This is a genomic window from Paraburkholderia sejongensis, assembly GCF_020880815.1.
GTDB lineage: Bacteria > Pseudomonadota > Gammaproteobacteria > Burkholderiales > Burkholderiaceae > Paraburkholderia > Paraburkholderia sejongensis.
The window spans coordinates 112,870-165,683 of the sequence record NZ_JAJITD010000017.1; the positions used below are offsets into that span (position 1 = coordinate 112,870).

General features: G+C 62.4%; 47 protein-coding genes (1 of these 47 running past the window's edge). 30 read left to right on the forward strand and 17 right to left on the reverse strand.

The genetic code is table 11. The features are described 5' to 3' along the window. The 3 genes from LJ656_RS27500 to LJ656_RS27510 all read right to left on the reverse strand — a co-directional run. Nucleotides 1–466 carry the 5' portion of a sigma-54-dependent transcriptional regulator gene (locus LJ656_RS27500; RefSeq protein ID WP_230512684.1) on the reverse strand. The gene continues 935 nt to the left of window position 1, outside the view, so the window shows 466 of its 1,401 coding nt (coding positions 1–466); the start codon lies at nt 464–466; the stop codon falls past the left edge of the window. A gap of 289 nt (nt 467–755) precedes the next feature. Then, entirely contained in the window at nt 756–1,007 is a 252-nt protein-coding gene (locus tag LJ656_RS27505) for a hypothetical protein (protein WP_230512685.1), read from the reverse strand. A 105-nt stretch (nt 1,008–1,112) separates the two neighbouring features. Then, entirely contained in the window at nt 1,113–1,430 is a 318-nt protein-coding gene (locus tag LJ656_RS27510; protein WP_230512686.1) for an ElaB/YgaM/YqjD family protein, read from the reverse strand. Between the two features lie 367 nt (nt 1,431–1,797). On the opposite strand from LJ656_RS27510, the gene LJ656_RS27515 reads away from it, so the two are divergent. From LJ656_RS27515 to LJ656_RS27525, 3 genes are all read left to right on the forward strand, one after another. Further along, complete coding sequence (locus LJ656_RS27515; RefSeq protein ID WP_230512687.1) at nt 1,798–2,856, forward strand: sigma-54 interaction domain-containing protein; 1,059 nt, start codon at nt 1,798–1,800, stop codon at nt 2,854–2,856. Between the two features lie 454 nt (nt 2,857–3,310). Then, nucleotides 3,311–3,889 carry a hypothetical protein gene (locus LJ656_RS27520; protein WP_230512688.1) on the forward strand — a complete coding sequence of 193 codons (579 nt, stop codon included), beginning with the start codon at nt 3,311–3,313 and terminating at the stop codon, nt 3,887–3,889. Continuing rightward, on the forward strand, nt 3,886–4,485 hold the full coding sequence (locus LJ656_RS27525; protein ID WP_230512689.1) for a hypothetical protein: 600 nt from the start codon (nt 3,886–3,888) through the stop codon (nt 4,483–4,485). The genes LJ656_RS27520 and LJ656_RS27525 overlap by 4 nt, the downstream gene beginning before the upstream one ends. A 99-nt stretch (nt 4,486–4,584) precedes the next feature. Here the strand turns inward: LJ656_RS27525 and LJ656_RS27530 are convergent, their stop codons facing one another. Continuing rightward, nucleotides 4,585–5,931 (reverse strand): ABC transporter ATP-binding protein, encoded by a 1,347-nt coding sequence (locus LJ656_RS27530; RefSeq protein ID WP_075296141.1) that lies wholly within the window; start codon nt 5,929–5,931, stop codon nt 4,585–4,587. A 19-nt stretch (nt 5,932–5,950) separates the two neighbouring features. Then, a complete protein-coding gene (locus LJ656_RS27535; protein ID WP_230512690.1) occupies nt 5,951–7,702 on the reverse strand; it encodes an ABC transporter permease in 1,752 nt (583 codons plus the stop codon). Between the two features lie 823 nt (nt 7,703–8,525). Here LJ656_RS27535 and LJ656_RS27540 point away from each other — a divergent pair. After that, nucleotides 8,526–10,217: a sensor domain-containing diguanylate cyclase gene (locus LJ656_RS27540; protein WP_230512691.1), complete on the forward strand. Its 1,692-nt coding sequence runs from the start codon at nt 8,526–8,528 to the stop codon at nt 10,215–10,217. Nucleotides 10,218–10,354: 137 nt separating this feature from the next. Continuing rightward, the gene (locus LJ656_RS27545) at nt 10,355–10,621 is read left to right on the forward strand and encodes a double-stranded DNA-specific endonuclease (RefSeq protein WP_230512692.1); all 267 of its coding nucleotides are present in this window, start codon (nt 10,355–10,357) and stop codon (nt 10,619–10,621) included. A gap of 123 nt (nt 10,622–10,744) precedes the next feature. Here LJ656_RS27545 and LJ656_RS27550 read toward each other — a convergent pair whose 3' ends face one another. Further along, nucleotides 10,745–12,061 carry an ATP-binding protein gene (locus LJ656_RS27550; protein WP_230512693.1) on the reverse strand — a complete coding sequence of 439 codons (1,317 nt, stop codon included), beginning with the start codon at nt 12,059–12,061 and terminating at the stop codon, nt 10,745–10,747. Further along, nucleotides 12,045–12,770: a response regulator gene (locus LJ656_RS27555; protein ID WP_230512694.1), complete on the reverse strand. Its 726-nt coding sequence runs from the start codon at nt 12,768–12,770 to the stop codon at nt 12,045–12,047. The genes LJ656_RS27550 and LJ656_RS27555 overlap by 17 nt, the downstream gene beginning before the upstream one ends. Before the next feature lie 219 nt (nt 12,771–12,989). On the opposite strand from LJ656_RS27555, the gene LJ656_RS27560 reads away from it, so the two are divergent. Beyond that, nucleotides 12,990–13,550, forward strand: coding sequence for a Spy/CpxP family protein refolding chaperone (locus tag LJ656_RS27560; RefSeq protein ID WP_230512695.1), 561 nt, complete (start codon nt 12,990–12,992; stop codon nt 13,548–13,550). A gap of 162 nt (nt 13,551–13,712) precedes the next feature. Here the strand turns inward: LJ656_RS27560 and LJ656_RS27565 are convergent, their stop codons facing one another. Next, a complete protein-coding gene (locus LJ656_RS27565; protein ID WP_230512696.1) occupies nt 13,713–14,423 on the reverse strand; it encodes a pirin family protein in 711 nt (236 codons plus the stop codon). 573 nt (nt 14,424–14,996) lie between these two features. Here LJ656_RS27565 and LJ656_RS27570 point away from each other — a divergent pair. The 5 genes from LJ656_RS27570 (at nt 14,997) to LJ656_RS27590 (ending at nt 20,067) form a co-directional block, all read left to right on the forward strand. Beyond that, nucleotides 14,997–15,788 (forward strand): ABC transporter substrate-binding protein, encoded by a 792-nt coding sequence (locus tag LJ656_RS27570; RefSeq protein ID WP_230512697.1) that lies wholly within the window; start codon nt 14,997–14,999, stop codon nt 15,786–15,788. 277 nt (nt 15,789–16,065) lie between these two features. Further along, entirely contained in the window at nt 16,066–16,755 is a 690-nt protein-coding gene (locus LJ656_RS27575; protein WP_230512698.1) for an ABC transporter permease, read from the forward strand. Next, entirely contained in the window at nt 16,752–17,465 is a 714-nt protein-coding gene (locus tag LJ656_RS27580; protein WP_230512699.1) for an ABC transporter permease, read from the forward strand. The genes LJ656_RS27575 and LJ656_RS27580 overlap by 4 nt, the downstream gene beginning before the upstream one ends. Before the next feature lie 46 nt (nt 17,466–17,511). Beyond that, complete coding sequence (locus LJ656_RS27585) at nt 17,512–18,291, forward strand: ABC transporter ATP-binding protein (protein WP_230512700.1); 780 nt, start codon at nt 17,512–17,514, stop codon at nt 18,289–18,291. 618 nt (nt 18,292–18,909) lie between these two features. After that, nucleotides 18,910–20,067 (forward strand): porin, encoded by a 1,158-nt coding sequence (locus LJ656_RS27590; RefSeq protein WP_230512701.1) that lies wholly within the window; start codon nt 18,910–18,912, stop codon nt 20,065–20,067. A 190-nt stretch (nt 20,068–20,257) separates the two neighbouring features. Here the strand turns inward: LJ656_RS27590 and glnK are convergent, their stop codons facing one another. Both glnK and LJ656_RS27600 read right to left on the reverse strand, forming a co-directional pair. Beyond that, nucleotides 20,258–20,596, reverse strand: a complete 339-nt coding sequence (gene glnK / locus LJ656_RS27595) for a P-II family nitrogen regulator (protein WP_006048444.1) — start codon at nt 20,594–20,596, stop codon at nt 20,258–20,260. A 176-nt stretch (nt 20,597–20,772) separates the two neighbouring features. After that, complete coding sequence (locus LJ656_RS27600; RefSeq protein ID WP_230512702.1) at nt 20,773–22,485, reverse strand: NAD+ synthase; 1,713 nt, start codon at nt 22,483–22,485, stop codon at nt 20,773–20,775. Nucleotides 22,486–22,633: 148 nt separating this feature from the next. Between LJ656_RS27600 and LJ656_RS27605 the strand changes: the two genes are divergently transcribed. Further along, nucleotides 22,634–23,803, forward strand: a complete 1,170-nt coding sequence (locus tag LJ656_RS27605) for a GNAT family N-acetyltransferase (RefSeq protein ID WP_230512703.1) — start codon at nt 22,634–22,636, stop codon at nt 23,801–23,803. Between the two features lie 10 nt (nt 23,804–23,813). Continuing rightward, nucleotides 23,814–24,146, forward strand: coding sequence for a GIY-YIG nuclease family protein (locus LJ656_RS27610; RefSeq protein WP_230512704.1), 333 nt, complete (start codon nt 23,814–23,816; stop codon nt 24,144–24,146). Nucleotides 24,147–24,224: 78 nt separating this feature from the next. Here LJ656_RS27610 and LJ656_RS27615 read toward each other — a convergent pair whose 3' ends face one another. Together LJ656_RS27615 and ppa are read right to left on the reverse strand one after the other, a co-directional pair. Continuing rightward, nucleotides 24,225–26,318, reverse strand: coding sequence for an FUSC family protein (locus LJ656_RS27615; RefSeq protein WP_230512705.1), 2,094 nt, complete (start codon nt 26,316–26,318; stop codon nt 24,225–24,227). 223 nt (nt 26,319–26,541) lie between these two features. Beyond that, on the reverse strand, nt 26,542–27,069 hold the full coding sequence (gene ppa / locus LJ656_RS27620) for an inorganic diphosphatase (protein ID WP_230512706.1): 528 nt from the start codon (nt 27,067–27,069) through the stop codon (nt 26,542–26,544). 273 nt (nt 27,070–27,342) lie between these two features. On the opposite strand from ppa, the gene LJ656_RS27625 reads away from it, so the two are divergent. From LJ656_RS27625 to LJ656_RS27635, 3 genes are all read left to right on the forward strand, one after another. Further along, nucleotides 27,343–28,782, forward strand: coding sequence for an aldehyde dehydrogenase family protein (locus LJ656_RS27625; RefSeq protein ID WP_230512707.1), 1,440 nt, complete (start codon nt 27,343–27,345; stop codon nt 28,780–28,782). 90 nt (nt 28,783–28,872) lie between these two features. Further along, nucleotides 28,873–29,631 (forward strand): SDR family oxidoreductase, encoded by a 759-nt coding sequence (locus LJ656_RS27630; RefSeq protein ID WP_230512708.1) that lies wholly within the window; start codon nt 28,873–28,875, stop codon nt 29,629–29,631. Between the two features lie 170 nt (nt 29,632–29,801). Then, complete coding sequence (locus LJ656_RS27635; protein ID WP_230512709.1) at nt 29,802–31,121, forward strand: MFS transporter; 1,320 nt, start codon at nt 29,802–29,804, stop codon at nt 31,119–31,121. Nucleotides 31,122–32,010: 889 nt separating this feature from the next. On the opposite strand, the gene LJ656_RS27640 is transcribed toward LJ656_RS27635, so the two are convergent. Together LJ656_RS27640 and LJ656_RS27645 are read right to left on the reverse strand one after the other, a co-directional pair. Next, nucleotides 32,011–32,976, reverse strand: a complete 966-nt coding sequence (locus tag LJ656_RS27640; RefSeq protein WP_230512710.1) for a hypothetical protein — start codon at nt 32,974–32,976, stop codon at nt 32,011–32,013. A gap of 485 nt (nt 32,977–33,461) precedes the next feature. Beyond that, a protein-coding gene (locus LJ656_RS27645; protein ID WP_230512725.1) for an IS3 family transposase occupies nt 33,462–34,660 on the reverse strand; the annotation gives its coding sequence in 2 pieces (ribosomal slippage) (nt 33,462–34,345 and nt 34,345–34,660; 1,200 coding nt in all). A gap of 125 nt (nt 34,661–34,785) precedes the next feature. Here LJ656_RS27645 and LJ656_RS27650 point away from each other — a divergent pair. From LJ656_RS27650 to LJ656_RS27690, 9 genes are all read left to right on the forward strand, one after another. Further along, nucleotides 34,786–35,115, forward strand: coding sequence for a hypothetical protein (locus LJ656_RS27650; RefSeq protein ID WP_230512711.1), 330 nt, complete (start codon nt 34,786–34,788; stop codon nt 35,113–35,115). Between the two features lie 290 nt (nt 35,116–35,405). Then, nucleotides 35,406–36,053: a DUF6680 family protein gene (locus tag LJ656_RS27655; protein ID WP_230512712.1), complete on the forward strand. Its 648-nt coding sequence runs from the start codon at nt 35,406–35,408 to the stop codon at nt 36,051–36,053. Nucleotides 36,054–37,144: 1,091 nt separating this feature from the next. Beyond that, nucleotides 37,145–37,564 carry a hypothetical protein gene (locus LJ656_RS27660; protein WP_230512713.1) on the forward strand — a complete coding sequence of 140 codons (420 nt, stop codon included), beginning with the start codon at nt 37,145–37,147 and terminating at the stop codon, nt 37,562–37,564. Nucleotides 37,565–38,252: 688 nt separating this feature from the next. Further along, complete coding sequence (locus LJ656_RS27665; RefSeq protein ID WP_230512726.1) at nt 38,253–38,726, forward strand: Hcp family type VI secretion system effector; 474 nt, start codon at nt 38,253–38,255, stop codon at nt 38,724–38,726. Then, nucleotides 38,723–39,115, forward strand: coding sequence for a DUF3592 domain-containing protein (locus LJ656_RS27670; RefSeq protein WP_230512714.1), 393 nt, complete (start codon nt 38,723–38,725; stop codon nt 39,113–39,115). Before LJ656_RS27665 ends, LJ656_RS27670 begins: the two co-directional genes overlap by 4 nt. Before the next feature lie 19 nt (nt 39,116–39,134). Next, nucleotides 39,135–39,581: a DUF3592 domain-containing protein gene (locus LJ656_RS27675; protein ID WP_230512715.1), complete on the forward strand. Its 447-nt coding sequence runs from the start codon at nt 39,135–39,137 to the stop codon at nt 39,579–39,581. A gap of 781 nt (nt 39,582–40,362) precedes the next feature. Continuing rightward, complete coding sequence (locus LJ656_RS27680; protein WP_230512716.1) at nt 40,363–41,928, forward strand: methyl-accepting chemotaxis protein; 1,566 nt, start codon at nt 40,363–40,365, stop codon at nt 41,926–41,928. Nucleotides 41,929–41,943: 15 nt separating this feature from the next. Then, nucleotides 41,944–42,276, forward strand: a complete 333-nt coding sequence (locus LJ656_RS27685; RefSeq protein WP_329958908.1) for a DUF1493 family protein — start codon at nt 41,944–41,946, stop codon at nt 42,274–42,276. Nucleotides 42,277–42,412: 136 nt separating this feature from the next. Then, a complete protein-coding gene (locus tag LJ656_RS27690; protein ID WP_230512717.1) occupies nt 42,413–43,243 on the forward strand; it encodes a 3-oxoadipate:acetyl-CoA acetyltransferase in 831 nt (276 codons plus the stop codon). 133 nt (nt 43,244–43,376) lie between these two features. Here the strand turns inward: LJ656_RS27690 and LJ656_RS27695 are convergent, their stop codons facing one another. Further along, nucleotides 43,377–43,694, reverse strand: coding sequence for a hypothetical protein (locus LJ656_RS27695; RefSeq protein ID WP_425606026.1), 318 nt, complete (start codon nt 43,692–43,694; stop codon nt 43,377–43,379). Nucleotides 43,695–43,879: 185 nt separating this feature from the next. Between LJ656_RS27695 and LJ656_RS27700 the strand changes: the two genes are divergently transcribed. From LJ656_RS27700 to LJ656_RS27710, 3 genes are all read left to right on the forward strand, one after another. Further along, a complete protein-coding gene (locus tag LJ656_RS27700) occupies nt 43,880–44,482 on the forward strand; it encodes a DUF1326 domain-containing protein (RefSeq protein WP_230512718.1) in 603 nt (200 codons plus the stop codon). Beyond that, nucleotides 44,479–45,276, forward strand: coding sequence for a DUF2182 domain-containing protein (locus LJ656_RS27705; protein ID WP_230512719.1), 798 nt, complete (start codon nt 44,479–44,481; stop codon nt 45,274–45,276). Before LJ656_RS27700 ends, LJ656_RS27705 begins: the two co-directional genes overlap by 4 nt. A 252-nt stretch (nt 45,277–45,528) precedes the next feature. Continuing rightward, nucleotides 45,529–47,055, forward strand: coding sequence for an aldehyde dehydrogenase family protein (locus tag LJ656_RS27710; protein WP_230512720.1), 1,527 nt, complete (start codon nt 45,529–45,531; stop codon nt 47,053–47,055). A 54-nt stretch (nt 47,056–47,109) separates the two neighbouring features. On the opposite strand, the gene LJ656_RS27715 is transcribed toward LJ656_RS27710, so the two are convergent. Continuing rightward, a complete protein-coding gene (locus LJ656_RS27715) occupies nt 47,110–48,516 on the reverse strand; it encodes a DNA-binding protein (RefSeq protein WP_230512721.1) in 1,407 nt (468 codons plus the stop codon). 437 nt (nt 48,517–48,953) lie between these two features. On the opposite strand from LJ656_RS27715, the gene LJ656_RS27720 reads away from it, so the two are divergent. Then, nucleotides 48,954–49,247, forward strand: coding sequence for a GYD domain-containing protein (locus LJ656_RS27720; protein ID WP_230512722.1), 294 nt, complete (start codon nt 48,954–48,956; stop codon nt 49,245–49,247). 43 nt (nt 49,248–49,290) lie between these two features. Here the strand turns inward: LJ656_RS27720 and LJ656_RS27725 are convergent, their stop codons facing one another. Then, entirely contained in the window at nt 49,291–51,060 is a 1,770-nt protein-coding gene (locus LJ656_RS27725; protein ID WP_230512723.1) for a hypothetical protein, read from the reverse strand. Between the two features lie 467 nt (nt 51,061–51,527). Between LJ656_RS27725 and LJ656_RS27730 the strand changes: the two genes are divergently transcribed. After that, nucleotides 51,528–52,814 (forward strand): type VI secretion system Vgr family protein (locus LJ656_RS27730; RefSeq protein WP_268998805.1); only part of this gene is annotated, 1,287 nt, incomplete at its 3' end.

Consider the following 52,814-nt stretch of genomic DNA (forward strand, 5'->3'; position numbering starts at 1 on the left):
TGATCTGGTCGTAGACCTCCTGCATCGCCGGCGAATTGCCGAGCATCAGACCGAAGCGGCCCATCCGGCGCAATTCGCCGCGCAGCGTGCCGATCTCGGCCTTCAGGTCGCCGGCGCGCGGCAGGCGCGACAGGATCGCCTTCACGCGCTGCATGTTGATGGGTTTCACGAGGTAGTCGGTCGCGCCCATTTTCAGCGCGCTGACCGCCGACTCCACCGTCGCGTGGCCGGTGATCACGATCACCTCGACGCCGGAGCGCGGATCGAGATCTTCGAACAGGTCGACCCCACTGCCGTCGGGCAGCTTCAGGTCGGTGAAAACGACGTCCGGCATCTGCCGGACCAGTTGAATTCGTGCTTCGCGCAGATCGCCCGCGGTGGCGGTGGTCAGGCCGTCTTCCCCGATGATGGCGGAAAGCGCCTCGCGGGTACTTGCGTCGTCATCGACAATCAGTACATGTGGCATCGCGTTTCGAAAGCCTGCAAGCGTGGGTAGGAAATAGGCGAAGCATGCGAGCGGGCATGCCGCGGAGACAGCCGACTACGATATCGCGTATTCGCTCGCGCCGGCCATTTCGTAAGAAATTGCAACAATGATCGGAGATAAACCCCCAATCTTTGCTGCATTGTTGTCTATTTATCTATTATACGTCTTTATAACGTACATTTAACAATGTATTCGGGCGCCGTCCAGCGCTCGCCGATGCGGCGGCGCAGCGCCGGCGAAGCCTTCGGACGGCGTGCCAAAGCGCTTGTCAACTACGAGGAAACGGCCACGCCCGGCTCTCGCCGTTCAACTGGCCCGAGCCGTTGCTGCCGTGCCCGGCCGGTGCGACATCGGCCGCCACCGTCGTCGGCGATGCCACCGCCCCGCCCTCGTTTTCCCAGCGATTGAGCTCGCGCGTCGGGGAAAACTGTCCGCCGCGCCGGTTCTGCACGTAGCGAACCGCCAGAAAGCCGCCAAGCGCCATGAGGGCGCCGAAGATGCCAATTGTGGGTCGTGCCATCGTGAACTCCTTAGCTTGGGTCGGGATGCAAACCATCCGGTGATGCCAATCGCGCGCGGCGCGCGGCACGGCGACGTGTATCGGGCGACAGCGCAGCGACGTGACCTAACGCGCCACCAGCACGCCGAGCACGAAGCCGGTGCCGGCCGCGAGCGCGAGCGCGCGCCACGGGTTGTGGCGGACGTATTGCTCGGTGCTCACCGTCGCCACCCGATAGCGGTGCTGCACATTGCGCTGCGCGTCGCCCAACGCCGACTGCAAGGTCTCGACATGGCTGCCGAGGCGATTGCGCAACGCATCGACGCCCTCGCCCGGCACGTTCGCCGCGAGCCGCAGCATTTCCTCCGAATCCCTCAATAGCACCCGAAGGTCTTCGACGATCTTCTGGCCGCCGAGTGCAAGTTGTTGCGTGGTGTCTGTCATTTTCACTCCTCGTCTGGATCGGCTCTCGCCCGCGCTTCGCGCCGCGCGAGCGTCGCCCGATCGAACCGTATGCGCGTGTCGGTGGCCGTCGATCGTCGCCGCCGAAAAGCTCGCACGACTGAATAGATCGGTCAATCGACGCAAAGCGTGTGCCCGGTAAATTTATCGTTTCGATGCTTGAAAAAGGCCTGTCTCGCGCAGTTTCGACCGATCGGGCACGCCAGTTTCGCGCTCCCGAATGTCGGGTTTGCCGGAAACAGTGTCGAAGTGGTTAAATCGATATTTGTGAGATAGTGGCTGTTCGAACTATCGCGTTCAAGGCCTGCGCGCCGCAACACGAACTTCATTTGCACAGGACTCCCCGTTTATGGCGTCAATCGATCTGGACTCGCCCGCCGTCTCCGCCGGCAGCAATGCTTCGCCACAAGCGAAGCAGCGCGTCGCGGACAGCGTGGCGGGACTGAAATCGTACGGCCTGCTGTTTGGCTCGTCGCCGGTGATGCTGGATCTGTATGAGCAGATCGAGCGCGTCGCCGATACCGACGCGACCGCGCTGATCATCGGCGAATCGGGCACCGGCAAGGAACTGATCGCTCGCACGATTCACGAGCGCAGCAGCCGCAAGGACGGCGCGTTCGTCGCCGTGAACTGCGGCGCGATTCCCGATGAACTGATCGAGGCCGAGCTGTTCGGCCACGAAAAAGGCAGCTTTACGGGCGCGGTGCAAGGCCGCGTCGGTTACTTCGAGCATGCGAACGGCGGCACGCTGTTTCTCGACGAAATCACCGAAATGGCGCCGGTGCGCCAGGTCAAACTGCTGCGCGCGCTCGAGACCGGCACGTTCTATCGGGTCGGCGGCACCGATCTGATCAGCGGCAACGTGCGCGTGATCGCCGCGACCAATCGCGACCCCGCGGTTGCGGTCAAGGAAAACGGTCTGCGCGAGGACCTGATGTACCGGCTCGCGGTATTTCCGTTGCGCGCGCCGCCGCTGCGCGAGCGCGAAAACGATCGTGAACTGCTCGCGCAGCACTTCCTCGCGCAGCTCAATCAGCAGGAAGGCACCAGCAAGAGTTTCAGCAAGCGCTCGCTCGAAACGCTGCGCGCATGGTCGTGGCCCGGCAATGTGCGCGAGCTGAAAAACGCCGTGTATCGCGCGTTCATTCTCGCGGAGAAGACCGTCGAATTGCCGCATCCGCATCTGGCCTCGCGGGTCAAGAAAGCGGTCACGCAGGGCGACGCGATGAGCGTGTGGATCGGCACGCCGCTCGCCGACGCGCAGAAGCAGATCATTCTCGGCACGCTCAAGTACTGCGGCGGCGACAAACGACGCGCGGCCAAAGCGCTCGGCGTCAGCCTGAAAACGCTCTATAACCGCTTGAGCGCTTATGGCGATGAGAGCGGCGAGGACGACGGCGAGCAATAAGCTAGGGCCGTACTTCCGGCAAATGTCACGATGTATCACATTGTGAGCCGCTGCCGCGGAGGGAGCGGCTCGCGGCTCTTGCGACTCGCAGCTTTCCTGCGGCACGTCATGCGATACCTCAGGCGACACCTCAGGCGGCCACCCGTTATATGCGCGTAAGGTCCCGCGCAAAGCAGTCATTCAACCGCTGCCTCCGTGCCGAATCCTCCTTTCGTACTATTCCCACGGCACATTTTTCTCACCCGCGAATTACTTGGGATAGCCAGGCAATTTCTTCCCGAGCGAAATCAGAAATCCCCTGCCGCCGCACGCTGTTTTGCAATTTCTTGCACTTTTCTGCTGCCAATTACAAATGGCATCCTGCACAATGCGGCAGCGTAATGAACGACGTGCCGCTCGTTCACATGCTCCTCGCGCGTGATCGATGGCACCTGTACGGGCAGGGACAAGAGAAATGCAAAAGAACATGGTGTGGGCAGGCAGCGATAAAACCGTTGTCGCGGGCAAACGCCCTCACGCAACGGCGCTGCTCGCGCTGGTGTTGGCGGTGTCGGCGACCTTGAGCGGTTGCGGCTCGCTGTACAACGAAGGCGCGGTAGCCGGCGCCGGTATCGCGGGCGCGGCCGTGGCCAACAAGGTCACCAGCAACGCGGCGGTCGCGACCGGTATCGGCCTCGGCGCAGTCGCCGCCGCACGGGCCGGCGTGCAGTACTCGGAGCGCGTGGTCCATCGCAATACGCAGAACAGCATCGCCCAGGCAGCCGGTCCGCTCGACGTCGGCGCGGTCGCCCCCTGGAGCATCAACCACTCTTTCCCGATCGAAGACGACGAACACGGCCGCGTGACCGTCAGCCGGCTGATCAGCACCGGTGCGCTCGACTGCAAGGAAATCGTCTTCTCCGTCGATCAGGAAGCGAAGCGCGACGTGCCGGCAAGCAGTGCGTTTTACATCGCGTCGGTCTGCCGCGACGGCAAGACCTGGCGCTGGGCATCGGCCGAGCCCGCGACCGAGCGCTGGGGCTCGCTGCAATGAGCGCGCGTTCCGCTTCACCGCAACCCTCACCCGATTCGCCCCGGCATGAGCCGCGGCGCGCGGACCGTGCGCGCGCGTCGGCGTTCGCCGGCCACCGGCTGCGGCTGTTCGCGGCCGGGGCGCTGTGCGTCGGCGCCAGTCTGCTCACGAGCGGCTGCGCGTCGATCGGTGCGGCCAGCGGCGCGGCCGCGGGCGTCGCATCCGGGATCGTGACCAGCAATCCGGCCGTCGCGCTCGGCGTCGGCATCGCCGTGCAGGCCGCCACCGACGAAGCGGTCGCCCGCTACATGCGCGGCATGCACAAGGATCAGCAGGACCTGATGGCGGCCCTCGTCGGCACGATGTCGGTCGGCGAAACCAAGCCGTGGTCGGTCAAACACACGCTGCCGATCGAGAACGGTCACGGCGAGGTGCGCGTGACCCACGCGATCAATTCGGCGCTCGTGCTGTGCAAGGAATTCGTCTTCTCGGTGCGGGACGGCGACAAACCCGACTCGCCCGAGCAGTGGTTCACGGCGACCGCCTGCCAGCAGGACAAGGGCTGGAAATGGGCGACGGCCGAACCGGCGGTCAGCCGTTGGGGCAGCTTGCAGTAAAGCCGTGCGCAGGCACAAAAAAACGGCCCGACCGGCATACGCCGATCGGGCCGTTTTTTCTGTCACGCCGACGATCCCGTCAGCGCCATCGGGTGCGGCTCAGGACTCGACGTCCTCCAGACTAAAAATTTCGGTCTGATCGTTATACGAGAAGATTTCCCCATAACGGCCCCAGTTGATGACCGCATCGAGCGTTTCCTCGGCGGCGCTGTCGGACAGGAAGTCTTCCAGCTCCTGCTCGAAGCGCACGCGCGGCGCGCGATGCCCGGGCCGCTCGTTCAACACCTTCTTGATTCGCGCGGCGAGCGGCACGTGACGCAGCAGATGCTCGGCGAACATCATCTTGCGTTCCTGGGTGCCGAACTCGGCGAACACCCGCGCCGGCGGCGTCAGGAAAATGTCGCCCTCGCGCACGTCGGCGAAACCGAGGTGCTGCAGCACTTCGGCGATCGGGAACAGATCGTCGACCTCCAGATGCAGCGAGCGCGCGATTTCCGGCATGTCCGCGCGGCCGTGGTACGGCGCGGCCGCCAGCGTTTCGATCAGGCCCGCCATCAGGTTGGTCGACACGTGCGGCAGCCAGCTGTGCAGCTCGAGCCCCTTGCGGGTTTTCTCGTCGGTCTGCCGCGCGGTCATCTTCGCGTAGATCTCGTCGACGAGGCGCCGGAACGCCGGGTCCAGACGATTGCGCGGATGCTTGAACGGCACCTTGATTTCGGCGATCACGCGACCCGGATTCGACGACAGCACCAGAATCCGGTCGCACATGAACACCGCTTCCTCGATGTTGTGCGTGACGATCAGCACCGCCTTGATCGGCATGCGGCCCTGGGTCCACAGATCGAGCAGGTCGGTACGCAGCGTCTCGGCGGTGAGAACGTCGAGCGCGGAGAACGGCTCGTCCATCAGCAGCAGCGTCGGATCGACCACCAGCGCGCGCGCGAAGCCGACGCGCTGGCGCATCCCGCCCGACAGCTCGCGCGGATACGCGTTTTCGAAACCGTCGAGACCGATCAGGTCGATCGCGGCGAGCGCGCGGGTGCGCCGCTCGCTCGCGCCGACGCCCTGCGCCTCCAGACCGGCTTCCACGTTCTGCAGCACGGTCAACCACGGAAACAGCGCGAAGGTCTGGAACACCATGGCGACGCCTTTGGCCGGGCCGTCGAGCGGCTTGCCCATATAGGTGACTTCGCCGTCGGTCGGCTCGATCAGACCGGCGATGATGCGCAGCAGCGTCGACTTGCCCGAGCCCGAGCGGCCCAGCAAGCCGACGATCTCGCCTTCGCGCAGCGACAGATTGGCGTCGTCGAGGACGAGCAGCTCGCCCTGAGTCTTGTTGAAGCCGCGGCACACGTCCTTCACGCGCAGGATTTCCTCGCCGAGGCGCGGGGGCTTCGGCGGCGTCTGGATCGGCGCGGCGGTCATAGCAGCTTTAGGATTTTGCATCGCGTTAGGCCTTTGTTTCTCAATCTAGGCGGAGCTTGCCTTCGGCGTAGGCGTACATCGGACGCCACAGCAGACGGTTGAACAGGGTCACGAACAGCGACATCACGGCGATGCCGACGATGATCTTCGGATAATCGCCCGCCGCGGTGGTCTGCGCGATGTAGGCGCCGAGACCGTGCGCGGCCACCCTGGTGTCGCCCCACTGGACGAATTCGGCGACGATGCTGGCGTTCCACGCGCCGCCCGACGCGGTGATCGCGCCGGTCACGTAGTACGGGAAAATGCCCGGCAGCATCGCCTGACGCCACCATTGCCAGCCGCGAATGTGGAAATTCTTGGCCGCCTCGCGATAGTCGTTCGGGTACGAGCTCGCGCCGGCAATCACGTTGAACAGGATATACCACTGGGTGCCGAGCACGATCAGCGGCGACAGCCAGATATCCGGGTTCAGATGGAAGCGCACGATCACGATCACGAACACCGGGAACAGCAGGTTCGCCGGGAACGCGGCGAGGAACTGCGCGAGCGGCTGGATCTTTTCCGCAAGCGCCGGACGCAGCCCGATCAGCACGCCGACCGGCACCCAGATCACCGACGCGATCGCGATCAGCACCACCACGCGCAGCAGCGTGATGAAGCCGAGCACCAGCACGTGGCCGACTTCTTCGAGCGACACGCCGGTACGCACGTACAGGAACACCCGATACACGACGTAGACGGTGGCGAGCAGCACCAGCGTTGCCCACACGATGTCGCCGAGCTTCGAGCTCTTCTCGGTCTGCGGAATATGAAAGCGCGGAGCGCTGAACGACGGCAGCTGCAAGCGCACCCGCGCGGCGCGCGCAAACATCCAGCCGACCGGCACCAACAGCCGGTGAATCAGGCGAGTGCGGCGGATCAGGTCGAGCAGCCACGAGTTCGGCGCGTCGCCTGAGCTGGTGAACTCCATGCGGAACTTGTCGGCCCACGCGACCAGCGGACGGAACAGCAACTGGTCGTACGCGAGAATCACCACGGTCATCGCCAGGATCACCCAGCCGATCGCGTGCAGGTTCTGCTCGGAGATCGCCTGCGCGAGGTACGCGCCGATGCCCGGCAGCGTGATCGTGTTGTTGCCGACCGTGATCGCTTCGGATGCGACCACAAAGAACCAGCCGCCCGACATCGACATCATCATGTTCCAGATCAGGCCCGGCATCGAGAACGGCACTTCGAGTTTCCAGAAGCGCTGCCACGACGTCAGATGGAATCCGCGCGACACTTCGTCGAGATCGCGCGGCACCGTGCGCAGCGACTGATAGAAGCTGAACGTCATGTTCCACGCCTGGCTCGTGAAGATCGCGAAGATCGCCGCGAGCTCGGCGCCGAGCACGCGGCCCGGGAACAGCGCGAGGAAGAACGTCACCGTAAACGAGATATAACCGAGCACCGGCACCGACTGGAGGATGTCGAGAATCGGCACCAGCACGAGACCGGCGCGCCGGCTCTTGGCCGCGAGCGTGCCGTACACCAGCGTGAAGATCAGCGACGCGACCATCGCCGCGAGCATGCGCAGCGTGGTGCGCATCGCGTACTCGGGCAGGTTGGCCGGGTCGAGCGAGATGGACTGCGTCTTCAGCGTCGACATCGGCGCGAGCGTTTCATGGAAGCCGATCGACGCCATCGCGATCAGACAGATGATCAGCGGAAACGCGACGAAGTCCCAGCGATTGGGCAGCACCCGCCATGCGGACGCGTTGGCGGTGCGTTTCAGGTTGAAGCTGAAATCCATCAGAGGCCCTCCCCGTCGGAACAGGCATGCGAACGCTCGAAGGAGGCCGCGACGAGCGCACGGCGGTCTATGGATCGGTCCGGAAAGCGGAAATCAGGCATGGCAAAACACGCGTGCGTGGTAATTCGTTAGCGTTGGAGACACGTGGTCCGGCAACGGCCAGGCTGGTGGACGAGCGGTCCAGCACCACAACCGTCACGCCGGATCGCTGTCGGCGCGGACGCCGCCCGAAGGCCGGCGGGGCTCTCCTCGTTTGGACGGCACGACACTACACCATCCGATGTTTCAGGCACAACCTTGGCGCCGCAATTGGCGAAACCGGAAGCAGCCCCGGCCGCGTAAGCCTTCGGCAAGCCTCGGCACGGTTCGCCGCGCCGCACTGTACCGTGCTTTTCCTCGCGCTGCGGATGCCCCGTCGCCCGACCCGCCGACGCCGTGGCGCGCAAGCCACATGCGCGCCACATGCGAGCCCCGCGCGCGAGCGGCACCGCGCGGCGAGGGTTGCCGGCGAGGCGCTGCCGGAGCACCGCCAGACCATCAAGAAACCGCCGCGACAGCCGTTAACAACCTGATCGGCCTGCGCTATGCAGGCGGCATCCCTAGCAATAAGCGTGGCGTCGTGCCCCATGACGGTTAAAATCAGGAGTCGACGTACCTGTTTAGAAACGGCTCATCCGGGGCCGCGGCGGCGACGGGGCGGCCGCTGCTTGCGACGGGCCGGAACCGCGGCCGGCGCAATGACCGCCGCGGGAACCGACACAGCGCGAGCGCGCTGCCACGATTGAGCAAGTTGCATGTCACAGCCAGACGGAACAGAGGGTCGATGAACAGGACAACCTTGCGCCAGGTAGCCGGACCGGTCAGCTTCGCGCTGATCGTACTGGTTTGCTGGTTCGTGGCCGGCATGGTCGCGGACCGGATGGTACAGCAAGAGCTGGACGCGGCGCTGCGTACCCAGCGGCAAATGTCCATGTCGATCGTCGACAACATGGCTGAAGTGATCGCCAGCGACCTCGCGATGTCTCGCGCCATCCCCGCAACCATGGCCGAAATGGACGTCGTCCAGCGCGCCCTGGTGCAAGCGCAGAATTATGCCGCGAACAGCGAGACGGCGGAACCCGCGCTGCGCGCCGCGTTGCTGAAGAACCCGCGGATGGCCGCGGTCAGCAAGTTCCTCCACGATGCGCAGGGCTTCTCCGGACTCGACCAGATCTGGATCGTCAACGCGAACGGTATCTGCGTCGCCTCTAGCAGCACGATCGATAACCCGGACGGCGCGCAGCAATCGTTCGTCGGCGTCGACATGCGCGCGCGCGGCTACCTGACCAACGCGCTGCTCGGCGCATTCGCGGAAGCGTACGGGGTGGGTCGCGCGAGCGGCGAGCCGGGCATCTTCATCGCCGCGCCGGTCTATGCGGACGGCCTGCTGGTCGGCGCGGTGGTCGCCAAGGTCGGCATCGCGCGGCTGCGCCACTGGGTCGCCCACGCGGGGACCTTCGTCGCCGACGACAACGGCGTGATCATCATGGCGCACAACAGCGAACTCGAAGGCCATGCACTGCCGAACACGCGCGTCACCCAGATGACCGCCGCCGAGCGCCGCCTCGTCTACCGCCGCGAGACCTTTCCCGACATGCTGATCCGCGCGGACACCGAGCTGCGCGAGAGAGCGCCGTGGGTGCCCGCGGCGGTCGCCGGGCAGCTGTTCGGGATGTCGCGGCAACCGGCGCCGGCGCTCTATCAGTCCCGCAGCGGTCTGAACTCCGGGCTGTCCGCGCATCTGGTCGATCCGCTCGCCGCATGGCCCGAGCTGCTGCGCAATCACAAGCGCGATCATCTGCTGGTATTTCTGACGTTGGCCGGCACCGTCGCGCTCGCGTGGGTGATCACCGTGTCCTATGTGCGCGAGCGGCGTCACCACCGGGCCACCCGCGATCTCGCCGAGCAATTGCAGTCGGCCAATACGCTGCTGTCGGCGGAGGCACGGCACGACGCACTGACCGGCGCGCTGTCGCGGCGCTATTTCCTCGACCTGCTGCGGCGCGAGATCGAGCGCGCGCGGGCGAACGACGAGCCGCTGTGCATGGCGATCGCCGACCTCGACCACTTCAAGCAGATCAACGACCGCTTCGGCCATGCATCCGGCGACCGCGCGCTCGAGCATTTCGTCGACACGTGCCGCGCGGAGCTGCGCAGCTCGGACGCGATCGGCCGGCTCGGCGGCGAGGAGTTCGGGCTGCTGCTGCCGGCCACCGATCTCGCGAGCGGGCGCGACGTGGTCGAGCGTTTGCGGCTGCGCCTGAAGGCAGTGCCATCGCCGAAGCTGCCCGCCTCGGCGGGCTTGAGCGTGAGCATCGGCATCACCGAGCTGTCGCCCGACGATCTGCCCGAGCGCCTCATGAGCCGCGCCGACACCGCGCTGTACGCGGCCAAGACCGGTGGGCGCGATCGCACCGAAGCGCTGCCGCCCGACGACACCGCGCCGCCGACGCGCACCGCGGTAAATGCGTGGTGAGCGCGTGGTGAATAGAGGGTGAATGCGCGCAGCACGCGCACATGAGTCGCTGCCCGCCGCACCGAGCCTCCCGCGACCAAGCAGGTATCATCGAACCTGACATTCGATTGTCGCTACTGCTCTAACGGGAGACTCGCATGAAGGGAAATCTGGTGATCGTCTGTCGCGATCAGGACGCTGATGCATTCGACCATCTGCTAGCCGAATACGGCGCGTTCCAGACGCGGCTGTCATCCACCGCCTGGTATCTGAAACTGGAAGTCGCACCGGAATTGATTCAGGAGGAAATACTCGCGCGCCTCGGCAAGTACACGACGCATTACATCTTCGAGGCGGACACGGTCACGTGGAATACCGTGGATAGCGAGACGGCCAACGCGTTGAATACGCTGTTCTCGAACTGATGCATTGATGCACTGATGCACTAACGCGCGGCCACCGTGCCGACCCGCGATGCCGGCGCCCGGCGCCCGCATCGCGATGCTTCCTCCCACCGCCTCACCCTGCCCGGCTGCTGCGCCGCACTTCTACCACGCCGGTTCCGAAGCCGCCGTCTCGCGCGGCAACACCTCGAACGGAAAGCTCATCAGCACTCGCAAACCGCGGCCGCCGTGGTTGCCGATCTGCCACTCGCCGCCCGCGCGCCGCACCAGCCGCTCGACGATCGCCAGACCCAGGCCGCTATGGCCGTTGCCGCCGCGCGCCGGATCGAGCCGCACGAACGGCCGGCTCGCGTTGATCAGATCCTGGGCAGCGATGCCGCTGCCGTTGTCGCTGATCGACAGCGTGAAGCCCTGCGGCGTACGCGCGGTGGCGACGACCACCGGCGGCGCGCCATAGGCGTGCGCGTTGTCGAGCAGGTTCGACAGGATCCGGTCGAGCGTCGCCGCCGGCAGCAGGAACGACGGCCCCGCATTGAGTTCGGTCCGCACGGTAGGCGCACCGGCGGAGACCGCCCGATAGCTGCGCACCACGCGTTCGCACTGCGCATCCACTTCGACCGGCTCGCTGCGATCGGCGCCGTCGTGCGCGAACACCAGAAACTGCTCGACGATATGCGTCATCGAATCGACGTCGCGCACCACGCCGTCGCGCGTCTTCGCGTCGTCCATCATTTCGGCGCGCAGCCGCAGCCGCGCGAGCGGCGTTTTCAGATCGTGCGCGACGCCCGCCAGCATCACCGCGCGATCGTTCTCGGTCCGCGCGACTTCCTGCACCATCTGATTGAAACCATGCGTGAGCTGGCGCAATTCGCGCGGGCCGCGCTCCGGCACCGGCGGCACCGGCAGACCGCGGCCGAAGCGCGTGACCGCCTGGGCGAGCGAGCGCAACGGCTGCTGCAGCGCCCACGCGGCGAACAGCGCCGCCATTACCGCGAAAGAAAAGATGATCGCGAGCCACAACACCGTGCGGTCCAGCGAGCGCGGCACCCGCAGCGGCTGCACCGGCACCACGATCCAGTTCTGGTCCGTCGCCGCGCGCACCCACAGCGTGGGCGGGCCGCCGGGCGGGCCGACGCGCACCTGGGTGCCGGCCGGCATGCGCTCGCGCACGTCTTCGATAAAGCGTTCGAGCGGCGCCGACGGCGCTTCCCTGACCGCCGGCACGTCGGAGCTGGCCGGGTCGACCAGCTTGACGCGCGAGGGCAACGGTTGATCCGGTGTGCGGGCGACGTGCTGGCGCACCGCGTCGACGAGGAAGGTGGCCTCCTCGACCGCGTAACGCGTTTGCAGTTGCGAGCGTTCGAGCCGCATCAGCGCGTACCACGCGAAATGCGACAGCATCAGCACCGCGACGACGAGCAGCGCGAGCCGCCCGAACAGCGAATCAATGGGCCGGCGCATTTTGCTCGCCGTCCGGCACGAACACGTAACCGCGGCCACGCACCGTCTGGATGAAGCGCGGAGTGGACGGATCGGTTTCGAGAATGCGGCGCAGGCGCCATACCTGCACGTCGATGCCGCGGTCGGTGCCGTCGTACTCGGGACCGTGCAGCAGTTCCAATAAGCGCTCGCGGGTCAGCGTGCGCATCGGGTGATTGACGAAGATCTTCAGCAGCGCGAATTCGCTGCCCGACAGCGTGAGCGGCTTGTCTTCGAGATGCAGCGTGCGCGACTGGAAGTCCAGCGTGAAGCGGCCGAAGCTGAACGGCTCGCGCTGCTCCGGCGCGGCCGCCGACGGCATCGTGCGACGCCGCCTGAGCACCGCCTGCACGCGCGCGAGCAGTTCGCGCGGGTTGAACGGCTTGCCGAGGTAATCGTCCGCGCCGAGCTCGAGGCCGACGATGCGGTCGACGTCGTCCGCGCGCGCGGTCAGCATGATCACGGGGATGTCGTCGCCGGATGCGCGCAGCTTGCGCAACGCGGTGAGCCCGTCGACGCCCGGCATCATCAGGTCCAGCACGATCAGGTCCGGGCGCTCGCGTTCGAGCCGGCGCTCGAGCGAGCCGGCATCGTGCAGCACCGACACTTCGATGCCCTGACGGGCGAGATAGTCGCGCAACAGATCGCGCAGTTCGACGTCGTCGTCGACGACAAGTATTTGAGTAGCCATGTGAGGAAGTTTAACGCTCGACAGTTTGGAGTTTCGTTTTCAGAACCGCGTCAAGGGTTACCGGGTGTTACGGTGAAAGCCGCGCGTAATCGGCGGTAATAGCCGCATCCAGCCGCGTAACACAGCGGCCGGCACGGTTCTCTACGCTGTGCCTTACCGAATGCAGGCGAGTCCATTGACCGGTTGCACCGTCGGCTATTCCATTACAAGGAGCCTTATATGTCCACCAAAAACATCTCGCGCGTTCTCGCCGTTGCCGCCACCGCTCTCGCCATCGGCGCGGGCGCCGCTTATGCCGCACAGCCGGCCGACCAGGCACGCGGCGGCCCTGGCGGCCCCGGCGGCTGGCACGGCCACTTCATGAAGGACCTGACGCAACTGCACGACCAGTTGAAGCTGAACGCGGATCAGGAAAAGCTGTGGCAAGGCGCGCTCGAGACGATGAAGCAGAACCACGCGGCGATGCGCGCGAACCATGAGCAGGCCCGCAGCCAGTTCAAGGCCGCGCAGCAACAGCCGATCCTCGACCTGAACGCGATGGCCGCCGGCCACCAGCAGATCGAACAGAAGGATGCGCAACTGCGTCAGCAAACCACCGACGCGTGGCTGAAGTTCTACAACGGCCTGAACGACCAGCAGAAGACCACCGTCAGCACCGCGCTGAAGAAGCGCTTCGCGCGGATGGAAGAGCGTCACGAGAAGATGCGCGAGCGCTTCGAGCATCGTAAAGACGCGGCGTCGGCTCCGGCCGCGGCGCCCGCACCGGCTGCCAAACAGTAAGCGCGCTGCGCTGCAGGGCGGACCAGGGAGGCCGTCTTGCGGACAAAAAACGCCACGGAAGAAGTTTTCCGTGGCGTTTCGCATTTGGCGCTCAGCCGGTCAGGCGTTCTCGGCTGGACCGGGGTTTGAATCCTCGCGCCGCGCACGGCGGCGCATCGCGCATCAGCCGTTCAACTGGCCGAGATCGAACAGCAGCACTTCCGCGTTCTCGCCGTTCTCCAGCGTCACCGTATCGACGTCGCTGAGCTTGGCCGCGTCGCCCGCCTTCAGCGCCGTACCGTTCACGCTCACCGCGCCGCGCGCAACGTGCACATAGACGAGGCGCCCGGCCGGCACCGCAAAGGTCGCGCGTTCCGCGCCGTCGAACAGCCCCGCGTAGATCGATGCGTCCGCGTGGATCGTCACCGCGCCGTCGCGGCCGTCGGGCGCCGCGACCACGCGCAGGCGACCGCGCTTGCTGTCGGCGTCGAAACGCTTTTCCTCGTAGCCGGGCTGATCGCCCGCGCGCTGCGGAATCACCCAGATCTGCAACAGATGCGCGGGCTCGTCGGCCGATGCGTTGAATTCGCTGTGCTGCACGCCGGTGCCGGCGCTCATCCGCTGCACGTCGCCGGGACGGATTGTCGAGCCGTTGCCCATGCTGTCGCGGTGCGCGAGCGCGCCTTCGAGCACATACGTGACGATCTCCATATCGCGATGGCCGTGCGCGCCGAAGCCCTGGCCGCCGGCGATGCGGTCTTCGTTGATCACGCGCAGCGGACCGAAATGCACGTGCTGGGGGTCGCGGTAATCGGCAAACGAGAAGCTGTGATACGAGTCGAGCCAGCCGTGGTTGGCATGGCCGCGTTCTTCGGAACGGCGAATCTCGATCATGGAAAGTCTCCGGGTAAGTAAACAAAGCGATGCCGGGAATGTAGGGGCTGCGCGGCGACTTAACAATCGGCGCGCCCGCACCGGACCGTTCCAGCGGTGCATCCAATCGCACGAGGCCATCTCCGGCACCCGGTGCGCAGCCCCCGCTGCCTCCGCCGCCCGCCCCCCGGCGCCGACCGCAAAACCGCCCCGGCGTCGCGCCCGCACAACGCCCGCGGCGGCGACTTGTCGCCGGCTGCCGCGCCGCACTGGCGGCTTGGCGTCGTTCGGGTAAAATACCGCGCTTTTCAACGCGCATGCCTGTCCGACCGGACGGATATGCGTGCTGGGCATGAAATGTCGGCAAGCTTCGCCGGACCGGTCTGAACCGGCACGCGGCGCTTCGCGAGTCCGCGCGGCACGCGTTCCCGCAGCGCGCCAGCCGCGCATGCCGCATCGAATCAGCTAGTGCCCGGCGTGCGGCGACATCCCCGCCGCGCGGCAATTTTGACCGCCTAGAATAGCGACCGTCGGCCCCCGGCCGGCCCTCGTCGAGTCGAAGCATCACGACGATCAGTTTGATCCAGGAGAATCATGAAGAAGTTCGCACTGTGCGTGGCTTTGGCCGTCATGGCCACCGGCGCGATGGCGAAAGAATGGAAAACCGTGCGCATCGGAGTCGACGCCAGTTACCCGCCGTTCGAGTCGAAAGCGCCGAGCGGCGAGATCGTCGGCTTCGACGCCGATCTGACCCGCGCGCTGTGCGCGAAGATGAACGTCAAGTGCGTATGGATCGAGTCGGATCTCGACGGCATCATTCCGGCGTTGAAGGGCAAGAAATTCGACGCGATCATCTCCTCCCTGACCGTCACCGACAAGCGCCGCGAACAGATCGACTTCTCCGACAAGCTGTTCGACGCGCCCGCGCGCATGATCGCGAAGGCCGGCTCGCCGCTGCTGCCCACCGCCGAATCGCTGAAAGGCAAGCGCGTCGGCGTTGAGCAGGGTTCGACCCAGGAACAGTACGCAAAGGTCTGGTGGGAGCCCAAAGGCGTGACCATCGTGTCCTATCAGAATCAGGATCAGGTGTATGCGGATCTCGCATCGGGGCGCCTCGACGCCGCGCTGCAGGATCAGTTGCAGGCCGACGCCGGCTTCCTGCGGACTCCGCGCGGCAAGGGCTTCGCGTGGGCGGGGCCGGCCGTGCAGGATCCGAAGACGATCGGCGAAGGCACCGCGATCGGCCTGCGCAAGAGCGATACCGATCTGAAGGCGATGTTCAACCGCGCGCTCGCCGAGGTTCATCAGGACGGTACGTTCAGGAAGCTCGAGAAGCAGTACTTCGACGTCGACATCTATCCTGAACGCCAGACCAGGACCCAGTAAGCCAGGCAACACCGCGCCGGCGCAAACCGGCGCAAGCAGCAGTGATAGTGGCAGTCGCAGCACCCGGCAGTAGATTCACAATAATTCGAGACCACAGTCCACGAGACGAAAGTCCAAACGCGCGCTGCGGGACCGGCAACGTTCCCGCGGCGATGATTTGCACAGCGGCATGCTGTGCGCCGCCAGGCACCGCGAGCCGAACGCTCGCGGCTAAACGCGGCGCAACACGGGCCGCGTCTTTCGCGGTGCGTGAACAGCGCATCGTCAAGGACTACCTATGTTCCTTCAAGGCTACGGCCCGCTGCTTCTCAGCGGCACCTGGGCAACCGTCAAGCTGGCGGTGCTGTCGCTGGTGCTCGCCTTCGTGCTGGGCCTGCTCGGCGCGGCGGCGAAACTGTCGAAAAACCGCGTCTCCAACGGCGTCGGCACTGTCTACACGACCCTCGTGCGCGGCGTGCCCGACCTGGTGCTGATGCTGCTGCTGTTCTACAGCATCCAGATCTGGCTGAACAACCTGACCGACGCGCTCGGCTGGGATCAGATCGACATCGATCCGTTCGTGGCCGGCGTCGCGGTGCTCGGCTTCATCTACGGCGCGTACTTCACCGAAACCTTCCGCGGCGCGTTCCTCGCGGTGCCGCGCGGCCAGCTCGAAGCGGGCGCCGCCTACGGGATGAGCAACTGGCAGGTGTTCACGCGCATCATGTTCCCGCAGATGATGCGCTTCGCGCTGCCCGGCATCGGCAATAACTGGCAGGTGATGGTGAAGGCGACCGCGCTGGTGTCGATCATCGGTCTGGCCGACGTCGTCAAGGCCTCGCAGGATGCCGGCAAGGGCACGCTGCGGTTCTTCTTCTTCACGCTGCTCGCCGGCGCGATCTATCTCGTCATCACCACAGTGTCGAACTTCGTGCTGATGTACCTCGAAAAGCGTTATTCGACCGGCGTGCGAAAGGCGGATCTATGATTGAGATCATTCAGCAGTACTGGCGCAACTATCTGTTCACCGACGGCTATCGCTTCACCGGCGTCGCGATCACGATGTGGCTGCTGGTGGTGTCGATCGGCCTGGGCTTCTGTCTGTCGGTACCGCTCGCGGTCGCGCGGGTGTCGAAGAAGAAATGGCTGTCGCGGCTCGTGTGGCTCTATACGTATATCTTCCGCGGCACCCCGCTCTACGTGCAGCTGCTGCTGTGCTACACCGGTCTCTACAGCCTCGAGATCATCCGCAACAACGAGCTGACCAATGCGTTCTTCCGCGACGGCATGCACTGCACGCTGCTCGCGTTCACGCTCAATACCTGCGCGTACACCACCGAGATTTTCGCCGGCGCGATCAAGGCGACGCCGTACGGCGAGATCGAAGCGGCGCGCGCGTACGGGATGTCGTCGTTCACGCTGTACCGGCGCGTGATTCTGCCGTCGGCGCTGCGCCGCGCACTGCCTTACTACAGCAACGAAGTGATCCTGATGCTGCACGCGACCACGGTCGCGTTCACGGCCACCGTGCCGGACATCCTGAAGATCGCGCGCGACGTGAACTCGGCCACCTATCAGTCGTTCAACGCGTTCGGCATCGCCGCGCTGCTGTATCTGTGCATTTCTTTTGCGCTGGTGTGGCTGTTCCGCCGCGCCGAGCGTCGCTGGCTCGCTTATCTGCGACCGCAAGGCAAGTAACCCGGACCACACGCCTCGCGGGCGTGCCAGCCGATCAAGGATCGTGATGAATTCCATGAAGCAGAAGCTCGTCGTCGACGACCTTCATAAAAAGTACGGCGACAACGAAGTCCTCAAGGGCGTGTCGCTGAAGGCCAACGCCGGCGACGTGATCAGCGTGATCGGTTCGTCCGGCTCGGGCAAGAGCACGATGCTCCGCTGCATCAACTTTCTCGAACAGCCGAACGCCGGGCGCATTTTCGTCGACGGCGAGCAAGTGCGTACGCAAACTGCGAAGGACGGCGCGCTGCGCGTGTCGGACCCGAAGCAGCTGCAGCGCGTGCGCACCAAGCTCGCGATGGTGTTTCAGCACTTCAATTTGTGGTCGCACATGACGGTGCTCGAAAACATCATCGAGGCGCCGGTTCACGTGCTCGGCCTGAAGCGCAAGGAAGCGGAAGACCGCGCGCGCGAATTCCTGGAGAAAGTCGGTCTCGCGCCGCGCCTCGAAAAGCAGTATCCGTCGCATCTGTCGGGCGGCCAGCAGCAACGTGTCGCGATTGCCCGGGCACTGGCGATGCATCCGGACGTGATGCTGTTCGACGAACCGACTTCCGCGCTCGACCCGGAACTCGTCGGTGAAGTGCTGAAGGTGATGCAAAAGCTCGCCGAAGAAGGCCGCACGATGATCGTCGTCACCCACGAAATGGGTTTTGCGCGCAACGTGTCGAACCATGTGATGTTCCTGCACCAGGGGCGGGTCGAGGAAGAAGGCCATCCCGACGAAGTATTTCGCAATACCAGAAGCGAACGCCTGAAGCAGTTTTTGTCGGGCAGTCTCAAATAATAAAATTACCGCGCGGTCAGTTAATATTTGAGCGCGTCGAAAATGTAGTCAATGTAGTTTTACAAGGCGCTTACGGGCGCCTTTTTTATTGCCCCGCCGCCTCTCCCCCGCGCTCGCTACATGCGCCAAAGCTGCCTCAAAGCCCCCTCCAGGCGGGCTTTTCACGTCGCTCTCCGCCCTAACTCGCCGCTTTTGACTCGTCAATAGTGGCAATCCTTAATACGACCCCTTCCAAGGCCTGAAACCTTTGTCTGTCAAGGCATTGCGCGATTTTCCACGAGGTCGCGGCGAGCCTCGGCGCACATTGGTATTGCAATTTGGCGACACCGAGTGGAAGGGCTACCAATTTCTTCTCCCAGTTAAAGTTATTTTTGATAAATTGGTAACCAAAGTAGCAAAACAAAGTTGATTAAAAGTAGTTTCACTTCAGAGCAACGAGGAGAACCGGTCGGCGAGGGATCGGCAAGACGCGGGGAAAGCGCAACGCTACGCGTCACGGCAGGAGACCCTATCCACCCGCCAACTCTCCCTAGGTACCGATTTCTGTTCGGTGCAGATCGCGTCCGAACACCACTCGCAGTACTGGGTTTCACTTTTTGACAGGGTATGGAGGAGAAGATGAAGAAAGCATTGCTCGCCGCTGCGCTGATGTCGGCCGGCGTTGTTGCACACGCTCAAAGCAGCGTGACGCTGTACGGTCGTTTGGACGCAGGCATCGAGTACATGTCGGGCGTGCCGACCAACCCGAACGCTGTCGGCTCGGCCACCAACTCGGGCAACCGCTGGAAGGCTGAAAGCGGCGACTGGGGCACCAGCCTGTGGGGCTTGAAGGGTGTCGAAGACATCGGCGCCGGCAACAAGGTGCTGTTCCAGTTGGAAGGCTCGTTCAACACGATGACGGGCCAAGGCCCGAGCAACGGCGGTCTCTTCAATCGTTGGGCAACGGTCGGTCTGTCGAACGATCAGTACGGTACGTTCACGATGGGCCGCATGCTGTTCATCTCGAACGGCGTGTGGGACTTCGACCCGTTCGGTCAATCGTCGTGGTCGTCGGCATCGCTCGTGCGTGGCCGCAACTGGCCGCAGTCGAGCAACAACTTCGCGTACCAGTCGCCGAAGATCGCCGGCTTCGACTTCTACGGTCAGTACGCACTGTCGAACGCGACGAACTGGAACGGCAACAACCCGAACGGCCAAGGTCGCGAAGCCGGCGCGCAGATCACCTACACGAACTCGCTGTTCCAGATCCGCGGCCTGTACGACGAAATCCGCAACCCGGGGAATGGCGGCCTGTGGGGCGGCAATGTCGCCAACGGCGGCGTCAATTCGAGCAACACCGGCAACGGCGTGTTCTCGGCATCGCGCGAGTACTCGGCTCTCGTGAACGTGTTCCTCGGCCAGTTCAAGATTCAGGCGGCTTACCAGGCAGTCCGTTCGGCAGGCGCGAACGGTGTGGTCTACGGTCAGCCGACCACGCTCGATCATGAATGGGGCGGCGTGACGTGGCAGGCAACGCCGGCTGCCGCACTGATCGCGGCGGTCTACCACGTGAACGGCAACAACGGCGCGGGCAATGCGACGATCTACACGGTTGGCGGTTCGTACAACCTGTCGAAGCGCACGCTGCTCGACCTGCAGGCAGCGACCGTGCGTAACAGCCGTGCCGCGAACTTCGGTCTGAACGCGAACAACGCCGGCAACGGCGTCGCAACGGACAACCCGCTGCAAGGCCGTCAGCAAACCGGCGTGTACGCTGGTATCCAGCACTCGTTCTAAGGGGGTGTGCCCCGAGGGCGTGACCCTCGGGGTGTAATACTGAATTCTCCAAGAGAATCTTTTTCACGCTGCTGCGAGAGGCGCGTATCGGTGCAATATCCGCAAGGGTATTGCACCGTTTTTTATTGGGCGTGCAACGACGTGATGCATGTCGCGCACCGTTGCGGTGCGCCGCCCTTTGTCGATCCGCTTAGACCGCGGCTTCGTTCTCTTCGCCGGTGCGAATCCGGATCACGCGCTCGACGTCCGCGACGAAAATCTTGCCGTCGCCGATCTTGCCGGTGCGCGCCGCGCCGATGATCGCGTCGATCACCTGATCGCATTGATTGTCCGCGACCACCACTTCGATCTTCACCTTCGGCAGAAAGTCGACCACGTATTCCGCACCACGATAGAGCTCGGTATGCCCTTTCTGGCGGCCGAAGCCTTTGACTTCGGTTACGGTCAGGCCGGTGAGGCCGACTTCCGCGAGCGCCTCGCGCACTTCGTCGAGTTTGAACGGTTTGATGACTGCGGTGATGCGCTTCATGGCGAACCTCGTCTCGTGATTGGGGAGAGTGAAAGGGAAATTTGATGATTTTTATTCTACGCCGCACTGGCTGCATTGCGGCAACCAGGCGGACTTGCGGGTTGCGGCTCGAAGCGGCGCCGCGTGAATCGAATGCATCACGCGGCGCATGGCGGCACCTGTTTCGCCGCCCTGTCTCACTCCACCGGCTCGGTATAGCGCGACGTGATCGGATAACGCCAGTCGCGGCCGAACGCGCGATGCGTGACGCGAATGCCGATCGGCGCCTGGCGGCGCTTGTACTCGTTGATCTTGATCAGCCGCGTGACGCGCTTCACGTCGTCGACCGCGTAGCCGGCCGCGATGATTTCCGCGAGCGAGCGGTCCTCTTCCATGTACATGCGCATGATCGCGTCGAGCACGTCGTATTCGGGCAGGCTGTCCTGATCGGTCTGGTTCTCGCGCAACTCCGCCGACGGCGCGCGCGTCAGAATCCGCTCGGGGATCGGGTCGCGTGTCGCGAACGTGGTGGCTGCGTTGCGATAGTGGCACAGCCGGTACACGAGTGTTTTAGCGATGTCCTTGATCACCGCGAAGCCGCCGGCCATATCGCCGTACAGCGTGCAGTAGCCGACCGCCATCTCGCTCTTGTTGCCGGTGGTCAGCACGATCGAGCCGAACTTGTTCGACAGCGCCATCAGCAGCGTGCCGCGAATACGCGCCTGGATGTTCTCTTCGGTCGCGTCTTCCGCGCGGCCCGCGAACTCCGCGGCGAGCGAACCGCGGAACGCGTCGAACATCGGCGCGATCGCGATTTCGTCGTAGCGCACGCCGACGCGGCGCGCCATCTCGGCGGCGTCGGTGGTGGAGATATCGGCGGTGTAGCGCGACGGCATCATCACCGCGCGGACTTTGTCGGCGCCGAGCGCATCGCAAGCGACGGCCAACACCAGCGCCGAATCGACGCCGCCCGACAAACCGATCAACGCGCCGGGGAAACCGTTCTTGCCGATGTAGTCGCGCACGCCCATCACGAGCGCCGCGTACACCTGCGCTTCGATCGACTGCTCCGGCGCGATCGCGGCCGCCAGCGGCGTACCGTTGTCGAACTCGACGATCGCCGTGGCTTCCTCGAACTGCGCGAGCTTTGCGACCAGTTCGCCCTGCGCGTCGAGCACGAACGAGCCGCCGTCGAACACCAGTTCGTCCTGGCCGCCGACCATGTTCACGTAGACCATCGGAATGCCGGTCTCGCGAATCCGCGCGCGCAGGATGTCGAAACGCACCGCTTCCTTGTTCAGGTGATACGGCGAGCCGTTCGGAATCAGCAGCACCTGCGCGCCGGCCGCCTTCGCCATCTGCGCGGCCGATGCATGCCATGCGTCCTCGCAGATCACCACGCCGTACTTGATGCCGTCGAGTTCGAACACGAACGGCTGCGGGTCCGCCGCGAAGTAGCGCTTCTCGTCGAACACTTCGGTATTGGGCAGATCCTGCTTGCGATAGGTGCCCTTCACTTCGCCATCGACGATCAGCGACGCCGCGTTGAACGTATCGACCGGCGGCACGCCGCGCTCGATCGGCGCGTTTGCATTACCATTGCCGTTCGCCGACGCGTGCGCGAACTTGTCCGAGCCATCGCGCAGCGGATGACCGACGATCACATGCAGCCCGCTGAACGGCTTTAACTGCGCGGCGAGATCGGCGAGCGCCGCGGCGCTGGCGGTATAGAACGCGGGACGCAGCAGCAGATCTTCGGGCGGATAACCCGACAGCGCGAGTTCGGGTGCGATCAGCAGCTTCGCACCGTCGTTGTGCGCGGCACGCGCGGCGGCGACGATCTTCGCGACGTTGCCGGCGAAATCGCCGACGGTGACATTGATTTGAGCAAGAGCGATTCGGGTCTTCATGGCAGGATCGACAGGCAAGCCTCGACGGCTCGCGGATACCGCGGCTGGGATGGCGACGGAATTGGACAAACCGGATAAACGAACTTAACGAATGACGCGGCCACATGTTGTTGATAGCCGCGTCGTTCATTGCAAACAGTCATTCAGATTGAACCAGCAACGTATCGATTATCGCACGGGCATTCTGGCCTCGCCGTCCGAGGTGGACGCCGCCGAGTGGAACGCGCTGCTCGCCGCGCAGCCGCAGCCGACGCCGTTTTTGCGCCACGAGTTTCTGAGCGCGCTCGCCGCCACCCAGTGCGCGGTCCCCGACACCGGCTGGGCGACGCAGTTCGTCACGCTGACCGACGCGCGCACCGGCAAGCTCGCGGCGGCCGCGCCCGTCTACCTGAAAGGGCACTCGTACGGCGAGTACGTGTTCGACTGGGCGTGGGCCGACGCATATAAGCGCAACGGCCTGCCCTACTATCCGAAGCTGCTGTGCGCGGTGCCGTTTACGCCGGTGCAGGGCAATCGTTTATTGTCGACCGACGAACATGCAGTGCGCCATCTCGCGGCCACGTTGATGGCGTTCGCCGAGCAGGCCGACGTGTCGTCGCTGCACGTGCTGTTTCCGACTCAAACGGAAGCCGAAGCGCTGACCGACATCGGCATGATGCAGCGCGAAGGCGTGCAGTTTCACTGGCTCAACGACGGCTATCGGAACTTCGACGACTTTCTATCGACGCTCGAACAGAAGAAGCGCAAGAACATTCGCGCCGAGCGTCGCAAGGTTCACGACGCCGGCATTACGATGCGGCGCATTCGCGGCGAAGACATCACCGACGCCGAATGGCGCTTTTTCAGCAAGTGTTATCGGCAGACTTATCGCGAGCATTTTTCGAGTCCGTATCTGAACCTCGATTTTTTCCGGATGATCGGCGCGTCGATGCCGGAGAACCTGCTGCTCGTGATCGCCGAATACGAGGGCAAGCCGATCGCGAGTTCACTCGTCGTCTATCAGCGCGACGAGAAAACCGGCGGCACGCTATATGGCCGCTACTGGGGCGCGCTCGAACACGTGCCGTGTCTGCACTTCGAAACCGCTTACTATCAGCCGCTCGAATTCTGCATCGAGGAAAAGCTCGGCGCATTCGAAGGCGGCGCGCAAGGCGAGCACAAGATGGCGCGCGGTTTTCTGCCCACTGTCACGCGCTCGACGCACTGGCTCGCGCATCCGGCCTTCGCCGATGCGGTCGGCCATTTCCTCGACAACGAAAAGAACAGCATCCACGCCTACGTGGACGAGCTGCGCGAACACAATCCGTTCAAAGGCTAGCAGCGCGGTTATGGCGTGGTTTCTTTATCTGCTCGAATGTTCGGACGGCAGCGTCTATACCGGCATTGCGACCGACGTCGCCGCGCGTTTCGATAAACACGTGAGCGGCACCGGCGCGCGTTACACGCGTTCGCGCAAACCGCTGCGAGTGTTGGCGTCGTTCGAGCTGGCGGACCGGTCGAGCGCGTCGAAGGCCGAGTACTGGGTCAAGCGGCTCACGCCGGCCGATAAGTGGGCGTTGGCTGCGGGAGTGTTTTCGTTGGAGTCGGTGCTGCCGGTGGTGGCTGCGCTCGAAGCCGACGTTGAAGCTGACGCCGAAGACGGCGATGAACCGGCTGCATGAGTAAGACGCGGGTTTAACGCGGTGCGGTGCATTGCGTCGCATGACTGAGCATCATCGGGCTGGCCCACCCGCGTCGCTTTAACCCCGCGCCTCGCGCATCCGTTCCGTCAACAGCCGATGCATCCGCGCCAGTTCCCCAACCACATCCGCTTCCAGCGACGTCAACTGTTCGCGCGCCGGCAACTCCAGCCGCATCGGCACCAGGGTCCGGTTCAACGCGGCCTCGATCGCCTCGCTCATCGCCGCGACCCATGCGTCGAGTTCCGAATGCATATCGCGCCGGTTCGCGGTGAGCCGCAACTGCGTCGCGGTCCCGGCCATTCTGCGCAACAGGCTCAGCACCGTCAGCGTCACCGTATCGGCCATCGAGTCTTCGAGCTTTTCCAGCCGCACGCGGCCGAGCGCTTCTTCCGCGTTGTTGCTGGTGAGCCCCGCCGCGCGCCGCAACTGTTCGATCTCCTTGCTATCGTGCCGGGGCGCGTCGAGCGATGCACGCAGATACGCGAGATTCGCGCGCACCGCGTTGCCGAGATAGATGCGCAGATCGAGCTTTTCGCGCGTCGGCCATAGAACGAATGTAGCGACTAACGCGAGCACGCAGCCGAGCACGTTGTTGCCGAGCCGCGTGAGCGCGAACGAGAATTCGTTGGCGCCCGGCGTCGCGAAGTCGGCGACCAGCACGAAGGCCGGCGTCAGGAACAGCACGAACAGGCTATAGCTGACCGGCCGCAAGGCCATCGTCGCCATCACCAGCGGAAATACCGCGAGCGAAATGCCGAGCGGCGAATGAATCGCGTAGCCGATCGCCGCCGCCAGCATGCCGCCGACGATACTGCCCGCCGCCCGCTCGATACTGCGCGGCCACGTCGCCGCGATCGACGGCTGCAAAATCAGCAGCGTCGCCATCGTCGCCCAGTAGCCGAACGGCAGACCGAGCGCCTGAATCACGACAAAGCCCGCGGTCGTCGTCACGCCCACGCGCGCCGCATGCCGCAAGCCGACCGATTGCCACGACAGATTCGCCTTCAGCGTCGACCATGCGCGCGTCGCGTAACGCGTAACGCACGCGCTCCACGGTTCCGCGTACACCTCGCGCGGCGCGAAATCGACCAGCTCGAAACCGGATTGCAGCTTCACCGGTTCGAGCAACGCGCTTTCGAGCCGATGCGCGAAACGGCGCAGACGTTCCTGCAAATCCGCGAGACGCTCCCACCGCGCGTCGCCGGCCGCCGCGGCGATATCGCTGAGCACTTGGCCGATCGCGCGCAGCAAACGCGCGGTGCGTTGCGAACGATGTGGCTCCGCGGGCACTTTCTCCGCCGCGCCGGAAACCGCGATCAGGTATGCGAACAAAGCCTCGCCGTCGGTCAGCAAGCCGAGCAGCGTGTCGTACGCGGCCGCGCCGCCCGCTTTCGACGCGGGTACGTTGGCGAGCGCATCGCGTGAACGTTCGATCGCCGCGCGCGCATCGGCGCGAAACTGCGCGGCGTGCGTGGCCCACTCGCGCGGCGCCGCGCGTTGTTCGACGAGGCGCGCGCTATCGAATGCGACATCGGCGAGACGCAGATACACCGCGCGCAACGACGTGCGGCTCGCGGCGAACGGATGAATACGCCATACCGTCAGACTCAGCACGATCGCGAACAGACAACCGATCAGATAGACGCCGAGAAACGCGAGGCCGGAGCGCACGTCGTGCATCGGCCGGTCGACCATCACCACGCACGCGGTCGCCGCGAGGATCGTCACCTGCGAGGTGGCCGCGCCCCAGATGCGGCCGAACGCGCCGAGCGTCGTGAACGCGAGCACCGCAAGCGCGGCGAACGCGGTGCTCTGCGCGGACGCGAACGACGCGATGCCGCCGCACAGCGTGGACAGCAACGCGAAGCCCATCATCGACATGAAACGCGCGCGATTCGAACCGGCCGCATCGGCAAGGCAGGTCCAGAACGCGCCGATCGCCGCCCACGCGAACACCGGATCGTGCAGCAGGTTGCCGAGCGCGAGCATCGCCGTCGATGCGCACGCGGCCCGCAAGCCCTCCGACAGATTCGCCTCGCTCGCCGCGAACGACACCATCCACACCGGTCGCTTGCGATAGATCGCGGTGACGACCGAATGTAGCCGGGTCGACCAGCGCGAGTTCGAGTGGGACTTGCTGCGGTTCATCATCCGGTGCGTAGATTAGGAGTGAGTGGGTGCGAGCTTGTGCGGCGAATGATAAGGGTTAATACCTAAATATAAAAATGCGTTCGATGCATCCGGCCGATGCGTTGCAGTTATGCACCCGAACCCATAAAAAAAACCGCGCGGTCCTTGCGGACTCACGCGGTTTTTATTGTGCGCATCTGCATGCTGCACAGGCGGTGCGGGCTCGCCCGCGACGCGCTGACTCTTACTTCTTGAAGTTCGCGACGCCGTCGGTGATTTCCTTGTGAGCGGCATCGATGCCTGCCCAACCTTCGACCTTCACCCACTTGCCCTTCTCGAGCGCCTTGTACTGCTCGAAGAAGTGCTTGATCTGGTCCTTGAGGTAAGCGGGAACGTCGTCCACCGACTTCAGGTCCGCCGTCATCGGGCAGATCTTGTCGTGCGGGACCGCGATCAGCTTCGCGTCGACGCCCGATTCGTCAGTCATTTGCAGCATGCCGAGCGCGCGGGCGCGGACCACCGAGCCTGCCAGCAGCGGGAACGGGGTGATCACCAGCACGTCGACCGGGTCGCCGTCGCCCGACAGCGTCTGCGGAATGAAGCCGTAGTTGGCCGGATAGCGCATGCCGGTGCCGATGAAACGGTCGACGACGAGCAGACCCAGATCCTTGTCCGCTTCGTACTTCACCGGATCGCTTTGCGCCGGGATTTCGATGATGACGTTGAAATCTTGCGGAAGGTCTTTGCCTGCGGGAACGTGATTGAAGCTCATGAGCACTCTCTGAACTGGATGGAAGTCGGAATGCGGCGTACGGCACGCGGGTTTGTAGCGCAGCGCACCGCACGGTGCGGAATGCGCCATTATAGCCAATCACCGGGTGGCATCCCGCCCGGGATCGGCGCGATAATCGAACAGCGTGTCCCGTTTGTGCGTCGGACCTGAGTTGAAAGTGCTTTGGTTGTGGTTTGAATGCTTTGCCTGTTGTCCCGGTTTGTGAACAGCGCGCAGTTGACCTGCCGCTGCGCGTCAACTGAAGGAGCATGCATGGAAGAAGCCCGGCATTTCATCGGCGGCGAGTGGTGCGCCGCTTCTGGTGGCGAGACGATCGCCGTACTCGATCCGTCGGACGGCCAGCCGTTCACGAGTCTTGCGCGCGGCACCGCGGCCGATATCGACGCGGCCGTGCACGCGGCACGCCGCGCGTTCGAAGGCCCATGGGGCGCGCTGAGCGCCGCCGAACGCGGCCGCATTCTGTACCGGCTGTCGATGCTGGTCGCCGCGCGCCAGGAAGAACTCGCGCAACTCGAAGCGCGCGACACCGGAAAGCCCCTCAAACAGGCGCGTGCCGACTCGGCCGCCCTCGTCCGCTATTTCGAGTTCTACGCCGGCGCGGCCGACAAGCTGCACGGCGAAACCCTCCCCTATCAAGCCGGCTATACGGTGCTGACGATCCGCGAGCCGCACGGCGTGACCGGCCACATCGTGCCGTGGAATTACCCGATGCAGATTTTCGGGCGCAGCGTCGGCGCGGCGCTCGCGACCGGCAACGCGTGCGTGGTCAAACCGGCCGAGGACGCGTGCCTGTCGGTGCTGCGCGTCGCCGAACTCGCGGCCGAAGCCGGCTTGCCGGCCGGCGCGCTGAACGTCGTAACCGGCTACGGACACGATGCGGGCGCCGCGCTCGCGCGTCATCCGGGCATCGATCACATCTCGTTCACCGGCTCGCCCGAAACCGGCAAGCTGGTCACGCAGATGGCCGCCGAGAACCACGTACCAGTCACGCTCGAACTGGGCGGCAAGTCGCCGCAAATCGTATTCGCCGACGCCGATCTCGACGCCGCGCTGCCCGTACTTATTTCCGCGATCGTGCAGAACGCCGGTCAAACCTGCTCGGCCGGCAGCCGCGTGCTGATCGAGCAGTCGATTTACGAGCCGCTGCTCGACCGGCTCTCCGGTGCGTTCCACGCGCTGCGCGTGGGACCGTCGCAAGCCGACCTCGACTGCGGGCCGCTAATCAACGCGAAGCAGCAGCAACGCGTGTGGGACTTTCTCTCCGATGCGCAACACGACGGCGTCGCGATGGCCGCGCAAGGCGAAGTGATCGCCGAAGCACCGGAAAGCGGCTTCTATCAGGCGCCGACGCTGTTGCGCGACGTGCCCGCCAGCCACCGGCTCGCGCGCGATGAAGTGTTCGGCCCGGTGCTCGCCGCGATGCCGTTCAGCGACGAAGCCGAAGCGCTCGCGCTCGCGAACGGCACGCAGTTCGGCCTCGTCGCGGGGATCTGGACACGCGACGGCGCGCGCCAGATGCGGCTCGCGCGACGCGTACGCTCCGGCCAGGTGTTCATCAACAACTATGGGGCGGGTGGCGGCGTCGAGTTGCCGTTCGGCGGCGTCAAGCATTCGGGACATGGCCGCGAAAAAGGCTTCGAGGCGCTGTATGGCTTCACCGTGTTGAAAACGATTGCGATCCGCCACGGCTAGCGAGGCGCGCGGCGAACGCATCGCTGAACATCGTTCGATCCATCACATCTACATGTGCATCACGGCTGCATCACTAATAACGGAGACATTATGCGGTTGACAGGTAAAACGGCCATCGTCACGGGCGGCGGTTCGGGTTTCGGCGAAGGCATCGCGAAGACCTTTGCGCGCGAAGGCGCGAACGTCGTGGTCAACGATCTCAACGGGCCGGCGGCGGAGCGCGTCGCGAGCGAGATCGCGTTGGCGGGCGGCAAGGCGATCGCGGTGGCAGGCAACGTCGCGCAACGCGACGACTGGCGCACGCTGCGCGAAGCGGCGCTCGAGGACTTCGGCAGCGTGCAGATCGTCGTCAATAACGCGGGCACTACCCATCGCAACAAGCCGGTGCTCGAAGTGACCGAGGCGGAGTTCGACCGCGTCTATGCGGTGAACGTGAAGAGCATTTACTGGAGTGTGCAGGAGTTCGTGCCGTATTTTCGCGAGCAAGGCGGCGGCAGCTTCATCAATATCGCATCGACGGCGGGTGTGCGGCCGCGCCCGGGCCTCGTTTGGTACAACGGCAGCAAGGGCGCGGTGATCGTCGCGAGCAAGTCGCTTGCGGTCGAACTCGGGCCGGACCGGATTCGCGTGAATTGCGTGAATCCGGTGATCGGCGAAACCGCACTGCTTTCCGAGTTCATGGGCGTCGAGGACACGCCGCAGAACCGGCAGAAGTTTCTGGCGGGCATTCCGCTCGGACGCTTTTCGACGCCGCAGGATATTGCGAACGCGGCGCTGTATCTGGCTTCCGATGAAGCGGAGTTCATCACCGGCGTGTGCCTCGAAGTGGATGGCGGGCGCTGCGTGTAACGGTGCTTTTTGCAGGTGTTTCTGGTCGCGGCGCCGCCTGCTCGGCTCGCGCCGCGATCAGTACGAAGTTAGTGTTTTCCCCCAATCTCGATTCGTCTGCAAATGATCCGGCGCGGATAGAATCGATCGATGACGGTACTTCAATTCGACAAGAAAAGAGGAGACACCCGATGGCCAGCCCAGCAAATCCGCTTCAGCACCCCGGCGCAGGCGCGCCGCCCTCCACTTTCGAAGAGGCGACCTATCGCAAGGTCACGTGGCGGCTCGCGCCGCTGCTGATGCTCTGCTATATCGTCGCGTATCTGGATCGCGTGAACGTCGGCTTCGCGAAGCTCGGGATGAGTACCGACCTCGGCTTGAGCGATGCGGTGTACGGGTTTGGCGCGGGGATTTTCTTCGTCGGGTATTTCATCTTCGAGATTCCCAGCAATGTGATCTTGCATAAGGTCGGCGCACGAGTGTGGATCGCACGGATCATGGTGTCGTGGGGCGTGATCTCGATGCTGACGATGTTCGTCACGACGCCGACGATGTTTTATGTGATGCGGTTTTTGCTCGGGCTCGCCGAGGCCGGCTTCTTTCCTGGGATTATTCTTTACCTGACCTATTGGTATCCGGCGCATCGGCGCGGGCGGATGACGACGTGGTTTATGACTGCGATTGCGCTTTCGGGTGTGATTGGCGGGCCGGTTTCGGGGTTCATTCTCAAGAACTTTAATGGCACCAATGGGTGGCACGGGTGGCAGTGGCTGTTTCTGCTCGAAGGAATTCCTTCTGTGCTGGTCGGGATCGTCGTGTTCGTGATGCTCGATGATCGGATTGCTAACGCGAAGTGGCTTACTGATGAGGAAAAGCGGTTGCTTGAGAGTCAGGTTTCGGCTGAGGAGGCGACCAAGCACGATATGCCGATTCGGGAAGTGCTCACGAGTGGGCGGGTTTTGATGCTTAGCCTAACTTACTTCTCGTTCGTGATGGGGCTTTATGGGGTGAGCTTCTGGTTGCCTACCATCATTAAATCTACTGGGGTTACCGATGCGTTCTTGATCGGGTTGCTTTCGGCTGTGCCGTTTGCTGCTGCCGTCGTTGCTATGGTGTTTGTGGCGCGCAGTGCGGATCGCACCAGGGAACGGCGGTGGCATATTGCTTTGCCGGCTTTTCTCGGGGCGGTGGGGTTGGTGCTTTCTGTTGTCTGGACGCATAACACGGTGCTGGCTATGACCGGGCTTACGCTTGCGACTATGGGGATTCTTACTACTCTGCCGCTTTTTTGGAGTTTGCCTACCGCGATTCTTGCCGGGACCGGGGCTGCTGCAGGGATTGCGATGATTAACTCTATTGGTAACCTCGCCGGGTTTCTTAGTCCCTATGCTGTTGGGTGGCTTAAGCAGGCTACTTCGGCGAATGATTCGGGGATGTATATGCTGGCCGCATTTTTGGTGCTCGGCGGGTTGCTCGCTATTAGTGTGCCGGCGAGGATGGTTAATAAGTGAGGTGGGTTGGTTGATGTGAAAGCCCCAGTGGGGATGCACGCTGGGGCTTTTTTGTTGGTACGACAGGGAAGGTGACATTTGCTTGAAAACCGCGGTTCATCCGCTCAACCAAAGTACATTTTTGAACGGGTTTATCGGCGTGGCAAAGGACGGTCAGCCATCTCTTGCTTGCTCGACGAATGAGTGTTGTCGGACCCTTTGCTGCCGATCGACCCACGGCAACATCTACGCCGGATTTCAAGTGCGGATTCAACCGGTCGATGCAACACAATGGAAGCTGCGTGAGCAGCGGGAGTGTTGCATCGACCGGTTGAATCCGCAAGGTTCAGCGGTCATTCGTCGACTCCCATAGGTGGACGGGAGTTCGGCCTTAACCGACACTTGGGGACAGTGGCTGCAACGTCCGCAATCAGGCGGATTACCGACGGCGCGACGGTTGAGCGCGAAGTATCACTCTCGCCTCCGCAATAGTCTGTCGCATTCCCTTGGTTAGAGCATTTGCGGCTTGCCGCGTCCATCACAGCGGCTATCAAGGGACTAAGGTCCAAGCCCAGTGACGCAGAGCAATTGCCCGCGGTTACGTGTCTTTCGCGATCGAAATAGCCGGATCTTCATTGACTGACGTGGTGTAGCGAAGTGCTTGATCTGGCGATCGGCGGCGCGAGCGCTGGTACGTGCATAGGTTTCCCGACGCATTGTTCGACGAAACCGCTCGCTTGCCTCGTGGACTCATCTCACATACTCGAAGAATGGCCAATCTCCAAATCGTTTCAGCGTCAAGATTGAAAGGATCCGACTGAGCTTCAAAAAGGAGTCGCTTTAACGGCGCGTCAGCGCCATGACAGCCACGACGTGTGAGTCATGGCAGCAACGTGAAGCTGTCGTCCGACTATCCTCGTCGATTTGGAAGATCCAGACCATCGGTGACAGTCACCGTAATAGTGACAGGTGGGAATATTTGGAACTCCAGCTCTTTTCCGAAGTGTTTCCCGATGTCGTGAATGACGCTCTCATCTCCTGTAACGATTTTTAACGCAAGGTCGTTATCGTGAGCTTGCGTAAGGATATCGTCGTATCGATAGTAGCTCTCGGCGGTAAAGTGATGCGCAATAAACCAAGAGAGAGGCATATTGGATTTGAAAAGACCTTGGTGCACGCCAGCGACGTCTTTGGGCGGTGCATTAGTGTTCGAAACGAATACGCCAGCGGCCACGGTTGGCGAGCCATTCATGATGTCGTCTCTCAATTCAAGGCCCAAGGCATAGTCGAATATGCTGTCGCCAGTTGCCTCACGTCGCAGATACGAAAGTACGTAGCGTTCTTCGTCATCCAGGAATTCTGGGCGCGGACAGTACAGAAGATACTTGATGAAATCTTCTCCAACAAACTTACGCAGTTCGTCGATCCGTTGCTGTTGCTCTGCGTCTGTTGAGGAGAACTTGGATCGCGATGAATACTCCAGAGGAACTTTAGAGATAGGAAAAGCTCGTTTCGCCTGTAGCAACCACGCGCTGGTGCGGCTTTTAGTCGAGCGAAACGTGTCTCTGTACTCGATCACAAGGCCGATATCGGACTGCGTGACATAATGTTCCACTGCCGAGCTATAGGAATGGGCGTCAATCTGCAACTCAACGGAAGTTTTTTCGTCGATCTTGTTAAGCTTCTTCCGTAGCTTTTTAAGTGGATAGATCAACGAATATTCTTCTTGCACTTTTTCATCGAAAAGATCAGTGAATAGGAAATTGATGGCCGCTTCATCCCACGGTCGAGATGTTCGAGCTAGTTTGCTTGACAGAGCCCGGTCAATGGAGTCGAAATGTTTGATAATGAGGTTTAGCGCAATCGGCGAGAGCAATCTCAGATCTCCATCAATGCGGATTAGTTGTGAGGTTAGAGCGTGTCAGGCACGTTCGGTCAGCCTTGGTGCCGGGGCGGGACGCTAAGACGCTAGCCTTGACCAACGGATATTTCTGAACGGAGCATAGCAGTTGGCCGCCCGGTGCCGTTCCGATGCCAACCGGGATTTAAACACGTTAAGACATATTTGTGAACGACAACGGCGCCTCGCATGTTGAAGCTGGAACAGGTTGGGGTCTAGTGGGTGAGTCGCTCGGGGGTTGCGAAATACGTGGATGCCTTCGCGCCAGTGCTCTTTGTAATCGCGCTTTTCGACCACAGGTGGAATGGCTGCGGTATCTCTTGAGCGTCTGTACGAGCCCCGGTAACCACAGCCAGTGAATTCGGACTACACAAGCCAGCGAGGCGGCCCATCTGATTGAACTTTGGAATTGTCGCTTAGGTTGTGGAGTTGCCCCTGTAACTCAGGACAGGCGGACACCGTTAGATTGATGACTCCGCTGCACGCCTGAACTCGCGAGGCGAGCGATATTTCAGTGCTTTGTGCGGGTGGCGCTCATTGTAGTGTTCAAACGCAACGGCCAGACGCGAGAGGGCCGTCGGCGCGTCAGCCTTATCCATATAGGCGACGTAATTGTGCTTCATGGTCTTCACGAACGACTCAGCCATACCGTTACTCTGCGGCGAGCGCACGGGCGTGGTCAGTGGCTGCAGGCCCAGTTCGCGCGCAAAGCTGCGCGTGCGATGGTCGATGTAGGCCGAGCCGTTGTCCGTCAGCCATTCGATGGAGTGCGCGGCCTGCGTGGTGCTGAAGCGCTGTTCGACGGCAGCCAGCATCACGTCGCGCACCACGTCGCCGCTATAGCCTCCAGTTGTCGCAGCCCAGCTAATCGCCTCCCGGTCGCAGCAGTCCAGCGCGAACGTTACGCGCAGCGGCGTGCCATCGTCGCACCGGAACTCAAAGCCATCGGAGCACCAGCGGGTATCGCTGCGGTCCACGGCAACGCGACCGTCATGCCGCCGCGTGTCTCGCCGTACGCCGGGACGGCGCAACAGCAACTGGTGTTCACGCATAACGCGATACACACGCTTGTGGTTGATGCATGGCGCGCTGGTCTGTTCTCGACTGCGGCGCAGCAGTGCCCAGATGCGTCGGTAGCCGTAGGTCGGCAGATGCGCTACGTGGGCCTGGATTTCCTCGACCAATTCCGTGTCGTCGGTCGGTCTGGCGCTACGACCATCTTGCCAATCGGACGAGCGAGCCTGTTTCGCTGCTACGCCAGAGCGCGCCACGCCGAGAACTTCACAGACCGTTTTCAATGGTCGTCCCCCGGCAGCAAGGGCGAGCGCGCAATCAGGTTTTTTGAGCGACCCCATTGCACGGCTTCCTTCAGGATTTCGACTTCCATCGTCTTCTTCCCGAGTAGTCGTTGCAGTTCCTTGATTTCCTTGATGGCTGCGGCGAGCTCTGATGCCGGCACGACAGTCTCGCCCGCTTTCACTGCTGCCAGACTGCCTTCCTGGTATTGCTTGCGCCAGCCGAACACCTGGTTGGCGTTGACGCCGTGCCGACGGGCCACGGCCGACACCGATGCTCCGGCCTCCAGCGTTTCCTGCACGATGGCGATTTTTTCCTGCGCCGTGCGCCGCCGACGGCGCTCCGGTTCACTCAGTATTTCGATGGGTTCCACGTAATGACTAGGCTTATTGTTAGGCACAAGACTATCCCTTATTTTAAGAGAGTCCTCGTGTCCTCAGATACGTGGGGCTGCTCCAGGTTGCCCGGCATAATTGCCGCAATATGTGTATGGCGATCGTGTGCAAAGAAATTTGCAGGGATGCTTCGTTTAGCAAGAACGTGTCGTTCCAAATTTTCGCGGTGACCGTCATCGGTCACCCGCACGCCGTACAGGTACCGTGGTTCGACAAGCAGGGCATCGCGACCATGCGTCTTGCGCGGCATAGTGCTGCCGCTGCGGACGGTCGGACCGGTACGCTGCTCGTATCGAGCGTCCATAAATGTCCACGCGGCGAGGCCGAGCGAATGACCCTTCACGGCTGGTTGTACCTGTTCAGTTATGGCGCCGCAAAGCTGCCGCTGACGCAGCGAACGGCGGCTTTCGTTAACGGGGGCTGAATGCGTACAGTCGGCCTCAAACGGACCGTGGCCTGACGCGTTTTTCTGACATTGGGAAAGTCGCTTCACCTTGAAAGTCGTCGCAGCTATCATGAGGTCGCCACGGGCGGGTCCGGGTCGCGAGTCGGAAACGGCGCCCGGGACCGGACTCGGTCCCGGCTATGAAAGATCAACCGGGCGTTGGGCGTAAATGAGGCGTCCTGCGACGGGCTATGTTTTTGCATCGTCAGGGCTGGATTCCCCACTTGTGGCAGACTTGCGACCATGAGAACCAAGGCAAGAGGGCCGCGATGGACACCACTTTGAAGTTGGGAGATTTGGCGATTGTGCTTGCTACGTTCGGCGGGCCAATTGCAGCTGTGCAAATCCAGAAATATCTGGACCGCCGGGGCGAGACCAACCGCCGGCAAGTAGCAGTTTTCCGGGCGTTGATGGGTACCCGCGCTACGCCTAACTCCCCCGATCACGTGAACGCCTTGAATGCCGTGCCGCTGGAGTTCCACAAGGTAGAGAGCGTTACCGGAGCATGGTCGGACCTGTTGATGCACCTCAACACGGACTCTAAGGCGCACCCAGATCAATGGCAACGGATGCGCATCGATCGCTTTCTGTCTCTGTTAAAGGCAATGGGGGCGCACCTTAAATATAAGTTTCGAGAGGCAGAACTACAGGACCATGCCTATTTCCCTGAGTGGCAAGGCATGCTCATGGCCGAACAAGACCTGTTGCGCAAGGGATTGCTAGACCTGTTGACGGGTAAGACGTCGTTGCCTATGACGGTGACAGGCTTTCCCGCTGATCCCGAGATGGCAAAGCGTACCGCAGCGCTACAGGGGCTATTGATTGAATGGCTGGAGGGCAAACGCGCACCCCACTTGGGTGCCGCCCCAGAGGCCAGTGCGCCCCCGCCAAATGAGCGCAATAACCGACCTTCATGAGACTCCCTCCCCAAGAGGGCCCCGCAGTGACGGCAACGAACCGAGGGGACAAGTCCCCCAATCCCTAATGACCGCCCCACATGATTCGCGAACGGAAATGTTCAATGCCCATGAAGAGCTGACATTGACGTCGCGCTTGCTCTAAAGACGGCCAAGGGGCGAGTGGTGCCTTGGCGCAGGCGAAATCGTCATTCGAAGTAATCGGCGGTCTGACGACTGCAGAGCAACCCATAGCGGCCCATGGCCGGCAATTGCCCCAATGACCGCAAAGGTCGACGACACGACGCCCCTCTCAATGATCAAATGACCGCTTTCTGAATGGAACGGCCGTCTGAATGTCTTGGCAACATATCGAACAGAGGTCTCCCCTTGGCCTTTGCGCTCACTAAGTCAAGACACCGCGAGCGGTTGCCCAACCACGCCAACTTTCGGAACGACGCTCACGGGATAGCACTTCAAGCGTGTGCGATCGGCCGCAAGCTACGTTCTCGCATTTCACCTAAGACGTCTGCTGTTGATAGCAGACGCCTCGATCTCACCCTTCCGAAGAACACAATACACGCATCCCGCCTTTCTGCTTACGGCTGCGGCGAGCCAAACTTGATAGCGACTCTGCCAAATGTCGTGAACATTTTTTGACTCGAATGCGATCGCAGAAATCGACCGTCCAGGAAGCCGGCGCTCGCATGCCGCGTTCTGAGCCACCGCGTGAGAACCGTTGAGTGATCGCGCATGAAACGTGTAGTCCACCAAGCCCTTTGTCGCCTCCACCGTTCTAATCTCTTAATCAGTTTTAGCGTAGAAGCCGAAATGCGAGATAGCAGGCGACGTATAATCACCCAGTCGCCGGGAAACACCCGGCGGCCAGGTTTGACAGCCTGAATGTTGAAACGCGTACGCTTGCCCAGGCAAGCGTACGTCTACCTCTGCACGTCTATACCCCAATGGGCGGGCCTTGGTAGGGGAGCCGCAAGGCTCGCTGGTTTTCGTTTCAACGCCAGTCTGTCAACCCTACTTCGTGCCCGCTCACCCCCTTTCCCAAAAAGCGAGTGACCAGGCGATCTAGGAAGCAACAGGGAGAAGATCGCACCATGCCCAGGTCCATCAAAAACCAATCCGCTTCACGTCCCCCCGTCGACGCACTCCAGTACGAAAAGCTTGCCCTTTCCGCATTCGACCTATGCGATCGTCAAGTGAATCAGCTGGAGACCCTGATCAGACTGGCATCGACGATATGTCGAAATCCTGCGGTCACACGCGACGAACGACGGCAGCGGCAGAAGCTTCTCGAATTGCTGCTGGATACGACGGAGCAATATCACCAGGAACTGGAATGCGACCGTGAGCTGTTTCAGGTGATCGCTCTCGACGCAAAGGGCGTCCCGCACAGCCGCATCACCGCGAATCGCGCCGCGAAGCTGCTTGCCGATGCGGCGCAAAAAGCAAAGCAAACAAACGCATCGTCCGCTCGCGCAAACACGGTCGTGCCGCCTGACACCACGAAGCACTAACCGACCAGGCATCAAGCCCTACGCCCGACGCAATGGCCGGCGAAGCCGGTCATCCGTCGCGCCAGCGCTTCACCGGCGAAGCAATCCACTCGGCGCCCTTCGCTTCTTCCGTCGCGAGCAGCACATGCGACCGCGAAAGCGGCTGCTGGGTAACGCTCACGCATATCGCCGCTAAATACCCACACCGTCCCCCTCCAAGTCAGAGCGCAGTAGAGCGCGTGCATCGGCCGCGCACCCACTGCGGCGACGCTTCACTTCGGCCGCGACAAGTTCAACCCATTGCCCAACTAACAAGTGCAGCCGACCTCGCTCCGAGCACCCCGCGAGAGATCGATAGAACCAGATGTAACGTTTGTACATATTTTTTAGCTTGGTTACGCTCATTGAGTTCCTGTGTGGTTTCTCGAAATTATCCGCGGTATTTACGTTCCCCGAACCGCATATACCGTGGGGCTTTACCGGTGATCCTCACGAACAGCCCACAGTCGCATGGCAACACTCACGCCGGGAAAAAAAGCGACTTTTGACTGCCTGCTGACTGTCTCATTTATCGACGACCACTCCCCGTCACTCGACAATGACTCGGCGGGTGAAACATCGTTGGCGCAGCAATCGCTGCATGCGCACCCATCAGCAACCGATCAACGATGCCTCGACGCACTCACCCGCATCGCTATTCGGAGGCGCAATGTCGGACATGTTTGTGAAGATCGATGGAATTGCAGGCGAATCAAAAGACGAATTCCATCCAAACGAAATTGAAGTGAATAGCTGGCGTTGGAAGATGGAACAACTATCGTCCATGTTGACCGGGGCAAGCCCGGGCGCCCCCAAAGCAACTATTGTCGATCTCCAGTTCGTTCATCAAATCGACCGTTCCAGCCCAAACCTGATGCGTTACTGCCTCACCGGCAGGCGCATTCCGACGGCCGTACTCACTACTCGCAAGGCCGGTGGCGTGCCGATGGATTTCCTGAAAATCACAATGGAGAACGTTGTGATCACGTCGGTGGAACCGATCGTGTTCGATAACAGCTATTTCGAGCATGTGAGCATGTCGTTCTCCAGGGTCAAGCAGGAGTACAAGCTGCAAGGCGGCGCGGGCACCAGTGCAGGCACTGTCACTGCGAGTTTCGACATCAAGGAGAACCGCGAACAGTGACACGCACCAAGAATTATTTCGCACTGGCGGTAGGACTGCTGTGCTTCGTGCTAACGGATCTCGCGGCAAACAAGACGTTCAACGTCTACAAATCGTCCGTCGCGACGACAGGCCAGATCGTGCGACTGGAGCCGGATGGACGTCACCCGGTAGTGGAGTTCGTAGCAATAAGCGGAGAACACCGCGAGGCTTTAGCGCATACACGCTGGCCAGTCGAGGTTGGGCAAACAATTGCGCTCCGCTATAAGCCTGACGATCCCACCTATCCCGTTACGTTCAATCGGTTCGTTGATCTCTGGCTGCCGATCACGGTTTTCGGCGGCTTGACGGTCTTGTTCATGACGTGGGGATTGAGCGGAAAGAAGATCTGGCGACGCCGGGAATCGTGAACGGGTTTCGAGTCAGCGGATGTATTCGTTCAAGCATGGTCTTCGCACGTTTCTACACCATGGAGAACCTTGCACGGTGAAGCGACCACGAAATCATTTCGCGTTGGTGTTGGGGCTATGTCTGATTCTGCTAACAGCGATTTCCGCCGACAAGGCATTCGAGTTCTACAACTCATCAGTCGTGACGACCGGCCGCGTTGTTCGACTGCAATACGGCAAGTTTCATCCGGTGGTGGAATTTTTCGCAATGGATGGCAGCCGCTACGAAGCGTTAGCGAATACGTGGTGGTCAGTCGACGCGGGACAAGCGGTCAACGTCCGCTACACGCCTGACAACCCGGCACAGTCCGTCAAGCTCGATCGTTTCCTCGATCTATGGATACCAACAATGTTTCTCGCATTGTTGGCGAGCTTTTGCGTGACGACGGGACTGAGTGGGGAGAAGTTTAGAGGAGGTCGATTTTAGTGATTCATTTGAGAAAGAGCGCATGGAATTTCGAAACCAGTTCGGGCGCCGGATTTGATTTCGACTCCTTTACTGCCGACGTAGGCATGTTCGTATTGAAAGATCCGTCGGGGCGTAGATGCCAATACAAGTACAGCGGCTTTGGGCCAGGCTTCGCTCGCACATTGACGAAGTGGCTACGCGTTCCAAAACTCGCCCTCCCGAAAGTGACCGTTCAGAAAGGCGAGATCGCCGGCGCAAGCTCAACACCCGGGTTTCCTGGCACGGGCGCGCTATACCTGACCAGTTCGTTCCAAGGCGAAGATCTGGATAACCCGAACCGTCTCGAAGGGGGCACGATTTACCTTGAGGGCGCAGCGGGCTATCTATTCGGTGGTACCGGTTCATTCATGCTTTTGGGTGTCAACCGCTATCTCCTGATGTTCGGAATAGCTCGGCCGGAGTTCATTGGAAGAGCTATAGAGTGCCCCTGCTGCCTTGGTGATGGGGAGCACAAACGCCGGCCTCCAGGACAGCCTCGGCTTCAGCTTCAAACTGGGCCAAATCGCCTACAACGGCTTGTATTCCGACGACAGCGAATAATCCACGCCTTCACGTCCAGACGACGTGCCTGAAACCTCAATCTGGCACAACGTTTTCGCTGAGGGCAAAACGCGCCGCCGCGCGGGGCAAAACGTAACAATCCAAAACTACAATTCGCAGAACCCCCTCCAGTTCTAGCCAAATCTGCCGTTAGCTCGCACAACTGCGCAAGCCCCGCCCTCCCCTGCACTATCCTCAGATGAAACTCAGCGTCAAAATCCCCCTCGCCTTTCTCATCGCGCTCGTGCTCATGTTCGCCGGCGCGCTCTACGGCATTTTCGCGCTCAACCGATCGATCGATACCTACCGGGTCGCGGTAGCCGAGAACGTCGCCAACGAACGGATGGTGTCGGAAACGCTCATCACGTTCAAACTGCAAGTGCAGGAATGGAAAGACACGCTTCTACGCGGCAAAGACCCCGCCAAATTCGACAAATACTGGAATAACTTCCAGAAGCGTGAAAGCAAGGTCGACGACCTCGCCGGCCAACTCCAGCAAAAGCTTCCCGCAGGCGAAAGCCGCGATCTGATTCAGCGCTTCGCGTCCGCACACCGCGCAATGGGCGCAGGCTACCGGCGCGGCCTCGAAGCGTTCAAAACGGCAGGCTTCGCGCCATCGGCAGGCGATGACGCCGTCGCGGGCGTCGATCGCGAACCAGCCGCGCTGCTCGAACAGGCCGCCGCGAAAATCGCCGCCGATAGCGCGCAAGTCGCGGCGCTGGCCGATCGCGACGCACAACGTGCATCGCTCGTCAGCATCGCACTGATGCTGGTCGTGCTCGCGCTGGCTTCAGTCGGCGGCTACCTGTTTAGCCGAACCGTGTCGCGACCACTCGCGCGCGCACTGGGATGCGCGCAAGCAGTCGCGGCGGGCGACCTGTCGCTTGAATTCGACGCGAACGGCAAAGACGAAATTGCCGAATTGCTCGCGGCGCTCAAACACATGCAAGCGAGCCTCGCGAATGTCGTCAGCAAGGTGCGCCGAAATGCGGAAGGCGTCGCGACCGCAAGCGCGCAGATCGCTTCGGGCAATCTCGATCTGTCGTCGCGCACCGAAGAGCAGGCGGCGTCGCTCCAGCAGACTGCGGCAAGCATGGAAGAACTCACGGCCACCGTTCGACAAAACGCCGATCACGCGGCTACCGCGGCGTCTCTCGCAGACGAAGCACGCGAGACCGCCGCGAGCGGCGGGCAGATGATGGTGCGCGTCGTCGAAACGATGCACGGCATCGCGCAAAGTTCGAGCAAGGTCGGCGAGATCATCTCGGTCATCGACGCGATCGCATTTCAAACCAACATCCTCGCGCTGAACGCGGCGGTGGAAGCCGCCCGCGCGGGCGAAGAAGGCCGCGGCTTCGCGGTGGTAGCCGGCGAAGTGCGAACTCTCGCGCAACGCAGCGCAGCGGCGGCCCGCGAGATCAAGACGCTCATCGAGCAATCGACGCAGCGCGTGGAAACCGGTTCGACGCTGGTGCGCGACGCCGAAAGCGTGATCGCGGATATCGTCGGCTCGGTGCAGCGTGTGACGGGCGTAGTCGCCGAAATCTCGTTGGCGTCGGAAGAACAGCGCAACGGTATCGAACAGGTGAATTTGGCCGTCACGCAAATGGACGACGTCACCCAGCAAAATGCCGCGCTCGTCGAGCAGGCTTCTGCCGCCGCGCACGCGCTGGCCGAACAGGCCGGCTCACTGCGCGACGCGGTCGCGGTGTTCAAACTGCGCCCCGATCGCGCCGCACCGCTAAACGCGTGGTCGGCGGCGTAGTTCGCTAGCACAAGGATAGAGCCATCGGATACCCTGGAAGACGATTACGGTGTCATAGGCGACGATGCCCACGAACTCATCAACAGTTTCGCGACACGCTTGAACGTCCTCCAAGGCGATTTCGAATTCCTCAAATACTTCCACATGGAGGGTAGCGCCAAATCAGTAACCAGCCAGCCCAACGGTGCGCCAGCATCGCGACCGATCCGATATGGAACTTCGCACACCGCGCGCATCGCGGTACGCAAGCAATCCAGTCTCTTCGGGCAAAAAGCGGAGCGAGGCTTCTGGAAGCGTTCCAGCGCGCGAACCGCCCGCGATCCACGCCCGCATGCATGCACGCGATAGGTACCCTCCCTGGACGCTTCGGTCCCACCATTTGAATTAGACTTGCTCGACATGACTCGTGCGCGCAATGCCGGCCGCGAGGTCATGAACGCTCGCCGCCTTGGTGAGACGAAAATCCAGTAAGGGAGTGAGAGCCATGAGTGAACCCTGCATTATCTCCGTTGCCATCACCGGCTCGGTTCCGCGCAAGAAGGACAATCCGGCTGTACCGGTGACGATCCCGGAGCAGATCGAAAGCACCCATGAAGCGTACGAAGCCGGCGCATCGCTCGTTCATCTGCACGTGCGCGACGCACAGGAAAACTCCAGTTCCGACCGCTCCAGTTTCGCCGCTTTGCAGGAAGGCATCCGCAAGCACTGCCCCGACATCATCATCCAGTTCTCGACCGGGGGCCGCGGCCGTTCATTCGAGCAACGCGGCGCGATGCTCGATCTGCGCCCGGATATGGCATCGCTCGCGACCGGCTCGGTCAACTTCCCGACGACCGTCTACGAAAACCCGCCCGACTTCGTGCGTACGCTTGCGCAGACGATGCTCGACTACGACGTCAAACCGGAAATCGAAATCTTCGATCTGGCGATGCTGTACAGCACCGTCGATCTCGTTCAGCAGGGACTGCTGAAATCGCCCGTGCACGTGCAGTTCGTGATGGGTGTGAAAAACGCGCTGCCCGCGCGCCGGGAGATCCTCGAATTCGAGGTCCAACAACTGAAGGCGCTCCTGCCCGATGCGACCTGGACCGCCGCGGGTATCGGCCGCCACCAACTGGAAGTCAATCACTGGACGCTCGAAATGGGCGGTCACTGCCGCACGGGTCTCGAAGACAACGTGCGCTGGGACAAGGACACGCTGGCAAAGAGCAATGCGCAACTGGTCGAGCGAGTCGCGAAGTTGTGCGGCGACTACGGCCGGCCGGTCGCGACCGCTGCGCAGGCGCGTGAGATGCTAAGCCTGCCGGCCATCTGATCCGCACGGAAAGCTGCTGCACCAACCTGCGCACTCGTCGCCGCGCACCACGGCGACGCCCCATCTTTCCCCTGACAATCCTGATCGGGCAATGTTGAATTGCCCGGTCAGAATCGCTTCGCGTCGATCCCGCTCAGTACTTGATGTCTCGTGCCGCCTGCCGGCCGCCCTGCTTGGTGTTTCGTTTGTCCTGCCGGCATTGCGCATTGCTGGTCTGATTGGCGGCGCGGCAATCCTGCTTGGTGTGGCGCGCGCCCTGGCGCGTTTCCTGCCGCACGTCTCGTCCGGCACGGCGTTGCTGAGCCTGTTCCGTGGACCATGCGTGCGCGGAAGCAAGCGCCAGAACGACCGCAACCAGGCCGGTTGCGAACCCGCGAATTGCGTTGTTTGCTGTTGACATCGCACGGACCTCGTTTCGAAAAGTGACCACTTCATGCATCACATCGAGCATCGTTCCTCGCCCTGAATCGACACAATCGGACCAAGGTCCTACCAGGCGTGGCGACCGATTGTATAAGCCGCTTCAATCATTTCGCCGCCTGTCCGGCACTTTGCTTAGCGCCTGCTTAACGCCTAAAACAAAGGATGTCCGGCAGTGTTCTTCCCGGCCGGATAAAAACGGCAGTGGAGGCGCAAATGAGCTATCAACTGATGGGCAGCATCCTCGAAGTATGCGAATGCAAAGTGTTATGTCCGTGCTGGATCGGCGAAGATCCGGATAACGGCGTCTGTCGCAGCGCGCTCGCTTACCACTACGAGACTGGCACGATCGACGGCATCGACGTGTCCGGCCTCACCGTCGCGTTCGCGGCGTTCATTCCCGGCAATGTACTGAAAGGCGGCTGGCGCGTCGCGATGTTCGTCGACGAACGGGCGAGCGACGCGCAATTCGAAGCGATCGTCGCCGCCCATAGCGGCAAGCGCGGCGGCCCGCTCGCGGATCTCGTGCAGTTGATTGGCGAACTCGTGTCGGTCGATCGCGCGGCGATCGAATACACGGTGGTCGACGGCAAGGGCAGGATGAAAGTCGGCGAAACGATCGACGCCGAGCTGGAGCCCTATCGCGGCCCGACCGGCGAGCCGACCAAACTGGTCGAAAGCATCTTCTCGACGATACCTGGCTCGCCTGCTTTCGTTGGCAAAGCGAACTATTTCCGTCTGCGGCACGACAAGCTCGATCTCGACCTGTCGTTGAGCGGACATAACGCAATTCAGGGTTCGTTCAGCTTCGAGTCGTGAAAACACTCGCGCGCTCGCGACTGTTCGCGCCGCTGTTCGTCGCATTGACGGCCAGCGCGTGGGCCGCGCTATGGCTGTGGGACGCCGGGCCGTACGCGCGCTATCTGCGTCACGCGAGCTGGGCCGAGCTGCCGCTGATCGGCGCGCTATGCCGCGCGGCACCCGGTGCCAGCCTCACGCTCGCGGCGTCGCTGCACAGCGCCGCATGGCTGCTGATGATCGCGGCGATGATGTTGCCGACCGCTTTCCCGCTGTTCGAAACATTCGCGCGCATGACGAGCGCGCGCGAGAACTCGCGCGCATTGATGCTTTTGCTGATCGCCGGTTACGCGAGCGCATGGGCGTTGTTCGGCCTGGTCGCGCACGGCTTCGATGCGACGCTCCATCAGCTGGCGGATCGATCGCCCGCCTTGCTCGCGAACGGCTGGCTGATCGGCGCGGCGATCGTCGCGCTGGCGGGCGCCTATCAGTTCAGCCGCCTCAAGCAGCGCTGTCTCGATAAATGCCGCTCGCCGCTGATGTTCATCGCCGAACATTGGCGCGGCAGGAGCGCGCGCCGCGAGAGCTTTCTGCTCGGCGTGCGTCACGGGGTGTTTTGCATCGGCTGCTGCTGGGCGCTGATGCTGGTGATGTTCGCGGTCGGTACCGGCAGCGTCGGCTGGATGCTGGCGCTGGGCGCGATCATGGCGATCGAGAAGAATTTCCGCTGGGGCCGCGCAATCGGCACGCCGCTCGGCGTTGCGTTGCTGGCGTGGTCGGCATGGATCGTTCTGCAGAACGCTCGCATCGCGTGACGTCAGTCGTCGCCGGCGCCCCACGCCGGTCCGCCGCCGCGGAACCACTGAACCGCGTGGCTCGTTTCTGAACAGTGCTGCCCACCCGACTGTTGCAAAACGGAACAGTCCCGCCTGCGCAACAGATCCCGACCGCGGAAATTTCGCACTTCGATGCATTGGTACGGTTCGTGCCTTATAGGCCCCGGGTAGAGCAACGACCCTGCAACGGTCGTCCCAGACAGATTCCGACTCACGAACCGGAGACACGTGATGAACCCGTTTGACCTGAAAGCCCTCGGCCTCGACATCGAATATCCGTACCGGCAGCGTTATGAGAACTACATCGGCGGCAAGTGGGTGGCCCCGGTCAATGGCGACTATTTCGACAACGTATCGCCGATCAACGGTCAGCCGTTTTGCAGCGTGCCGCGCTCGAACGCCGCCGACATCGATCTCGCGATCGACGCCGCGCACGCGGCGCGCCGCAAATGGAGCAAGACGTCGGTAGCGGAGCGCGCGAATCTGCTGCTCGCGGTGGCCGGGCGGATGGAGAAGAATCTGAAGCTGCTCGCGGTCGCCGAGACGATCGACAACGGCAAGCCGCTACGCGAAACGATGGCCGCGGACCTGCCGCTCGCGGTCGATCACTTTCGCTATTTCGCCGGCTGCATCCGCGCGCAGGAAGGCGGCATCTCAGAGATCGACGACAACACAGTCGCCTATCACTTCCACGAGGCGGTCGGCGTGGTCGGCCAGATCATCCCGTGGAATTTCCCGCTGCTGATGGCCGCGTGGAAGCTCGCGCCCGCGCTCGCGGCCGGCTGCTGTGTCGTGATGAAGCCCGCCGAACAGACGCCCGCTTCGGTGCTGGTGCTGATGGAACTGATCGGCGACCTGTTCCCGGCCGGCGTGATCAATATCGTCAACGGCTTCGGCAAGGAAGCGGGCGAAGCGCTCGCCACCAGCAAGCGCATCGCGAAGATCGCGTTCACCGGCTCGACGCCGGTCGGCAAACGCATCTTGCACGCGGCGGCGGACAACCTGATTCCGTCGACGGTCGAACTCGGCGGCAAGAGCCCGAACATTTTCTTCGCCGACGTGCTCGATCGCGACGACGCATTTCTCGACAAGGCGCTCGAAGGTCTCGCGATGTTCGCGTTGAATCAGGGTGAAGTGTGCACCTGTCCGTCGCGCGTGCTGGTGCAGGAATCGATCTATGAGCGCTTCATCGAGAAAGCGGTCGCGCGTGTCGAGCGCATCAAGGCCGGTCACCCTTTGAATCTGGACACGATGATCGGCGCGCAGGCCTCGCAGCAGCAACTCGACAAGATCCTGTCGTATATCGACATCGGCCGCGACGAAGGCGCGCGCTGCCTGACCGGCGGCGCACGCGCGACGCCGGCCGCCGGTCTCGATACCGGTTTCTACGTGAAGCCGACGATGCTGTTCGGCACCAACGAAATGCGCGTGTTCCAGGAGGAAATCTTCGGACCGGTCGCGTCGGTGATGACGTTCAAAAACGAGCAGGAAGCGATCGATCTGGCGAACGACACGTACTACGGTCTCGGCGCCGGCGTGTGGACGCGCGACGGTACGCGCGCCTACAAGATGGGTCGCGAGATCGAGGCGGGACGGGTGTGGACCAACTGCTATCACCTGTATCCGGCGCACGCGGCGTTCGGTGGTTACAAGCAGTCGGGTATCGGGCGCGAAACGCACAAGATGGCGTTGTCGAACTATCAGCAGACGAAGTGCCTGCTGGTCAGCTATCAGGCAGAGGCGTTGGGGTTCTTCTAAGCGTCGAGGCGCGCCGTCTCGCGACGGCGCGCCTTTCACACTCCTAACCGATTGTCAGGCTACCGCGGTTTCCGCGTTCAGCTTCGACACCGCGCCGGTCTTCTCGTCGTAGCTATAGCCCAGCTTCTCGAGATGAGCATTGATCGTTTCGACGATTACCTGCTGCTGAGCCGCCTTCTGCAGCAATTCATGCTCCGGCTTGACCAGACCCAGTTCAGCCGACAGGCGGCGGCTCAACGTCGCTTCGCCCGCGCCGCGTGCCATCACCACCATCATCTTTTCGTTCGCCTGCGTCAGTTGCTGCTTCAGCGCGTTCGAGTATTCGGACCACTTCTGGACCGTCTCGCGAGCTTCGGCGATCGCGGCGGCATGCGCTTGTGCATCGCGCGCGATCTGCGCCTTCAACGTCTCGAGTTCTTCCGAATCGACCGTTGCCGGCGCCGGCTTCGCGCTTTCTACCGGCTCGCTCGCCGCCGAGTTTTCCGCCAGCGCGGCCGCACGCTGCTGCTCCGCGTCGGCGCGTTCCTGCGCTTCACTCAGGCTTGCCGACAGCCGCGCGATTTCCGACGCGTCCGCATTGCGCTCGTCGGTCAGCGTGGTGATCTGCGCCTGGGCGTTCTGCAATTCCAGTGCGGCGGCATCGCGTTCGGCCTGCGCGCCGGCAGCCTCTTCCCGCCGCGCCGCGTGCGCGTCCTGCTCTTCCTGCAGCTTCGCGCGGATCGCTTCGAGTTCGCCTTCGAGACGCGCGACCGCTTCCGCATGCGCCGCTTCCAGCGCCGCGCGCTCCGCTTCGCTATCCTGAGTATCGGCAACCCCTTCGACCGACTCGCTCGCCACCGTTTCTGCAGCCTCAGCGCCTGTCGCCTCGTGCGCGGATGCTTCACGCTGCGCATTGAGTTCCGACAACGCGCGCTCCAGTTCCGCTTCGAGTTGCGACACACGCTCCGCCAGTTCCTGCGCGCGCTTCTCCGCGGCGTCGGCGCGTTGCACCGCCAGTGCGATGTCTTCCGCGAGGCCCGCCATCGCATCGACCTTCTGGTCGTACGCGACGCTCATCTGATCCAGTTGCACTTGCAGCGAATCGAGTTCCTGCACCGTCGTCTGCAATTCGGCAAGCGCGTCGTCGCGCTCGGCGCTGGCGTCCTCGACACGCTGGCGCATCGTCGTCAGGCGGCGCGCCACTGCGCGCTCGGCTTCGTCCTGCGCGGACGTCCAAAGCTGATCGAGCGCGCCGCGCATCGTATCGGCGACGGCCTCCGGCAACGCCGGACGCTCGACCACTTGCGGCACCCTCGGCGCGCGCGTTTCGCGCCACTTGCGCAATGCCGCCGACACCGCGACCACCGAACCGGTATGCACCTCGTTCCAGATGGCTACGGGAGACACCTTCTGGCCCTCGTCAGCCATCCGGTCTGCGATTTCAGCTACCAGTTCGTCCGTGATCGTGATGTTGCTTTGCATGTCTGCCTCGACAAATTGCGCGTGATGACGAAGTCCGTTTCGTCGTTCCGGAGGGAGCCGCGCCGTCGGCGCTCGCCTCGCATAGCTACGCATTGTCGAGCAGCCGCCCGGCGGTCAATCGTTCGAAAAGCCGAGGTTACCGGGAGGTATTCAACGGATTGCAAGGCGGCCGGGCGATCCCCCTCGCCCTGATCACGGCGGCGCGGCAGACGTCGCCGCAACAATGAAAGGAATACGTAAGACACGCGCACCGCGTCGAACCCCAGGCGGCATACGTCTTGTTATAGCCCGGACGGTCCAAACGGCCAGACACGCACGTCCACTGCCTACACTGCGATTACGCGCGGACGGCGTACGGGTCGCACCATCGCAATTGCTCACGCCAGCCGGCTCGCGCGTGTGAATGCCATCTCGTGCTATTCGTAAGGGGAATCATCATGTTGACGTATGTGGTTCTTGCACAATTCACCGACCAGGGCATCCGTGCGGTCAAAAACAGTCCGCAGCGGGCCGACCAGGCGGCGGAGCTGGCCAGATCTTTTGGCTGCGAAATGAAGCAGATCTATTGGACGACGGGAGAGTACGACATCGTCACGATCGTCGAAGCCGCCGACGAGCCAAGCTTCATGTCCTTCGGATGCGCGCTCGGCTCCGTGGGCAATGTCCGCACCCAAACGCTGCGCGCGTTCACGAAAGACGAATTCGCCGCGATCGTCGGCAAGCTCCCGTGACATCGGCCAGTCAGGCGACCGGCGGCCGGGCCGCCCTATATCGTCAGTTATCCGGATGACCCGCGATATAACTCACGAACGCGTTATACGGCTGGTTCAGTGTGACGCCGTCGATCATCAACCCGTAAGTCGCGTCACCGCTATCGAGGTCGTAGTACATCGCGGACTGGATATTCTTCGTCTTGCGCGCCTGATAGTAGCTCGCATAGCGAGAAGTTATGTAATCCGCGCGATACGACTGGCTCTTCTCCGGGCCCGTATTCCATTCGGTAATCAAAAACGGTTTGCCGTAGCGCGCCTTGCAGTAGGTCGGCAGATCGAAACCGGGCCCGGAACCGTCGGAGCCGATATTGAAGAGGTCGCCGTAGACCTCGTAGTTGTGCCACGTGGTGAGATCCCAGCGCACGGTCGGGTGTCCGCTCGTGCCGTCGGGCTGCACACCATCCCACAACGCGTCGGACGCGGCGACGTCCGCGACGCAGAAGTTGATCCCACACTGCGCATTCGGCTGCATCGATTTCACGCCGTCGATCATTCCGCGCATGACCCCGCGCATCAGCGGCCAGTTCGCGTTATTGAAGTCGACGAGTTTGGTCCCCGCGGTGGTGGAGTCGCGAATGATGGCCGGATCGCGCGTCAATTCGTTGCCGCACTCGTACATCGTCACGCCGTGCGGCGCGAGCGCGGCGGCGATCGCCGCGCCGTTTTGCCAGCCCCACGTGTAAGCGGCCGACTCGCTCGTGAACAGTACATTGTTGTCGTCGCGGATGCCGAGGTCGATCAGCGCGAACAGTTTCAAGCCCGTCGGCTGGAACGCTTTGGCGAGGTTGACGACCGCATTGAGTGGCGCCGCATCGTTCGTCACGCCGAGCCGATAAGTCGAGCAGCCGAGGTTTTGCATGATCGACACGAGCGCTGTGGTCGAGTAGCGGTAGTCGTAGTGTCCGTTGATACCGTGGAACGTGCCGCTCGCCGCCGAGACCGGCGTGCGCGGATCGCTGCACGGCAGCCATTGATCGGAATCGGTGTACACATAGAACTGTCCGCCGCTCGATTGGTACCAGAGCTTGCCGCCGTACCACAGCAACAGCGCCACATTCGAGGTCGTGCCGACCGCCGCTTTGCTGCGCAGTACAACGCCGTTCGCGACGGTCCAGATCGCGCCGACTTTATCGATGATGTACGACGCGTTGGGGATAGTGGTGCCGTCCGCGGACGTGCCGCCCAGGCGTGGATCGTTGGTCGCGAACCAGTTCGAACCGTTCCAGCCGTAGAACTGACCGCCGGTGCCTTCGTGATAGATCACGCCGCCATACCAGATCAGCATCGATACGTTGTACGTATTGCCTTCGGCAACGCCGTTGCGGTAGACGGAGCCGTTCACGACGGTCCAGACGGCGCCCTGGCTGTCGGTGATCGAGGTTGCCGGCGGGATCATCGTGCCGTCGGGTGATCCGGGCGGGGTGGTGGTTGAACCTGTTTCGCTGGAAGTACCCGACGAGCTGGAGGCTGTGTTGTCACTTCCGGTGGCCGGCGTAGTGGACGCGTTGCCGGTCGTTGTTGTCGTTGCGGTTGTCGTCGACGTGCTGCCGCTGGTCGCGCCGTTTGTGTTCATGACGGACGTGCCCGGTGCCGACGTAGTCGAGGCAGTCGAGCTCGTCGCGTTGGTTGTATTGGCCGCGTTCGTTGCGTTCGCCGCATTGGTGGTGCTGCTGTCGCCTTCCGAACCACCGCCGCCACCACCGCAAGCACTTAGCACGACACTGCCGCCGACAGCAGTCAGCAGACCGAGAAATTCACGTCGTTTAACCATGACAAAACAATCCAACGCCGGGCATGGCCGGACAAAAAGGCGATAGGGGATGCGGGAGAGATGAGCGAGCGAGGCGGGTCGCCTTTGGCTTATTCGTTGGAATCCTTATCAATCGACGGCCTGCGTCGAAGAAGAAAACCTTCGCGAATAAAGGGGCGCGGTAAATCTTCCCGTCACGTTCGTTCAGACATTGCAACTGATGTCTGGATGTCGGCAGCGGCGGGTGGTTTGCGTAGGGTTCTTGCGAAATAAAACGAGGCGCGCGCGGTGTCGGCACTGCTGACGCTGGACAGATAGCGACTCGTGCGCCACGGCCATTTCGCAAGCGGCCGGATGCGCAAGCGATCGTGCAGCTAATTAATCAACGCGATGCTTGATCTATCGCAAGCGAATCTCCTACGCACGCTAACTTTTAGCTTAATTTGGGTTGATACTGGGGATGCACTTTCGACAGGTTCGTCACTCGCATGCTCAAACCATTTCAGGACCGCACTTTAGAAATCTCCGGCGATGCGTTACCCACGTGGGGTAATGCGCCGGTGCTGGCTGCGCTGCGGCTGCGCGGGACTGAGGCGCTAGGGAAGCTTTATCGATACGAACTTGATGTGGCGACCGTTGAGAGCCCGACGCTCACGCGGTGGCAGGCGCAGGAACTGGTGGTGCCGGACAGGCTGATTGGGACCGTTGTCGATATCTCGATTGATTTTTCGGACAACGGACTGACTGGCCTGGCGGGTCGGCTGGAACGCGGCGATGCGAAGGATGCCGGCGCCACCAGCCGGACGGTTTCGGGCCTTATAACTGGCGTCAGACATCTCGGTACTGATGACCGGCGCGCGTATTACCGCTTCACCGTGCGGCCCTGGCTGTGGCTGGCGACAAAGAACCGGGACAGCAGGATTTTCCAGAATTCCACCGTCGTCGAGATCACTGATCGAATATTGGGCGAGCGCTATCCGTATCCGGTCGTGAAAGAACTGGGTGGCCCCGGTTCCGGAGAGCCTTATCCGAAACGCGATTACGTGCGACAGATGTGGGAGTCGGACTTTGAATTCCTCACGCGTATCTGGCGGGAATGGGGCATCTACTACCGGTTCGACGGGATGAACCTCGTGCTGTGCGATTGTCCCGGCTCGCACAAACGGCATCGCAATGTGTATGACCGGATCCGGTATCGCGCGCCCGATAGCCGGCACGTGGACGAGGAGCATATCTACAGGCTCAGGGTCTCGCGGCAGATCACGACGGGCAAGGTCAGCCTGAATGACTACGACTACACGCGCTCCGGCGAGTGGTTCGACGGTGAATTCGCCGGCCATAGCGGATCGGCTCACGACAACATCGGGCAGTTCGGATGGGGAGACTACTCACAACCGCTCGCGGGCGCGGAAGGGTTATCGGGCAAACCCAACAGGCAGCAGAGCGAAGCGCGCTATCTCGCGAGCGTGCGCGTCGATGCGATGCGCTGCCGCGGCTTGCGTCTGACCGGTCGCGGTAATCTGCGCGGGCTGACCACCGGAAAGACGTTCTGGCTCGAAGATCATCCGCAGCCGACCGTCAATGCGGAATATCTGGTGGTGGTAACTACGCTCGATATCCGCAATGCGCTGCACAGTTCGGAGTCGGTTGATTCTGGAGCAGGCGATAGCGGGACTGGCGACGAACCGCGCCAGTGCGTGACCCGCTTCGTGCTGCAACCGGCCAATACGTTCTTCAGGAACCGTCCGAAAAAGAAGGCGCACTGTCCGAACGAA

Excerpts from the sequence above, each read along its gene's own strand:
- LJ656_RS27700 (WP_230512718.1), top strand. The coding sequence starts at position 43,880 with ATGAGCTATCAACTGATGGGCAGCATCCTCGAAGTATGCGAATGCAAA.
- LJ656_RS27720 (WP_230512722.1), top strand. The coding sequence starts at position 48,954 with ATGTTGACGTATGTGGTTCTTGCACAATTCACCGACCAGGGCATCCGT.
- LJ656_RS27660 (WP_230512713.1), top strand. The coding sequence starts at position 37,145 with ATGCCCAGGTCCATCAAAAACCAATCCGCTTCACGTCCCCCCGTCGAC.
- ppa (WP_230512706.1), bottom strand. The coding sequence starts at position 27,069 with ATGAGCTTCAATCACGTTCCCGCAGGCAAAGACCTTCCGCAAGATTTC.
- LJ656_RS27675 (WP_230512715.1), top strand. The coding sequence starts at position 39,135 with ATGTATTCGTTCAAGCATGGTCTTCGCACGTTTCTACACCATGGAGAA.
- LJ656_RS27545 (WP_230512692.1), top strand. The coding sequence starts at position 10,355 with ATGAAGGGAAATCTGGTGATCGTCTGTCGCGATCAGGACGCTGATGCA.
- LJ656_RS27550 (WP_230512693.1), bottom strand. The coding sequence starts at position 12,061 with ATGCGCCGGCCCATTGATTCGCTGTTCGGGCGGCTCGCGCTGCTCGTC.
- LJ656_RS27650 (WP_230512711.1), top strand. The coding sequence starts at position 34,786 with ATGGCGATCGTGTGCAAAGAAATTTGCAGGGATGCTTCGTTTAGCAAG.
- LJ656_RS27535 (WP_230512690.1), bottom strand. The coding sequence starts at position 7,702 with ATGGATTTCAGCTTCAACCTGAAACGCACCGCCAACGCGTCCGCATGG.
- LJ656_RS27610 (WP_230512704.1), top strand. The coding sequence starts at position 23,814 with ATGGCGTGGTTTCTTTATCTGCTCGAATGTTCGGACGGCAGCGTCTAT.
- LJ656_RS27725 (WP_230512723.1), bottom strand. The coding sequence starts at position 51,060 with ATGGTTAAACGACGTGAATTTCTCGGTCTGCTGACTGCTGTCGGCGGC.
- LJ656_RS27655 (WP_230512712.1), top strand. The coding sequence starts at position 35,406 with ATGGACACCACTTTGAAGTTGGGAGATTTGGCGATTGTGCTTGCTACG.
- LJ656_RS27530 (WP_075296141.1), bottom strand. The coding sequence starts at position 5,931 with ATGCAAAATCCTAAAGCTGCTATGACCGCCGCGCCGATCCAGACGCCG.
- LJ656_RS27515 (WP_230512687.1), top strand. The coding sequence starts at position 1,798 with ATGGCGTCAATCGATCTGGACTCGCCCGCCGTCTCCGCCGGCAGCAAT.
- LJ656_RS27590 (WP_230512701.1), top strand. The coding sequence starts at position 18,910 with ATGAAGAAAGCATTGCTCGCCGCTGCGCTGATGTCGGCCGGCGTTGTT.
- LJ656_RS27580 (WP_230512699.1), top strand. The coding sequence starts at position 16,752 with ATGATTGAGATCATTCAGCAGTACTGGCGCAACTATCTGTTCACCGAC.
- LJ656_RS27505 (WP_230512685.1), bottom strand. The coding sequence starts at position 1,007 with ATGGCACGACCCACAATTGGCATCTTCGGCGCCCTCATGGCGCTTGGC.
- LJ656_RS27565 (WP_230512696.1), bottom strand. The coding sequence starts at position 14,423 with ATGATCGAGATTCGCCGTTCCGAAGAACGCGGCCATGCCAACCACGGC.
- LJ656_RS27635 (WP_230512709.1), top strand. The coding sequence starts at position 29,802 with ATGGCCAGCCCAGCAAATCCGCTTCAGCACCCCGGCGCAGGCGCGCCG.
- LJ656_RS27690 (WP_230512717.1), top strand. The coding sequence starts at position 42,413 with ATGAGTGAACCCTGCATTATCTCCGTTGCCATCACCGGCTCGGTTCCG.
- LJ656_RS27570 (WP_230512697.1), top strand. The coding sequence starts at position 14,997 with ATGAAGAAGTTCGCACTGTGCGTGGCTTTGGCCGTCATGGCCACCGGC.
- LJ656_RS27715 (WP_230512721.1), bottom strand. The coding sequence starts at position 48,516 with ATGCAAAGCAACATCACGATCACGGACGAACTGGTAGCTGAAATCGCA.
- LJ656_RS27560 (WP_230512695.1), top strand. The coding sequence starts at position 12,990 with ATGTCCACCAAAAACATCTCGCGCGTTCTCGCCGTTGCCGCCACCGCT.
- LJ656_RS27555 (WP_230512694.1), bottom strand. The coding sequence starts at position 12,770 with ATGGCTACTCAAATACTTGTCGTCGACGACGACGTCGAACTGCGCGAT.
- LJ656_RS27510 (WP_230512686.1), bottom strand. The coding sequence starts at position 1,430 with ATGACAGACACCACGCAACAACTTGCACTCGGCGGCCAGAAGATCGTC.
- LJ656_RS27520 (WP_230512688.1), top strand. The coding sequence starts at position 3,311 with ATGCAAAAGAACATGGTGTGGGCAGGCAGCGATAAAACCGTTGTCGCG.
- LJ656_RS27680 (WP_230512716.1), top strand. The coding sequence starts at position 40,363 with ATGAAACTCAGCGTCAAAATCCCCCTCGCCTTTCTCATCGCGCTCGTG.
- LJ656_RS27665 (WP_230512726.1), top strand. The coding sequence starts at position 38,253 with ATGTCGGACATGTTTGTGAAGATCGATGGAATTGCAGGCGAATCAAAA.
- LJ656_RS27695 (WP_425606026.1), bottom strand. The coding sequence starts at position 43,694 with ATGCTCGATGTGATGCATGAAGTGGTCACTTTTCGAAACGAGGTCCGT.
- LJ656_RS27710 (WP_230512720.1), top strand. The coding sequence starts at position 45,529 with ATGAACCCGTTTGACCTGAAAGCCCTCGGCCTCGACATCGAATATCCG.
- LJ656_RS27525 (WP_230512689.1), top strand. The coding sequence starts at position 3,886 with ATGAGCGCGCGTTCCGCTTCACCGCAACCCTCACCCGATTCGCCCCGG.
- glnK (WP_006048444.1), bottom strand. The coding sequence starts at position 20,596 with ATGAAGCGCATCACCGCAGTCATCAAACCGTTCAAACTCGACGAAGTG.
- LJ656_RS27540 (WP_230512691.1), top strand. The coding sequence starts at position 8,526 with ATGAACAGGACAACCTTGCGCCAGGTAGCCGGACCGGTCAGCTTCGCG.
- LJ656_RS27575 (WP_230512698.1), top strand. The coding sequence starts at position 16,066 with ATGTTCCTTCAAGGCTACGGCCCGCTGCTTCTCAGCGGCACCTGGGCA.
- LJ656_RS27630 (WP_230512708.1), top strand. The coding sequence starts at position 28,873 with ATGCGGTTGACAGGTAAAACGGCCATCGTCACGGGCGGCGGTTCGGGT.
- LJ656_RS27615 (WP_230512705.1), bottom strand. The coding sequence starts at position 26,318 with ATGATGAACCGCAGCAAGTCCCACTCGAACTCGCGCTGGTCGACCCGG.
- LJ656_RS27625 (WP_230512707.1), top strand. The coding sequence starts at position 27,343 with ATGGAAGAAGCCCGGCATTTCATCGGCGGCGAGTGGTGCGCCGCTTCT.
- LJ656_RS27585 (WP_230512700.1), top strand. The coding sequence starts at position 17,512 with ATGAATTCCATGAAGCAGAAGCTCGTCGTCGACGACCTTCATAAAAAG.
- LJ656_RS27600 (WP_230512702.1), bottom strand. The coding sequence starts at position 22,485 with ATGAAGACCCGAATCGCTCTTGCTCAAATCAATGTCACCGTCGGCGAT.